General features: G+C 55.7%; 51 protein-coding genes (1 of these 51 running past the window's edge). 29 read left to right on the forward strand and 22 right to left on the reverse strand.

The window, feature by feature from the left end; genetic code table 11:
• From dnaA to yidA, 5 genes are all read left to right on the forward strand, one after another.
• Window positions 1-1,392, forward strand: a 1,392-nt coding sequence (dnaA, locus tag QOT07_RS00005) for a chromosomal replication initiator protein DnaA (RefSeq protein WP_283602369.1), incomplete at its 5' end; no start/stop codon positions are given.
• A 4-nt stretch (window positions 1,393-1,396) separates the two neighbouring features.
• Window positions 1,397-2,497: a DNA polymerase III subunit beta gene (dnaN, locus tag QOT07_RS00010; RefSeq protein WP_099064430.1), complete on the forward strand. Its 1,101-nt coding sequence runs from the start codon at window positions 1,397-1,399 to the stop codon at window positions 2,495-2,497.
• A 45-nt stretch (window positions 2,498-2,542) separates the two neighbouring features.
• Complete coding sequence (gene recF, locus QOT07_RS00015; RefSeq protein ID WP_099064431.1) at window positions 2,543-3,628, forward strand: DNA replication/repair protein RecF; 1,086 nt, start codon at window positions 2,543-2,545, stop codon at window positions 3,626-3,628.
• 18 nt (window positions 3,629-3,646) lie between these two features.
• Window positions 3,647-6,061, forward strand: a complete 2,415-nt coding sequence (gyrB, locus tag QOT07_RS00020; RefSeq protein ID WP_099064432.1) for a DNA topoisomerase (ATP-hydrolyzing) subunit B — start codon at window positions 3,647-3,649, stop codon at window positions 6,059-6,061.
• Window positions 6,062-6,183: 122 nt separating this feature from the next.
• Window positions 6,184-6,999 carry a sugar-phosphatase gene (gene yidA, locus QOT07_RS00025; RefSeq protein WP_099064433.1) on the forward strand — a complete coding sequence of 272 codons (816 nt, stop codon included), beginning with the start codon at window positions 6,184-6,186 and terminating at the stop codon, window positions 6,997-6,999.
• 45 nt (window positions 7,000-7,044) lie between these two features.
• Here yidA and QOT07_RS00030 read toward each other — a convergent pair whose 3' ends face one another.
• From QOT07_RS00030 to QOT07_RS00040, 3 genes are read right to left on the reverse strand one after another with little or no spacing between them, the layout of a single operon-like run.
• Window positions 7,045-7,986: an ornithine cyclodeaminase family protein gene (locus tag QOT07_RS00030; RefSeq protein ID WP_283602370.1), complete on the reverse strand. Its 942-nt coding sequence runs from the start codon at window positions 7,984-7,986 to the stop codon at window positions 7,045-7,047.
• The gene (locus QOT07_RS00035) at window positions 7,973-8,941 is read right to left on the reverse strand and encodes a threonine/serine dehydratase (RefSeq protein WP_099064435.1); all 969 of its coding nucleotides are present in this window, start codon (window positions 8,939-8,941) and stop codon (window positions 7,973-7,975) included. The genes QOT07_RS00030 and QOT07_RS00035 overlap by 14 nt, the downstream gene beginning before the upstream one ends.
• Window positions 8,938-9,543, reverse strand: coding sequence for a helix-turn-helix transcriptional regulator (locus QOT07_RS00040; RefSeq protein WP_099064436.1), 606 nt, complete (start codon window positions 9,541-9,543; stop codon window positions 8,938-8,940). Before QOT07_RS00040 ends, QOT07_RS00035 begins: the two co-directional genes overlap by 4 nt.
• Before the next feature lie 273 nt (window positions 9,544-9,816).
• Between QOT07_RS00040 and QOT07_RS00045 the strand changes: the two genes are divergently transcribed.
• From QOT07_RS00045 to QOT07_RS00080, 8 genes are all read left to right on the forward strand, one after another.
• On the forward strand, window positions 9,817-11,133 hold the full coding sequence (locus tag QOT07_RS00045; protein ID WP_283602371.1) for an MFS transporter: 1,317 nt from the start codon (window positions 9,817-9,819) through the stop codon (window positions 11,131-11,133).
• Entirely contained in the window at window positions 11,126-12,073 is a 948-nt protein-coding gene (locus QOT07_RS00050; RefSeq protein WP_283602372.1) for a 2-hydroxyacid dehydrogenase, read from the forward strand. The genes QOT07_RS00045 and QOT07_RS00050 overlap by 8 nt, the downstream gene beginning before the upstream one ends.
• Before the next feature lie 243 nt (window positions 12,074-12,316).
• Window positions 12,317-13,015: a FadR/GntR family transcriptional regulator gene (locus tag QOT07_RS00055; RefSeq protein WP_099064439.1), complete on the forward strand. Its 699-nt coding sequence runs from the start codon at window positions 12,317-12,319 to the stop codon at window positions 13,013-13,015.
• Window positions 13,016-13,055: 40 nt separating this feature from the next.
• The gene (locus QOT07_RS00060) at window positions 13,056-13,949 is read left to right on the forward strand and encodes a 2-dehydro-3-deoxygalactonokinase (RefSeq protein WP_283602373.1); all 894 of its coding nucleotides are present in this window, start codon (window positions 13,056-13,058) and stop codon (window positions 13,947-13,949) included.
• On the forward strand, window positions 13,933-14,550 hold the full coding sequence (locus QOT07_RS00065) for a 2-dehydro-3-deoxy-6-phosphogalactonate aldolase (RefSeq protein ID WP_099064441.1): 618 nt from the start codon (window positions 13,933-13,935) through the stop codon (window positions 14,548-14,550). Before QOT07_RS00060 ends, QOT07_RS00065 begins: the two co-directional genes overlap by 17 nt.
• Complete coding sequence (gene dgoD / locus QOT07_RS00070; protein ID WP_012004518.1) at window positions 14,547-15,695, forward strand: galactonate dehydratase; 1,149 nt, start codon at window positions 14,547-14,549, stop codon at window positions 15,693-15,695. The genes QOT07_RS00065 and dgoD overlap by 4 nt, the downstream gene beginning before the upstream one ends.
• 364 nt (window positions 15,696-16,059) lie before the next feature.
• Window positions 16,060-17,352: an MFS transporter gene (locus tag QOT07_RS00075; protein ID WP_283602374.1), complete on the forward strand. Its 1,293-nt coding sequence runs from the start codon at window positions 16,060-16,062 to the stop codon at window positions 17,350-17,352.
• Between the two features lie 46 nt (window positions 17,353-17,398).
• On the forward strand, window positions 17,399-18,679 hold the full coding sequence (locus QOT07_RS00080) for a YidR family protein (RefSeq protein ID WP_099064443.1): 1,281 nt from the start codon (window positions 17,399-17,401) through the stop codon (window positions 18,677-18,679).
• A gap of 34 nt (window positions 18,680-18,713) precedes the next feature.
• Here QOT07_RS00080 and QOT07_RS00085 read toward each other — a convergent pair whose 3' ends face one another.
• Window positions 18,714-19,058 carry a YceK/YidQ family lipoprotein gene (locus QOT07_RS00085; protein ID WP_099064444.1) on the reverse strand — a complete coding sequence of 115 codons (345 nt, stop codon included), beginning with the start codon at window positions 19,056-19,058 and terminating at the stop codon, window positions 18,714-18,716.
• A 303-nt stretch (window positions 19,059-19,361) separates the two neighbouring features.
• Between QOT07_RS00085 and ibpA the strand changes: the two genes are divergently transcribed.
• The 3 genes from ibpA (at window position 19,362) to QOT07_RS00100 (ending at window position 22,153) form a co-directional block, all read left to right on the forward strand.
• Window positions 19,362-19,775: a small heat shock chaperone IbpA gene (gene ibpA, locus QOT07_RS00090; protein ID WP_099064446.1), complete on the forward strand. Its 414-nt coding sequence runs from the start codon at window positions 19,362-19,364 to the stop codon at window positions 19,773-19,775.
• Between the two features lie 124 nt (window positions 19,776-19,899).
• Window positions 19,900-20,328 (forward strand): small heat shock chaperone IbpB, encoded by a 429-nt coding sequence (gene ibpB / locus QOT07_RS00095; RefSeq protein ID WP_099064447.1) that lies wholly within the window; start codon window positions 19,900-19,902, stop codon window positions 20,326-20,328.
• Between the two features lie 166 nt (window positions 20,329-20,494).
• The gene (locus tag QOT07_RS00100) at window positions 20,495-22,153 is read left to right on the forward strand and encodes a putative transporter (protein ID WP_085115180.1); all 1,659 of its coding nucleotides are present in this window, start codon (window positions 20,495-20,497) and stop codon (window positions 22,151-22,153) included.
• Window positions 22,154-22,207: 54 nt separating this feature from the next.
• Here the strand turns inward: QOT07_RS00100 and QOT07_RS00105 are convergent, their stop codons facing one another.
• Both QOT07_RS00105 and QOT07_RS00110 read right to left on the reverse strand, forming a co-directional pair.
• On the reverse strand, window positions 22,208-23,461 hold the full coding sequence (locus QOT07_RS00105; RefSeq protein WP_261259993.1) for a valine--pyruvate transaminase: 1,254 nt from the start codon (window positions 23,459-23,461) through the stop codon (window positions 22,208-22,210).
• A gap of 134 nt (window positions 23,462-23,595) precedes the next feature.
• Window positions 23,596-25,662: an alpha-amylase gene (locus QOT07_RS00110; protein ID WP_283602375.1), complete on the reverse strand. Its 2,067-nt coding sequence runs from the start codon at window positions 25,660-25,662 to the stop codon at window positions 23,596-23,598.
• A 189-nt stretch (window positions 25,663-25,851) separates the two neighbouring features.
• On the opposite strand from QOT07_RS00110, the gene QOT07_RS00115 reads away from it, so the two are divergent.
• Both QOT07_RS00115 and QOT07_RS00120 read left to right on the forward strand, forming a co-directional pair.
• Window positions 25,852-26,100, forward strand: coding sequence for a CopG family ribbon-helix-helix protein (locus QOT07_RS00115; RefSeq protein WP_085115185.1), 249 nt, complete (start codon window positions 25,852-25,854; stop codon window positions 26,098-26,100).
• A complete protein-coding gene (locus QOT07_RS00120; RefSeq protein WP_283602376.1) occupies window positions 26,090-26,377 on the forward strand; it encodes a type II toxin-antitoxin system RelE/ParE family toxin in 288 nt (95 codons plus the stop codon). The genes QOT07_RS00115 and QOT07_RS00120 overlap by 11 nt, the downstream gene beginning before the upstream one ends.
• Before the next feature lie 44 nt (window positions 26,378-26,421).
• Here QOT07_RS00120 and ghrB read toward each other — a convergent pair whose 3' ends face one another.
• The 8 genes from ghrB to QOT07_RS00160 form a co-directional block, all read right to left on the reverse strand.
• Complete coding sequence (gene ghrB, locus QOT07_RS00125) at window positions 26,422-27,399, reverse strand: glyoxylate/hydroxypyruvate reductase GhrB (RefSeq protein ID WP_283602377.1); 978 nt, start codon at window positions 27,397-27,399, stop codon at window positions 26,422-26,424.
• Window positions 27,400-27,503: 104 nt separating this feature from the next.
• The gene (locus QOT07_RS00130) at window positions 27,504-28,772 is read right to left on the reverse strand and encodes an MFS transporter (protein WP_112349451.1); all 1,269 of its coding nucleotides are present in this window, start codon (window positions 28,770-28,772) and stop codon (window positions 27,504-27,506) included.
• Window positions 28,773-28,869: 97 nt separating this feature from the next.
• A complete protein-coding gene (locus QOT07_RS00135; protein WP_283602378.1) occupies window positions 28,870-29,829 on the reverse strand; it encodes a sugar kinase in 960 nt (319 codons plus the stop codon).
• Window positions 29,830-29,835: 6 nt separating this feature from the next.
• Window positions 29,836-30,588, reverse strand: coding sequence for a sugar phosphate isomerase/epimerase family protein (locus QOT07_RS00140; RefSeq protein WP_283602379.1), 753 nt, complete (start codon window positions 30,586-30,588; stop codon window positions 29,836-29,838).
• A 184-nt stretch (window positions 30,589-30,772) separates the two neighbouring features.
• On the reverse strand, window positions 30,773-31,789 hold the full coding sequence (locus tag QOT07_RS00145) for a LacI family DNA-binding transcriptional regulator (protein WP_129937809.1): 1,017 nt from the start codon (window positions 31,787-31,789) through the stop codon (window positions 30,773-30,775).
• Between the two features lie 138 nt (window positions 31,790-31,927).
• Complete coding sequence (locus tag QOT07_RS00150; RefSeq protein WP_099065701.1) at window positions 31,928-32,590, reverse strand: OmpA family lipoprotein; 663 nt, start codon at window positions 32,588-32,590, stop codon at window positions 31,928-31,930.
• A 267-nt stretch (window positions 32,591-32,857) separates the two neighbouring features.
• Window positions 32,858-33,316, reverse strand: a complete 459-nt coding sequence (locus QOT07_RS00155; RefSeq protein WP_129937810.1) for an N-acetyltransferase — start codon at window positions 33,314-33,316, stop codon at window positions 32,858-32,860.
• Window positions 33,292-33,855 carry a DNA-3-methyladenine glycosylase I gene (locus tag QOT07_RS00160; RefSeq protein ID WP_207978710.1) on the reverse strand — a complete coding sequence of 188 codons (564 nt, stop codon included), beginning with the start codon at window positions 33,853-33,855 and terminating at the stop codon, window positions 33,292-33,294. The genes QOT07_RS00155 and QOT07_RS00160 overlap by 25 nt, the downstream gene beginning before the upstream one ends.
• Window positions 33,856-34,052: 197 nt before the next feature.
• Between QOT07_RS00160 and QOT07_RS00165 the strand changes: the two genes are divergently transcribed.
• The gene (locus tag QOT07_RS00165) at window positions 34,053-36,041 is read left to right on the forward strand and encodes an autotransporter outer membrane beta-barrel domain-containing protein (protein WP_283602381.1); all 1,989 of its coding nucleotides are present in this window, start codon (window positions 34,053-34,055) and stop codon (window positions 36,039-36,041) included.
• Between the two features lie 846 nt (window positions 36,042-36,887).
• The gene (locus tag QOT07_RS00170) at window positions 36,888-37,634 is read left to right on the forward strand and encodes a helix-turn-helix transcriptional regulator (RefSeq protein WP_283602382.1); all 747 of its coding nucleotides are present in this window, start codon (window positions 36,888-36,890) and stop codon (window positions 37,632-37,634) included.
• Here the strand turns inward: QOT07_RS00170 and QOT07_RS00175 are convergent.
• Complete coding sequence (locus QOT07_RS00175) at window positions 37,593-38,252, reverse strand: acyl-homoserine-lactone synthase (RefSeq protein WP_283604262.1); 660 nt, start codon at window positions 38,250-38,252, stop codon at window positions 37,593-37,595. The two genes, QOT07_RS00170 and QOT07_RS00175, sit on opposite strands and share 42 nt — an antisense overlap.
• Before the next feature lie 364 nt (window positions 38,253-38,616).
• On the reverse strand, window positions 38,617-39,960 hold the full coding sequence (locus QOT07_RS00180; RefSeq protein WP_283602383.1) for an MFS transporter: 1,344 nt from the start codon (window positions 39,958-39,960) through the stop codon (window positions 38,617-38,619).
• A gap of 261 nt (window positions 39,961-40,221) precedes the next feature.
• Here QOT07_RS00180 and glyQ point away from each other — a divergent pair, with 261 nt between their 5' ends.
• The 6 genes from glyQ to QOT07_RS00210 all read left to right on the forward strand — a co-directional run bounded on the left by glyQ (window position 40,222) and on the right by QOT07_RS00210 (window position 48,727).
• A complete protein-coding gene (gene glyQ, locus QOT07_RS00185; RefSeq protein WP_012004542.1) occupies window positions 40,222-41,136 on the forward strand; it encodes a glycine--tRNA ligase subunit alpha in 915 nt (304 codons plus the stop codon).
• A gap of 9 nt (window positions 41,137-41,145) precedes the next feature.
• Window positions 41,146-43,215, forward strand: coding sequence for a glycine--tRNA ligase subunit beta (gene glyS / locus QOT07_RS00190; protein WP_207978704.1), 2,070 nt, complete (start codon window positions 41,146-41,148; stop codon window positions 43,213-43,215).
• A 480-nt stretch (window positions 43,216-43,695) separates the two neighbouring features.
• A complete protein-coding gene (locus QOT07_RS00195; RefSeq protein ID WP_099062268.1) occupies window positions 43,696-44,415 on the forward strand; it encodes a DUF3053 domain-containing protein in 720 nt (239 codons plus the stop codon).
• A 536-nt stretch (window positions 44,416-44,951) separates the two neighbouring features.
• Window positions 44,952-46,871, forward strand: a complete 1,920-nt coding sequence (locus tag QOT07_RS00200; RefSeq protein ID WP_099062267.1) for a PTS mannitol transporter subunit IICBA — start codon at window positions 44,952-44,954, stop codon at window positions 46,869-46,871.
• Window positions 46,872-46,929: 58 nt separating this feature from the next.
• Window positions 46,930-48,081: a mannitol-1-phosphate 5-dehydrogenase gene (locus tag QOT07_RS00205; RefSeq protein WP_283602384.1), complete on the forward strand. Its 1,152-nt coding sequence runs from the start codon at window positions 46,930-46,932 to the stop codon at window positions 48,079-48,081.
• A 94-nt stretch (window positions 48,082-48,175) separates the two neighbouring features.
• Entirely contained in the window at window positions 48,176-48,727 is a 552-nt protein-coding gene (locus QOT07_RS00210; protein WP_283604263.1) for an MltR family transcriptional regulator, read from the forward strand.
• Here QOT07_RS00210 and QOT07_RS00215 read toward each other — a convergent pair.
• Window positions 48,724-49,332: a LysE family translocator gene (locus QOT07_RS00215; RefSeq protein ID WP_099062264.1), complete on the reverse strand. Its 609-nt coding sequence runs from the start codon at window positions 49,330-49,332 to the stop codon at window positions 48,724-48,726. The genes QOT07_RS00210 and QOT07_RS00215 overlap by 4 nt on opposite strands.
• Window positions 49,333-49,470: 138 nt before the next feature.
• Here QOT07_RS00215 and QOT07_RS00220 point away from each other — a divergent pair, with 138 nt between their 5' ends.
• Together QOT07_RS00220 and QOT07_RS00225 are read left to right on the forward strand one after the other, a co-directional pair.
• Window positions 49,471-50,937, forward strand: coding sequence for an aminotransferase-like domain-containing protein (locus QOT07_RS00220; protein ID WP_085115204.1), 1,467 nt, complete (start codon window positions 49,471-49,473; stop codon window positions 50,935-50,937).
• 72 nt (window positions 50,938-51,009) lie between these two features.
• Complete coding sequence (locus QOT07_RS00225) at window positions 51,010-51,372, forward strand: YibL family ribosome-associated protein (RefSeq protein ID WP_099062263.1); 363 nt, start codon at window positions 51,010-51,012, stop codon at window positions 51,370-51,372.
• Between the two features lie 145 nt (window positions 51,373-51,517).
• Here the strand turns inward: QOT07_RS00225 and QOT07_RS00230 are convergent, their stop codons facing one another.
• The 5 genes from QOT07_RS00230 to fdhD form a co-directional block, all read right to left on the reverse strand.
• On the reverse strand, window positions 51,518-52,297 hold the full coding sequence (locus tag QOT07_RS00230; RefSeq protein WP_099062261.1) for a class I SAM-dependent methyltransferase: 780 nt from the start codon (window positions 52,295-52,297) through the stop codon (window positions 51,518-51,520).
• A gap of 114 nt (window positions 52,298-52,411) precedes the next feature.
• Entirely contained in the window at window positions 52,412-53,083 is a 672-nt protein-coding gene (yiiM, locus tag QOT07_RS00235; protein ID WP_283602385.1) for a 6-hydroxyaminopurine reductase, read from the reverse strand.
• A 94-nt stretch (window positions 53,084-53,177) separates the two neighbouring features.
• Window positions 53,178-55,106 (reverse strand): methyl-accepting chemotaxis protein, encoded by a 1,929-nt coding sequence (locus tag QOT07_RS00240; protein WP_283602386.1) that lies wholly within the window; start codon window positions 55,104-55,106, stop codon window positions 53,178-53,180.
• Window positions 55,107-55,230: 124 nt separating this feature from the next.
• Window positions 55,231-55,851 carry a superoxide dismutase [Mn] gene (sodA, locus tag QOT07_RS00245; RefSeq protein ID WP_085115209.1) on the reverse strand — a complete coding sequence of 207 codons (621 nt, stop codon included), beginning with the start codon at window positions 55,849-55,851 and terminating at the stop codon, window positions 55,231-55,233.
• Window positions 55,852-55,978: 127 nt separating this feature from the next.
• A complete protein-coding gene (gene fdhD / locus QOT07_RS00250) occupies window positions 55,979-56,815 on the reverse strand; it encodes a formate dehydrogenase accessory sulfurtransferase FdhD (protein WP_099062258.1) in 837 nt (278 codons plus the stop codon).
• A gap of 144 nt (window positions 56,816-56,959) precedes the next feature.
• Here fdhD and fdnG point away from each other — a divergent pair, with 144 nt between their 5' ends.
• Window positions 56,960-57,671, forward strand: the 5' portion of a protein-coding gene (gene fdnG, locus QOT07_RS00255) for a formate dehydrogenase-N subunit alpha (RefSeq protein WP_283602387.1). The gene runs 2,336 nt beyond the window's last position; 712 of the gene's 3,048 nt are visible here — the first part of the coding sequence; the start codon lies at window positions 56,960-56,962; its stop codon lies off the right edge, out of view.

Below are 57,671 nucleotides of genomic sequence, written 5' to 3' on the forward strand. Positions count from 1 at the left end.
GTGTCACTTTCGCTTTGGCAGCAGTGTCTTGCCCGATTGCAGGATGAGTTACCTGCCACAGAATTTAGTATGTGGATACGCCCATTGCAGGCGGAACTGAGTGACAATACCCTGGCGCTTTATGCGCCCAATCGTTTTGTGCTGGATTGGGTTCGCGATAAATACTTAAACAATATCAATGGCCTGTTGAATGATTTCTGCGGTACGGATGCCCCATTACTGCGTTTTGAAGTGGGTAGCAAACCGCTCTCCCAAATCATCAGCCAGACCGTTACTGCCAGCGTCAGTGCACCCAGCGCGCCAATAGTACGCGTCGCGGCACCTTCGCGCCCAAGCTGGGACAACGCGGCACCGCAGCCTGAACTTTCTTACCGCTCCAACGTTAACCCAAAGCATACCTTTGATAACTTTGTAGAGGGTAAATCCAACCAATTGGCGCGCGCGGCGGCCCGCCAGGTGGCGGATAACCCGGGCGGAGCCTATAACCCGTTGTTCCTTTATGGCGGCACCGGTTTGGGTAAAACTCACCTGTTACATGCGGTGGGCAACGGCATCATGGCACGCAAGGCCAACGCCAAAGTGGTCTATATGCACTCGGAACGCTTTGTGCAGGACATGGTCAAAGCCCTGCAGAACAATGCCATTGAAGAATTTAAGCGTTACTACCGTTCGGTCGATGCGCTGCTGATCGATGACATACAATTTTTTGCCAATAAAGAGCGTTCGCAGGAAGAGTTCTTCCATACCTTTAACGCCCTGTTGGAAGGCAATCAGCAGATTATCCTGACCTCCGACCGTTATCCGAAAGAGATAAACGGGGTGGAAGATCGTCTGAAATCCCGCTTCGGTTGGGGGCTGACGGTAGCGATCGAACCGCCGGAGCTGGAAACGCGCGTAGCGATCCTGATGAAAAAGGCCGACGAGAACAATATCCGTCTGCCGGGCGAAGTGGCGTTCTTTATCGCCAAGCGCCTGCGTTCCAACGTGCGTGAGCTCGAAGGGGCGCTGAACCGCGTGATCGCCAACGCAAACTTTACCGGCCGTGCCATTACCATTGATTTCGTGCGTGAAGCGCTGCGTGATCTACTGGCGCTGCAGGAAAAGCTGGTCACCATCGATAATATTCAAAAGACGGTGGCGGAATACTATAAAATTAAAATCGCTGATTTGTTGTCCAAGCGGCGTTCGCGTTCCGTTGCTCGTCCGCGCCAAATGGCGATGGCGCTGGCAAAAGAACTCACCAACCACAGCCTGCCAGAAATCGGCGATGCGTTTGGTGGCCGCGACCATACCACGGTGTTGCACGCCTGCCGGAAGATTGAGCAGTTACGTGAAGAAAGTCACGACATCAAAGAAGATTTCTCCAATTTAATCAGAACATTATCTTCCTAGCGCTATGAAATTTATCGTTGAACGTGAGCATCTGCTAAAACCGCTGCAACAGGTGAGCAGCCCGCTGGGCGGCCGCCCAACACTGCCAATTCTGGGTAACCTGCTGCTGCAGGTGACGGAAGGCTCCCTGCTGTTGACCGGTACCGATCTGGAGATGGAGATGGTGGCGCGCGTTGCCCTGTCCCAACCCCATGAAGCGGGCGCGACTACCGTCCCCGCGCGTAAACTCTTTGATATCTGCCGTGGCTTGCCTGAAGGGGCCGAGATCACTGTAACGTTGGAAGGCGAGCGTATGCTGGTGCGTTCCGGCCGCAGTCGCTTCTCTCTCTCTACGTTGCCCGCGGTAGATTTCCCGAACCTGGACGACTGGCAGAGTGAGGTTGAATTTTCTTTGCCGCAGGCGACGTTGAAGCGCCTGATCGAAGCCACGCAGTTCTCGATGGCTCACCAGGATGTGCGTTACTACTTAAACGGCATGCTGTTTGAAACCGAAGGTGAAGAGTTGCGTACCGTGGCGACCGATGGTCACCGTCTGGCGGTGTGTTCGATGCCGATAGGTCAGCAATTGCCGTCGCATTCGGTGATCGTGCCGCGTAAAGGGGTGATGGAACTGGTGCGTCTGCTGGACGGCGGCGATACGCTGCTGCAACTGCAGATCGGCAGTAACAACATCCGCGCCCACGTCGGTGACTTTATCTTCACTTCCAAGCTGGTTGACGGTCGTTTCCCTGATTATCGTCGCGTATTGCCGAAAAATCCGGACAAAACGTTGGAAGCCGGTTGCGATCTGCTCAAGCAGGCATTTGCTCGCGCGGCCATTTTGTCGAACGAAAAGTTCCGTGGCGTGCGGCTGTATGTCAGCCAAAACCAGCTCAAGATCACCGCCAACAACCCTGAACAGGAAGAAGCGGAAGAGATCCTCGATGTCAGCTACGACGGCACCGAGATGGAGATTGGTTTTAACGTCAGTTACGTGCTGGATGTATTGAACGCGCTCAAGTGTGAAGATGTGCGCCTGCTGCTGACCGACTCGGTTTCCAGCGTGCAGATCGAAGACGGTGCCAGCCAGGCAGCGGCTTATGTCGTCATGCCGATGCGGTTGTAGTCTCATTACCTTGAATTACAGCACCGTCATCGGTAAAGAGATTGCATGGCTCTGACGCGTTTACTGATTAAAGATTTTCGCAATATAGAAGATGCAGATTTGGCGCTGGCACCGGGATTCAACTTCCTGGTGGGGCCCAATGGCAGCGGAAAAACCAGCGTGCTTGAGGCGGTTTACACCCTCGGGCACGGGCGGGCTTTTCGCAGCCTGCAGGCCGGTCGGGTGATCCGCCACGACCAGCCGGAGTTTATTTTGCACGGCCGTATTGACGGTGCAGAACGTGAAATATCCGTAGGATTAAGCAAGAGCCGTCAAGGGGACAGCAAGGTACGCATCGATGGCAGCGACGGCCACAAAGTGGCTGAACTGGCGCAGCTATTGCCGATGCAACTGATTACCCCCGAAGGTTTTACCCTGCTAAACGGTGGGCCGAAATTCCGGCGCGCCTTCCTGGACTGGGGCTGTTTTCATAACGAACCCGGTTTTTTCACCGCCTGGAGCAACCTGAAACGGTTACTGAAGCAGCGCAATGCCGCGCTGCGCCAGGTCAGTCGCTATGCGCAGATCCGCGCCTGGGATCAGGAACTGATCCCCTTGGCCGAGCGTATCAGCGAGTGGCGGGCAGCTTACAGCGACGCGATTGCCGCGGATATTACCGCGACATGCGCGCAGTTTTTGCCCGAATTTGCCCTGAGTTTCTCTTTCCAGCGTGGCTGGGACAAAGAGAGCGACTACGGAGAGCTGCTGGAGCGCCAGTTTGAGCGTGACAGGGCGTTAACCTATACCGCGGTGGGGCCGCATAAGGCGGACTTCCGCATCCGTGCCGACGGCACGCCGGTAGAGGATTTGTTATCGCGCGGTCAGCTTAAACTGCTGATGTGCGCGTTGCGCTTAGCGCAGGGTGAGTTTCTCACCCGGCAGAGCGGGCGGCGTTGCCTGTATCTGATTGATGATTTTGCCTCCGAGCTGGACACCGGCCGTCGCCGGTTACTGGCCGATCGCCTGAAAGCCACCCAGGCCCAGGTCTTTGTCAGTGCCGTGAGCGCTGAACAAGTGACCGATATGGCCGGTGAAAAGGGCAAGATGTTCCGCGTGGAACAAGGTAAAATAGAGGTTCAACCACAGGACTAAAATGAGCGAGAAACGTTGATGTCGAATTCTTATGACTCCTCAAGTATCAAGGTATTAAAAGGGCTGGACGCGGTGCGTAAGCGCCCGGGCATGTATATCGGCGACACCGATGATGGCACCGGTCTGCACCACATGGTATTCGAGGTTGTGGACAACGCTATCGACGAAGCACTCGCTGGCCACTGTAGTGACATCCAGGTGACCATCCATGCCGATAACTCCGTTTCGGTACAGGATGACGGCCGTGGTATCCCGACCGGTATTCACGAAGAGGAAGGGGTTTCTGCGGCACAGGTGATCATGACCGTGCTGCATGCCGGCGGCAAATTTGATGACAACTCCTACAAGGTTTCTGGCGGTCTGCACGGCGTGGGTGTTTCGGTTGTTAACGCCCTGTCTGAAAAACTGGAACTGGTGATCCGTCGCGAAGGCAAGGTGCACGAGCAAACCTACGCCATGGGCGAACCACAGGCGCCGCTGAAAGTGGTCGGTGAAACCGATCAGACCGGCACCACGGTGCGTTTCTGGCCGAGCTATGAAACCTTCACCAATAATGTCGAATTTGAGTACGATATTCTGGCCAAGCGCCTGCGCGAACTCTCATTCCTGAACTCTGGCGTGTCTATCCGCCTGAAAGACAAACGCACGGACAAAGAAGACCACTTCCACTATGAAGGCGGTATCAAGGCGTTTGTTGAGTACCTGAACAAAAACAAAACCCCGATCCATCCAAACGTGTTTTATTTCTCGACCATGAAAGATGACATCGGTGTGGAAGTGGCGCTGCAGTGGAACGACGGTTTCCAGGAAAATATCTACTGCTTCACCAACAACATCCCACAGCGTGATGGGGGTACCCACCTGGTCGGTTTCCGTACCGCGATGACCCGTACCCTGAACAGCTACATGGATAAAGAAGGCTACAGCAAAAAAGCCAAAATCAGCGCCACCGGTGACGATGCGCGTGAAGGCCTGATTGCTGTGGTTTCGGTGAAAGTGCCGGATCCGAAGTTCTCTTCTCAGACCAAAGACAAGCTGGTTTCTTCTGAGGTGAAAACGGCGGTTGAAACGCTGATGAACGAGAAGCTGGTCGATTATCTGATGGAAAACCCGAGCGATGCGAAAATCGTCGTCGGCAAAATCATCGATGCGGCACGTGCTCGTGAAGCAGCGCGTAAAGCGCGTGAAATGACCCGTCGTAAAGGCGCATTGGATCTGGCCGGCCTGCCGGGCAAACTGGCGGATTGCCAGGAACGTGACCCGGCACTGTCTGAACTGTACCTGGTGGAAGGGGACTCAGCGGGCGGCTCTGCCAAGCAGGGGCGTAACCGTAAGAACCAGGCGATCCTGCCGTTGAAAGGTAAAATCCTCAACGTTGAGAAGGCGCGCTTCGACAAGATGCTGTCTTCGCAGGAAGTCGCGACGCTGATCACCGCGCTGGGTTGCGGCATTGGCCGCGATGAGTACAACCCGGACAAGCTGCGTTATCACAGCATCATTATCATGACCGATGCCGACGTCGATGGCTCGCACATCCGTACGCTACTGTTGACCTTCTTCTACCGTCAGATGCCGGAAATCATTGAGCGCGGTCACGTGTTCATTGCCCAGCCGCCGCTGTACAAGGTGAAAAAAGGCAAGCAAGAGCAGTACATCAAAGATGACGAGGCGATGGATCAGTACCAAATCGCCATCGCGATGGACGGTGCCACCCTGCACACCAACGCCAGCGCCCCTGCGCTTGCCGGTGAGCCATTGGAGAAACTGGTTGCCGAGCACTACAGCGTGCAGAAGCTGATCGGTCGCATGGAGCGCCGCTACCCGCGTGCACTGCTGAACAACCTGATCTACCAGCCGACGTTGTTGGAAGGCGATTTGAGCGATCAAGCCAAGGTTAAGACCTGGATTGATTCGCTGGTGAAATTGCTGAACGATAAAGAACAGCACGGCAGCAGCTATGACTCGGTGATCTTTGAGAACCGTGAGCGCCAGATGTTTGAGCCGATCCTGCGCATTCGTACCCACGGTGTGGACACCGACTACGCACTGGACTTCGAATTCATCCACGGCGGTGAATACCGCAAAATCTGCGTGCTGGGTGAGAAACTGCGCGGCCTGATCGAAGAAGATGCCTACATCGAACGTGGTGAGCGTCGTCAGCCGATTGAAAGCTTCGAGCAGGCGTTGGAGTGGCTGGTGAAAGAGTCACGCCGTGGTCTGGCAGTACAGCGTTATAAAGGTCTGGGCGAAATGAACCCAGAGCAGCTGTGGGAAACCACCATGGATCCGGAAAGCCGCCGCATGCTGCGCGTGACGGTGAAGGACGCCATTGCTGCTGACCAACTGTTCACCACCCTGATGGGTGATGCGGTTGAACCTCGTCGTGCCTTTATCGAAGAAAATGCCCTGAAAGCGGCAAACATCGATATCTAACGCATTGATGGCTGTGAAAATCCGCGCCGGGCAACCCGCGCGGATTTTTTTACGCCGTTTTTGGCGCTGACATTACGGGCTGAAACGCGTTAGCATGGGGAAAACCACTGGGAGAGGCTCTAATGGCTATTGAATTGATTGCGATTGATATGGACGGCACGCTGCTCAACCCGCAGCACCAGATTACGCCGGCGGTAAAGCAGGCGATCGCCGAGGCACGCCGCAAAGGGGTGCATGTGGTGCTGGCCACCGGGCGGCCTTACGTCGGTGTGCAGGATTATCTGCGTCAGTTGGATATTCAGGGCCCCGGTGATTTCTGTATTACCTATAACGGCGCACTGGTTTTACAGGCGGCAGACGGCGCCTGCATCCTGCAGGAAACGCTGGGTTTTGAGGATTACCTGCACTTCGAGAAGATGGCTCGCGAGTTTGGCGTCCATTTCCAGGCGTTTGATTTCGATACCCTGTATACCCCGAACAAGGATATCGGCAAATACACCGTACATGAGTCTGAGATGACCGGTATTCCGCTGAAATACCGCAGCGTGGAAGAGATGGATCCTTCGATTCGTTTCCCGAAAGTGATGATGATCGACGAACCGGAGCTGTTGGATCGCGCTATCGCTCGCATCCCGGCAGAAACGCGGGAACGTTACACCATCCTGAAAAGCGCGCCTTATTACCTGGAAATCTTGCACCAGAAAGTGGATAAGGGGGCTGGGGTGAAAATGCTGGCCGATCATCTCGGTATTGCGCGTGAAAATGTGATGACGTTGGGCGATCAAGCCAACGACACGGCGATGATCGAGTACGCCGGGTTGGGCGTGGCAATGGGCAATGCTATCCCGGAGCTGAAAGCGGTAGCGCAGTACGTCACTACCACCAATACTGAAGATGGTGTAGCACGTGCCATCGAGAAATTTGTGCTGAATGCCTGATAGTGTTTTGCCTCCAAGGGGCGCAGCCGCGCCCCTGTAAGCAGGCTATAACCGCGCTAAAATGCCCTTCACAATCTGCACGTCCTGAATCGCCAGCCCGGTCAGATCGGCCAGGGTGATTTGCTGAGGATCGCTGCGCAGTTTTATCCCCTGAGCCAATGCGGTACCTAGTTCGACGATCGGCGTCGATTTAAGCAAACCCTGCCGGTAAGCAGTAGCGATCTCACCAAACTCGGTACATTGTGCCAAAGAATCCACCAACAGCACATCCGCCCTGGCCACCAGATCGGCTGCCAGCTCTTGCTTGCCGTGACTGTCCGCGCCGACCGCGGTGATATGGGTGCCGGGCTGGATATCCGCCGCCCGCAGAATGGGTTCGCGACTCGGAGTGGTGGTGACAATCAAGCGGCAGTGCGCCGCCAGTTCCGCCGCATCCTGGGTGATCTGCACCCGGAAACCTTCGGCTTCGGCATCGCGCCGGTAGGCTTGCAAAGCGACTTCGTTGCGACCCCATACCCAAACCTCGCGGCAGGCGGTCTGGGGTTTTAACTGTTGCAACTGCAACCGGGCCTGCATGCCGCAACCGACGATGCCAATCGCCGGGATCTTCGCCGGAGCGCAGAGTTCGGCGGCAATTCGCCCGGCCAGCGCGGTGCGTAATGCGGTTAGCCAACCTTCGTCCAGCAACAGTGCCTGCGGCTCACCGGTTTGCGCCGAGAAGGCCATCATTAGCCCCTGATTACTGGCCAGCCCTTGCGCCGGATTACGGTAAAAGCCGGAAGAGACCTTGACGACAAATTGCTCGTCGCCTTCCAGCCAGGCCGATTTAATGCAGCTGTCACCAGCCGCCTGTTCAAACAGAAAATGCTGTACCGGCGGCTGTTGCACCTGTTGCTGTGAATAGGCAATAAAACCCTGTTTGAGCAACAAAGTGACGGCATCTGCATTGAAAACGTCAAGGATCTGCCGTTTGTTAATGATTTTCATCGGCGATGGCCTTGAGGTATTTCTCCAGCACGATGTTTTTCCCGCACAGCACCACCGCCACTTTTTTTCCCTGGAATTCCGCTGCCAGTTTGATGGCGGCGGCCAAGGCCACCCCGGCGGCACCTTCGATGATCCAGCGATCGCTGGCGGCTATCTGACGCATGGCCTGTTTGATTTCCGCTTCACTGACCAATATTTTGCGATCGATCACCTGCTGGCACAGCGGGAAGGTGATGGCACCTGGTTCGACACCGCCCGCGGTACCATCGGACAGGGTGTCCTGCTCTTCTACCGGGTAAATATGACCGGCCTGCAGTGCGCTATACATGCTGGTGGCATTTTCCGGCCAGCAGGCAATAAGCTGGGTTTTCGGCGACAATTGCTGCAAAACGGTGCCAATTCCTGAGATATAACCCCCGCCGCCCACGGCGACGAATACCGCATCCAAATCCGCTTGTTGCTCCACCAACTCCATGCCGCAGGTACCCTGGCCGGCAATCACCTGTGGGTCGTTATAGGGGGAAATATAGACCTTGCCCTGTTCAGCGGCGGCCTTTTCTCCCGCCTGTTCGGCATTCAGCGCGTCGCCCGGTACCAGCTCGACCTTGCCACCCAGCGCACGGATGGTCTCGAGTTTGATCGCTGCCGCTGTCTCCGGGGCATACACCGTCACGCTGACGCCCATCAATTTTCCTGCCAGCGCGACGGCCTGGCCGTGATTGCCGGTCGAGGCAGCGATCACTCCGCGGCTGCGCTGTGACTCACTCAGCAGCCGCAGTTTGTTGCTGGCGCCGCGAAACTTGAAAGAGCCGGTATGTTGCAGATGGTCGCATTTCAGATACAGCTCGCAGCCCAACTGCTGTGACAGCAGCACGCTGCGTTCCAGCGGGGTCACGCGAACCTGCGGGCGCAATTGCTGATGGGCGGTAACAATCGCGTCAAATAGCTGACTCATACAGACTCCTTGATATTTTTCAGATAGTTGTAGACGGTAGCGCGGCCGATGCCGAGGATTTTGGCGACGTAGCCGGCGGCATTTTTTCCTTTGAAGGCCCCCTGGTGATACAGCGCCTCCACCATTGCCCGCCGGCCAGCGCCGTTAAGCGAGCTGAGCGTTTGCTGGCGTTGTTGCAACCATTGGTGAATAAAGGTGTTGATGCGCTCCTGCCAGTCGTCCTGGAACAGCACGTCCGGCTGCGGTTGCAGGGCATTGCCGCCAAGAAAGACTTCCAGCGCGGCTTTGGCGCTTTCCAGCACGGTGATATCAAGATTGATGCACATCAGACCAATAGGGTCGCCATTATCATCGCGCAATACCGCGCTGATAGAACGCAGTTGGCTGCCGTCCCAATTGCGTTTCAGATAGGGACCGATCACCTGCAAACCACGATCGTCCTGTAGTTCGCTCAGGTTGGAGTCTTCGCCCAGCTCACGCTGCGATCGGTTATTGCTGATGTAAACCAGCTTCTGGCTGGCAAGATCGTGAAGTGCCACTTCGGCGTAAGGGGCAAACAACAACGTAATGGCATCGGCGATGGCGTGGTAGCGGTTCAGCATGGTGATCTTTTTTTAGATTTAAAAATCCAATTTAGAATTTATTTTCTATTTTGTAAATCACTAAGCTTCCCGATTCGGTGTTTTTTTGTGATCAATCTTGTATTACAAGATTGGTTTTCGTGCTTACAATGCGCGGCAGCCTATTAAGTAATCAACCGGGTTTTAATCTTCATTGGCAGGTTTGTTCGGCTGACGAGATGGAAACACCATTGGATGCGTGGTTTATCAGAAACAGATCGCGCAAAAAGAACGTATTGCTCTGGGGGATAGATTATGGATGCCAGTACTTATTCCACGACAATCAAAAAGATGAACCGACGTATTATTCCATTTATTATGCTGCTTTATCTTATTGCATATATAGACAGATCTAATATTTCCATTGCTGCGTTGCAGATGAATGCCGATTTGGCGCTCAGCGCCGAAATGTATGGTATTGCTGCAGGGATTTTCTATGTTTCCTACATTATTTTTGAAGTCCCCAGCAACATATTATTGAGCCGTATTGGTGCCAAGATATGGATTGCGCGCATCATGGTCACCTGGGGCATTATCGCTGCCGGTATGAGCCTGGTACAAACGCCAACGCAGCTCTATGTGATGCGTTTTTTACTTGGCGTGGCAGAGGCCGGGTTTACCCCAGGAATTATTTATTATCTTTCCTGCTGGTATCCGCGCAGCGACCGTGCGCGTGCCATGTCGATGTTTTACATCGGCGCAGCCTTGGCTTCGGTTATTGGCCTGCCGCTTTCCGGCAGTATCCTGAATATGCACGGCTTATTTGAAATAGCCGGATGGCGCTGGCTGTTTTTGCTGGAAGGTATCCCGGCGGTGTTATTGGGTATCCTGACCTATTTTTATCTCGATGACGCGCCACAACAAGCAAAATGGCTGGCACCTTCGCAACGCCAATGGCTGGTCAAAAAAATGGCCGGCGAAATGGCGGAGACTGCGGGTGGACAATCACATCGCTGGAGCCAGGCACTGACCAACCGGCGGGTTTGGGCGCTGAGCTTTATGTGGTTGTTACAGGCGTTCGGCACCATAGGTATCACGCTATTTTTGCCTTTGATCGTCAAAGGGGTCGTCACGCAGCAAAGTTCCTTTGTCGTCAGTGTCCTTTCCGCCATCCCGTTTTTCTTTGCCTGCATTTTCATGTATTTCAATGGCCGACACTCAGATTTGACCGGTGAGCGTTCGCTGCATTTGGGCGGGCCGCTGATTGCCGCCGGTCTGCTGCTGCTGGCAGCGATTTATTGCCAAAATCTGGTGTTGGCCTACGGCATGCTGGTGCTTACTGTCGCGTTGAACTGGGCGATCACCCCTATTTTCTGGGCGGTAACTACCGAATCGATCGCCGGTGTGGCGGGGGCGGCGTCAATTGCCTTGATTAACGCCGTTGCCAATATTGCCGGCCTGGTGTTTCCGCCGGTCATGGGGCGAATTAAAGATGTTACCGGCAGCTATGATATCGCGTTGATGGCCATTGCTGCGGCGTTAGTGGCCGGAGGCATTATAGGCCTGCGGCTCGGCAAACCTGTGTTGGCTGGCGCTGGCGTGGCGGCTTTGCGGGAGAACAATAATGGCTGAGAGCATTTTGCAGGCCTCACCCTTGCCGCAAAGGCTGGTGGCACGGCTGCGTCAACATTTTCCGTTGGTGGATATGCGCGAGCTGGCGCCCTTGGCATTGGCATCACAGGCCGACGAATTCACCGTACTGCTGGTTGATGGAGAAACGGCGGTCAGTGCGGCGCAAATTACCGCCTTGCCGCAGTTAAAACTGATCGCGGTATTTGGTGTGGGTTATGAGCGGGTGGATGTGCTGGCTGCAAGGGCGAAGGGGGTTCGGGTAACCCATACGCCCGGGGTGCTGACCGATGACGTTGCCGATCTGGCGATTGGACTGCTGCTGGCGACGGCCCGACAGATTGGCGGCGCACAACGTTTTATCGAGCGTGGAGGTTGGCTGCAAGGCAGCTATCCATGGACGCGCAAGGTCAGCGGCGCACGCCTGGGCATTCTTGGTCTGGGGCGGATCGGGCGGGCTATCGCTCAGCGGGCGGCGGCCTTCAATATGGCCGTCAGTTATCATTCCCGCCAACAAGCTGCCGATTTCACCGGGCGTTTTTTTGCGACTCCGCTGGCATTGGCAGATCATTGCGATTTTCTGTTGGTTTGCACTAACGGCGGGGCCCAGACGCGTGCGCTGGTGGATGCCAGGGTCCTGGCAGCGCTGGGTTGCGACGGCATTTTAATCAATATTGCGCGTGGTTCGGTGGTGGATGAAGCGGCATTGGTGATGGCGATTGATCGGGGAACCATCGCCGGTGCCGGTCTGGATGTCTTTGAATGTGAGCCGCAGGTGCCTGCCGCGTTGATGGGGCGGGATAATGTGGTACTGACGCCACATATGGCCAGTGCGACCCACTGCACGCGACGGCTGATGGTCGATCTGGTGTTCGACAACATAGCGGCCCATTTTGCCGGTCGCCCCTTGCCAACGCCGGTTGTGGAAAGCCCCAATGCTTAGCATCACCCTTTCTTTATTCCTGCCTGATGATCACTCAACGATCGCTGTAGGTTATTGGCCCCCTTCACATGAATTGTCTGTTTTGTGATCTCGATTGTAGTACAACTTTATTTGTTGGTACTACAATGTGGGTAAGGTTACTTAGGTAAGTCATAAAGATTGTGCTGCAACCGCAGGACGCCAGTGGGAGACGCGGGTAAAGTAAATCCGTTATCACAGGATGGCGAATGCCACGGAGAAACCATGAACAAGCAGCAGATCGGTAAAACCGACCGCATCATCATCGAGATGGGCCAGCAGATCGTCGGCGGCAAGTATGTCCCGGGCGCAGCGTTACCGTCAGAGGCTGAGCTGTGCGAAGAATTTGAAACTTCGCGCAATATCATCCGCGAAGTCTTGCGTGCGCTGATGGCCAAGCGACTGGTGGAAGTGAAGCGCTATCGCGGCGCATTTGTGACGCTGCGTAACCAGTGGAATTACCTGGATACCGACGTCCTTAACTGGGTGCTGGCACAGGATTACGACCCACGTCTGATCGCATCGATGAGTGAGGTTCGCAACCTGGTGGAGCCTACCATCGCCCGCTGGGCGGCAGAGCGGGCGACTTCCAGCGAACTGGCGGTGATAGAGGCGGCGCTGAACGACATGATAGCCCACCATCAGGAGCGTGAACGCTTCAATGAAGCCGACATTCGCTACCACGAAGCGGTGCTGGCGGCGGTGCATAACCCGGTACTGCAACAGCTCAGCGTGGCGATCAGTTCTCTGCAACGCGCGGTGTTTGAGCGTACCTACATGTCGGATGAGGACAATATGCCGCGTACCCTGCGTGAACATCAGGAATTGTATGACGCGATCCGTCATCAGGATGCGGATGCCGCAGAGCAGGCGGCAATGGCGATGATCGCCAGCTCGACCAAACGCTTAAAGGACATTACTTGACTGCTCCCTGTACTGGGCGAGGTCTTCAGAGGGCTATTTGATGAGTGACAGCTTTATCGCGATTGACTGGGGTTCCACCAACCTGCGCGCCTGGCGTTACGAACAGGGCGTCTGTGTCGACAGCCTGCAGTCAGAGGCCGGTGTTACCCGCCTTGGCGATCGCACGCCGCAGCAGGTTTTCAGCGAGCTGATGGCGCGCTGGGAGGCACCGTTGCCGGTGGTGATGGCGGGAATGATCGGTAGCAATGCCGGCTGGCAGCAGGTTCCCTATCTGCCTTGTCCAACCCGCCTGACCGAGGTTGCCCACCAGTTAACGGCGGTAGAGCAGGCTTTACCTTACCGGGCCTGGATTATTCCGGGTATCTGTGTCGAACGTGAAGACAATTGCAACGTTATGCGCGGTGAAGAAACCCAGTTGATAGGTGCCTATGCGGAACAGCCGTCGGCGCTGTATGTCATGCCCGGCACTCACAGTAAATGGGTGCGAATGGAGGGGGACATTCTGGCAGATTTCCGCACGGTGATGACCGGCGAACTGCATCATCTGTTGCTCCGCCATTCGTTGATCGGCGTGGGGCTGAACGAGCAGCAACCGTCACCGCAGGCATTTTCGCGCGGGCTGGAAACCGGCATGAATGAAAGCCACATCGTGCGCCGTTTATTTGAAACCCGCGCTGCTCACGTGCTCGGCAAACTGGAGAAAAGTTCGGTCAGTGACTGGCTTTCCGGGTTGCTGATTGGCAACGAAGTCGCGCAGATGCAGCGTGAATACCCGCTGCCGTCGAGTGCCTCGTTAACGGTGATCGGGAATCCGCAGTTGGGCGGGCGCTATGCCCAGGCATTGAATCTGGCCGGAATACGCTACCAGCTACTGGACGGCGATCGGGCTTTCCAATCGGGAATAAGGAGCATTGTGCATGAGCTGGAACACTGAACTGCCGCTGATTGCCATTCTGCGCGGTATTACGCCACAGGAAGCGGGTGAGCATGTACAAACGTTGCTGGACGCGGGGTTCGATGCGATCGAAATTCCGATGAACTCGCCGGGCTGGCAACAAAGTATCGGCGATACGGTGAAAAAATTCGGCGACCGGGCCCTGATTGGCGCAGGCACCGTGCTGCAACCGATGCAGGTGGATGAACTGGCGGCGGTGGGCGGAAAGCTGGTAGTAACGCCCAATACTCAGCCGGCGGTGATCCGTCGGGCAGTGGAACTGGGCATGACGGTTTGCGCCGGTTGCGCTACCGCTTCAGAAGCATTCAACGCCCTGGAGGCCGGTGCTCAGGCGCTGAAAATTTTCCCGTCGGTTTCTTTCGGCCCAGATTACATCAAGGCGCTGAAAGCGGTATTGCCGCCGCAGATCCCCGTTTTTGCCGTCGGCGGGATCACACCGGAAAACTTGCCTTTGTATCTGGCCGCAGGCTGTGTGGGGGCGGGGTTGGGAGGCGATCTCTATCGCGCTGGCCAATCGGTGGAGCGCACCGCTCAGCAGGCTGCCGCTTTCGTTTTAGCCTATAAGGAAGCCACCCAATGAAAATAACCAAAATGACCACCTACCGGCTACCGCCGCGCTGGATGTTCCTGAAAATTGAAACCGATGAAGGTATCGTCGGCTGGGGCGAGCCGGTGATTGAAGGACGGGCGCGCAGCGTGGAGGCGGCGGTGCACGAGCTGTCAGAATATGTGGTTGGCCAGGATCCCGCACGCATTAACGATATCTGGCAGACGCTCTACCGTGGCGGTTTCTATCGCGGAGGCCCAATCCTGATGAGCGCGATCGCCGGCATTGATCAGGCTTTGTGGGATATCAAAGGCAAGGCGCTGGGTGTACCGGTTTATCAGCTGCTGGGCGGCCTGGTACGCGACAAAATCAAGGCTTATAGCTGGGTGGGCGGAGATCGTCCTTCTGACGTGATCGCCGGCATCAACAAGCTGACGGAAATCGGCTTCGACACCTTTAAACTCAACGGCTGTGAAGAGATGGGCATCATCGACAGTGCGCGTAAGGTGGATGCAGCGGTGGCGGTGGTGGCGCAGATCCGCGAAGCCTTTGGCAACCGCATCGAGTTTGGTCTGGATTTCCATGGCCGCGTCGATGCGCCGATGGCGAAAATCCTGATCAAAGAACTGGAACCCTACCGTCCGTTGTTTATTGAGGAGCCGGTACTGGCGGAGCAGGCAGAGTACTATCCACGTCTGGCAGCGCAAACGCATATCCCGATTGCCGCCGGTGAGCGCATGTATTCACGCTTTGATTTCAAACGGGTGCTGGCGGACGGTGGCCTGGCGATTATTCAGCCGGACTTGTCTCACGCCGGTGGTATCACCGAATGCTTTAAGATTGCCGCGATGGCGGAGACTTACGATGTAGCACTGGCACCGCATTGCCCACTGGGGCCGATTGCGCTGGCTGCCTGTCTGCATGTGGATTTTGTGGCGCGTAATGCGGTGTTCCAGGAGCAGAGTATGGGCATTCACTACAATCAGGGGGCCGAACTGCTGGACTATGTGGTGAATAAAGACGATTTCAAAATGACCGACGGCCATTTCTACCCGCTGACCAAACCGGGGCTTGGGGTAGAGATCAACGAAGAGCTGGTGATCGAGCGCAGTAAACAAGCGACGGATTGGCGTAATCCGGTGTGGCGTTACCCAGACGGTGCAGTGGCTGAGTGGTAATCGCGTATTAAATAATAATTAAATTCATCTTTAACAGGCACCTCACTGTGTCTCGCTTGACGTCGCCGTCAGGCGAGGTACTTGGCTGAAAATAGAGATTGGAAGTGGGCCAGATGAATAACTGACTGTGCTTGCCAGTTAGTTATTAAATAAGCGACCGGGAAATTAACTTTATTATTCCCCATTATATTAACCGCTCCGATTTCTCATGGCGGATGTCGCGGTTGGTGTTTTGTCAGACCGCATGGTTGCTCCACGTCATTTGAAAAATAGTTAAATCATTATCAGTAACTCGACTCGGCGGCGCTACCCTACAATATCGCACCGCTATTATTAAAATCCGCAAAATAACGGAATAAAGATAATGGATACAACATTGACCTCAACACCAAGAAGTAAACGCCGCTATCTAACGTTATTAATGATATTTGTCACCGTGGTGATTTGCTATGTTGACCGCGCCAATCTGGCGGTGGCTTCGGCGCATATTCAACAAGAGTTTGGTATCAGCAAGGCGCAGATGGGTTATATCTTCTCGGCTTTTGCCTGGACCTATACCCTGTGTCAGATCCCGGGGGGTTGGTTCCTGGATCGCGTTGGCTCAAAGCTGACCTATTTTATTGCCATCATGGGCTGGTCGATCGCCACCTTGCTACAGGGATTCGCCAGTGGCCTGGTATCGCTGATTGGCCTGCGTGCAGTGACCGGGCTGTTTGAAGCGCCGGCATTCCCCACCAACAATCGCATCGTCACCAGTTGGTTCCCCGAGCAGGAGCGCGCTTCGGCAGTGGGGTTCTATACCTCCGGCCAGTTTGTCGGGCTGGCCTTTCTGACACCGCTGTTGATCTGGGTGCAGGAGTTGTTGAGCTGGCACTGGGTGTTCATCATTACCGGCGCGGTTGGCATTGTTTGGGCGCTGGTGTGGCAGCGTGTGTACCAGTCGCCGCGCAACAGCAAAGGGGTGAATGACGCCGAGCTGAAATATATCCAGGCCGGTGGCGGCATGGTGGACGGCGACGTCGCGTCGGAAAAGAAAAATCGTGTCCCGCTCACCGCGGCTGACTGGACGCTGGTGTTTCACCGCAAGCTGGTCGGGGTGTATCTGGGCCAGTTCGCCATTACTTCGACGCTGTGGTTCTTTCTCACCTGGTTCCCGAACTATCTGACGCAGGAAAAACACATTGCGGCGCTGACCGCCGGTTTTATGACCACGGTACCCTTCCTGGCGGCGTTCTGCGGTGTCTTGTTATCCGGTTTTGTCGCCGATCGCTTGCTGCGCAGCGGTCGTTCGATAGGGTTTGCACGTAAAACGCCGATCATCTGCGGATTGTTGTTATCCACCTGCATTATGGGAGCCAATTACACCAACGATCCGCTGTGGATTATGGTGCTGATGGCTCTGGCGTTCTTTGGCAACGGTTTTGCCTCCATCACCTGGTCGCTGGTGTCATCGCTGGCACCGACCCGGTTGATCGGTTTGACCGGTGGGGTGTTTAACTTTGTCGGCGGGCTGGGGGGGATCACGGTTCCGCTGGTGGTGGGTTATCTGGCGCAAGATTACGGTTTTGCACCGTCGCTGATTTACATCGCCGTAGTGGCGTTGCTCGGCGCGTTGTCATATCTGCTGTTGGTGGGTGATGTGAAACGCGTCGGCTGATCCGGTAAGATGGCGGCTCAGTGCCAGCATGAGCAGGGGAGCCGCCATGAGCCATCGGGAAAAACAGCTGACTTTTGATCCACGTGGACATCAGTTAACCAATATTAACGTCTGGACGCCGGACAGCCAGTGGCTGGCCTATGACGTACGGCCGAGCGGCGCTTCTTTCACCGGCCTGAGCATCGAACGGGTGAACGTTGACAGCGGGATAGTGGAAGTGGTGTATCGCGCTCAGCACGGTGCCCACGTGGGCGTGGTGACCGTCAGCCCCGATGCACCGGCGCGCTATGCCTTTATTCACGGCCCGGAGCATCCTGATAGCGTTTGGCATTACGATTTTCACCATCGTCGCGGGGTGATCGTCAGCGAACCGGATCGCGAACTGGCCATTACCCTCGATGCGATGGATATCACCGCACCTTATACCCCAGGCGCCCTGCGCGGCGGCACTCACGTTCACGTGTTTAGTCCGGACGGCAGTCGCCTGAGCTTTACCTACAATGACCACGTGATGCATGAGCTGGACCCGGCGCAGGATCTGCGAAACGTTGGGGTGGCCGTACCGTTACAGGGTGTGAATCCCCCCAAGCAGCATCCGCGTGAGTATGATGGCAGCCATTACTGCGTGCTGGTCAGCGAGACTACGCCGCAACCGCAACCGGGCAGTGACCAAATTAATCGAGCCTACGAAGAGGGCTGGGTCGGCCAACACGGCTATATTCGACCAGACGGACGGCAGCAGCGCTGGGCGCTGGCGTTTATCGGCGATACGATTTCCAGCAGCGGTGAAACGTTACCCGAGGTTTTCATTGCTGATTTGCCGCAGGATGACGCCGATTACGCCAAAGCCGGTGCCCGTCCGTTGCAAGGCACCGCCACCCATTTACCTGCGCCTCCGTTGGGGGTACGTCAACGGAGGCTGACCTTTACCGGCCGGCGGCGTTATCCCGGCGTGGTGACCACTCCCCGTCACTGGCTGCGCAGTTCACCCGACGGCAGTATGATCGCCTGCCTGATGAAGGATGACTCGGGAGTGGTGCAACTGTGGACGCTTTCACCCAACGGCGGTGAACCGCACCAGGTCACCCGCGGTGAGCAAGGGATCCAGTCGGCATTCAGTTGGCATCCGCAGGGGGGCCGGATTGCACTGGTGTGTGATAACAGCCTGATGTTGTGTGAGGTGGCCAGCGGGCGGATGCAGCGTTTGACGCAACGTACTGCACTGCCGCCATCGGGGGATGCGATCGTGTTCTCGCCGGACGGCAGCAAAGTGGCGTTTATGCGTGAAATCGACGGATTCAGCCAGATTTTTGTGGCCGAGGTGTGAGCTAATGCGGGTACATGGCCCGCATCAATCTATTTTACTGCGGCGTGGCCGCGGCGGCATGAGCAGGGTCGCCGCTGGCGGCCAGGTTCTGCTCTTCACCGCGCAAGATGCGTGCTTTCGGTGAGTCTGCGGTGCCGTCACTGCCGGAGCGCAGGTAGTCGTAAGGCAGCAATACGGTGTCCATCACCGCCGAGAAAGGCAGGTCCAACGCCACCAGTGGCATCATCGCCCAACTGGTATTGTCGTCCTTCAGAACGTCCATGCTGGCACGAGTGCCGGGATAGTAGCCCTGATTCGGGCCGGTGTGACTCATCACGCTGGAGCAGCCGTTAGTCGCTAACAGCATGCAACTGGTTGCAATCACTCTTATCGTTTTCATTTTCCATCCTGCAGGGTGCTGTTCCCCAAAATCTGCTGATCTATAACATCTTGTGGATGTTTTAAAAGGAGCAAGAGCCCGCTCTGTGGCGGCCGTCTCAGTTTATTGTAAGGGATAAAAAAACTTTCGCCGCACTGATTATCATTTTTTTGATCGTCCGCGCTTGAAATGGTGAAAGCAACCCCCATTTTCTTATCAGAAGTAAATTAAGAATTCGCCGTAAGGGAATTCTGATTATTTAGCCTGTCCCAACGGGAAGGCTTAATTATTAAACCTCGCTGAAGTGCCTTAGGAGGCTGTTTTATGCGTAATTTTGATCTCTCTCCGCTCTACCGTTCCGCGATTGGCTTTGACCGTTTATTTAATGCGTTGGAGGCGGGCCAGAGTCAGGGGAATGGCGGTTATCCCCCTTATAATGTTGAGCTGGTGGATGAAAATCATTACCGCATCACCATCGCGGTGGCCGGTTTCGCCGAGCAAGAGCTGGAAATTACCGCTCAGGATAACCTGCTGATAGTACGGGGTGCCCATAATAACGAACCGGCGGAAAGAACCTACTTATATCAAGGTATTGCCGAGCGCAACTTTGAACGTAAATTCCAGTTGGCCGAGCATATCCAAATTAAAGGCGCCAAATTGGAAAACGGTTTGTTGTATATCGATATGGAACGTATCGTGCCGGAAACATTAAAACCGCGCCGGATCGAAATTAAATAATGCCTATTTCATCGGCGGAACGAACCGCCGGTGCAATGAATGTTGGTTAACTTGCCTGCCGTCAGGGGGCACAGCTTAATTTACCCTACGGGTAAAATCTCGCTTCATAGAAGGAGTTTACACTATGCGTAATTATGACTTATCCCCGCTGCTGCGTCAGTGGATCGGTTTTGACAAGCTGGCCAGTTCAATGGGCGGCCAGGAGCCGCAAGGGTTCCCGCCTTACAACATCGAGAAAAGCGACGATAACCACTACCGCATTTCTCTGGCGCTGGCCGGGTTCAAGCAAAGCGAGCTGGATATTGAAGTTGAAGGTCCGCGCCTGACCGTGCGCGGCAAGCCGACGCCAACGGAAAAGCAGGTGGAATATCTGCACCAGGGGCTGGTGTGCAAAGAGTTCACACTGACCTTCACGCTGGCTGAACATCTGCAGGTGTCCGAGGCCCAGTTTGAAAACGGCCTGCTGCATATTGATCTGGTACGTCAGGTACCGGAAGCCCTGCAGCCACAGCGGATTGCCATCGGCACCACGCCAGGGCTGGAAGCCAAATAATCGACTGAGAAACAGTTAAATTTTCAGGGGAAGTCCTAACGGGCTTCCCCCTTTGCTTTCTGTGGCGCAAGCCACAGTCACCCTTTCCCGCTTATGCCAAAATCCCTGTTAATTGTGCGTCTTTAACCGCAAACCGGTTGTTAAACTTCTGGCAAGGATGTGACCTATGAGCGAAATCGCCCTGACCGTCAGCATGTTGGCGTTGGTGGCCGTTCTCGGGCTGTGGATGGGTAACTGGAAGATCTATGGGGTGGGACTGGGCATCGGTGGGGTGCTGTTCGGTGGCATTATCGTTGGGCATTTCGCCCAGAGTTGGCAGCTCAATCTTAACGGCGACATGTTGCACTTCATCCAGGAGTTCGGCCTGATCCTGTTCGTGTACACCATTGGTATTCAGGTCGGCCCGGGTTTCTTCTCTTCCTTGCGGGTCTCCGGACTAAGGCTCAACGGTTTCGCCATTTTACTGGTGTTGGTTGGCGGGGTCGTTGCTGCAGTGGTTCATAAGCTGTTTGCCGTGCCGCTACCGATCATCCTGGGTGTGTTCTCCGGGGCGGTCACCAATACCCCCGCGCTTGGCGCCGGGCAGCAAATTCTTACCGATTTGGGGTCTGACCCGGCCCTGGTCGATCGCATGGGCATGGGCTACGCCATGGCTTATCCGTTTGGCATCTGTGGCATTCTGCTGGTGATGTGGCTGATACGCCTGTTTTTCCGCATTAATATCGAGCGGGAGGCGCAGGCGTTTGAAAGCAGCCTGGGCAACCAGCGCGAACTGCTGCACACCATGAACGTGGCAGTGTGCAACCCCAATCTGCAGGGAATGGCGATCAAAAATGTGCCGTTGCTGAACGGTGAGGACATCATCTGTTCGCGGCTGAAACGCGGCGATTTGCTGATGGTGCCGGCCCCGCTCGAGAAGCTGGAACTGGGCGACTATCTGCATCTGGTGGGTAAGCGCGAAAGCCTGGAAAATGCCCGGCTGGTGATTGGCGAGGAGGTCGACGTTTCGCTGTCAACGCGCGGTACAGAGCTGCAGGTGGTGAGGGCGGTGGTGACCAATGAGAAGGTGTTGGGCAGTAAAATCCGCGATCTGAACCTGAAGCAAAAATACGACGTGGTGATCTCGCGCCTCAACCGTTCCGGTGTCGAGCTGGTGGCCGGCAGCAATGTGACGCTGCAATTTGGTGACATTCTCAATCTGGTGGGCCGACCTGAATCGATCGAGGCGGTGGCAGCGATTGTCGGCAACGCCCAACAGAAGCTGCAACAGGTGCAAATGCTGCCGGTGTTTATCGGTATCGGTCTGGGCGTGCTGCTGGGGTCGGTACCGCTGTTTATTCCGGGTTTCCCGGCGGCCTTGCGTCTGGGGCTGGCCGGTGGCCCGCTGGTGGCGGCGCTGATCCTCGGGCGTATCGGCAGCATCGGCAAGCTGTACTGGTTTATGCCACCCAGTGCCAATCTGGCATTGCGTGAATTGGGGATCGTGCTGTTTCTGGCGGTGGTGGGCCTGAAGTCGGGGGGCAACTTTGTGGATACGCTGATTAACGGTGAAGGGTTGGCCTGGATTGGCTATGGTGCGCTGATTACCGCTATCCCGTTGCTCAGCGTGGGCGTACTGGCGCGGATGGTGGGCAAGATGAACTACCTGACGCTGTCCGGCATGCTGGCAGGGTCGATGACCGATCCACCGGCACTGGCCTTCGCTAACGGTCTGCACCCGACCAGCGGCGCTGCCGCGCTGTCCTATGCCACGGTTTATCCGTTGGCGATGTTCCTGCGCATCATGTCGCCGCAGTTGCTGGCGGTACTTTTCTGGGCAATGTAAAAAACTGGGCCATGTAAAACGACGGGGCGCCACTCGTGCGCCCCCTTTTACCTATCAACCCGCTTCCTGGTGCGCGCGTTCGATCTCTTCCGCCAGGATTGCCACGCCACGCTCAATCTTCTCCGGATCCGGCACGTAGTTCATCCGCATGCACTGATGGGTATGCGGCCATTCGTGTTCCAGCCCCGGGAAGAAGTAGTGACCCGGTACCATCAGCACGCCGCGTTTTTTCAGGCGCTGATACAGCAGTTCGGTGGTGATCGGCAGATCCTTGAACCACAGCCAGAGGAAAATCGCCCCTTCCGGTTTATGGATCAGGCAGCGCTCCGGCGACAGGTAACGGCGAATAATCTCGATAGTGTGCTCGACACGCTGTTGGTAAAACGGGCGGATCACCTCGTTTGACAACCGCAGCAGGTCACCGCGTTCAATCATTTCCGTGGCCATCGCCGGCCCGATGCTGCCCGGTGACAGGCTGATGATACCGTTCATGTTGGTCAGGGCGCTGATGGTCTTCTCATCGGCGATCACAATGCCGCAGCGTGAGCCGGGCAGGCCGAGTTTCGACAGGCTCATGCACAGAATGATGTTAGGGTTCCACAGCGGCGTCGCGTCGCTGAAGATAATGCCGGGGAAGGGCACGCCATAGGCGTTATCGATCACCAGCGGAATATTGCGCTGTTGCGCCAACCGATCGAGCTTCATCAGCTCTTCGTCGGTGATCACGTTGCCGGTGGGGTTAGTCGGGCGTGATACGCAAATCATGCCGATATCATCGCCGATGTTCAGGTGTTCGAAATCAACGTGATACTTGAACTGGCCTTCCGGCAGCAGTTCGATGTTGGGCTTGGCCGAGACAAACAGCCCTTCGTCCAACCCGGCATCGGCATAGCCAATATATTCCGGTGCCAGCGGGAACAACACGCGACGGCGGCTGCCGTCGGCATAGCGACCGGCAAACAGATTAAACAAGTAGAAAAACGCGCTCTGACTGCCATTTGTCAGTGCAATATTCTGTGGTGAGATCTGCCAGCCCAGTTCGTCGCGCAGCAATTTGGCCAGCGCTTTCAGCAGGGCGTCTTTGCCCTGCGGGCCGTCATAGTTACACAGCGCCTCGGTCAGTTTGCCCTGGTCGAGCATCTCCTGACACAACTGTTTGAAGTAGCTTTCCATCTCTGGAATTTGCGCCGGATTACCGCCGCCAAGCATGATGGCACCGGGGGTGCGCAGGCCTTCGTTCAGGTCATCCATCAAACGGGTAATGCCCGCGTAACGGGTAAATTTGTCGCCGAAAAGTGAAAAAGTCATAGGTGCAGCTGTATTGTTTTTAGCAGGTAATCCCCCACCATACCGCCAGACAATTTTCGGTGCAATGCGGTTCACAAAACAACCACCGGGAGTAAATTTCACCCGATGGTTATTTAACAGCATATTCCGCTGAATTAATCTGACCGATCGCCGGCCCACACCACCATCACCTTATCGTCGCCGAGCCGGCGGCTGAAGGCGTAATAGTGCGACGTTTGCTGCGACTGCTGGGTGCCGGCACCGATCGCCGGATGGCGGGCGCGGAATTGTCCCAGACGCTGCCAATGGGCCAGCAGGGGAGCTTTGTTGCCCTGCAGTTCGCTCCAGTTCATGTCGGAACGGGTACCCTGCAGCGGATCCGAACCGGTCGGGCCAAGCTGACGGCCACTTTCATCACCGTAGTAAATCTGTACCGCGCCGGGGGCCAGCAGCAGCAGATCGGCGGCGCGCTGTTGCAGCGGCAGCGACCCTTTGGCGTCACTGGCGAAGAACAGCCGGGTATCGTGCGAGGAGATATAACTCAACACATTGAAATCCTGTAGCTTGTCGGCCATCTGTTGATAGGTGGCATCGATGCTGGAGAAGCAGCCCAGAGCCTGCGACGCCTGATCCTGGAAATCAAAATTGATCATCGCGTCGAAACCGCTCTGGTAATAGTCGCTTTTCATCACGCCATGTCCCCAGGCTTCGCCGGTCATCCAGAATGGGGCGTTATCCAGCGCCTGCTGCGGATGAGCGGCTTTCCACTCGGCCAACGCCGCCGTGGCACGCTGTTTCAGCAGCGCCAGGGTCGGTTTCTCAACGTGCTTGGCGGTATCGACGCGGAAGCCGTCAATGCCGTAGTCGCGAACCCATTGACTGAGCCAGGTGGTCAGGTAGTCGCGGGTAGTGGCACCGGGAATATCCTGTGCGGCAGTATCGGGTTTGTGGCGATAAAACAGCGGCAGACCGCTGGCACCGGGCGCTTCAGTTTTGATGTCCGGGAGGAAGGCCAGCGACATGGTGAGGTCGTCATAGCCCGGCGAGTCGTAGTCGCCGATATCGGTGCGGATCCAGTTTTTGCCCCACCAGGCGTCCCAACCGGCCTTATCGCTGAAGTTGATGTAATCATTGAAGCTATGCCAGTTTTGGCCTGCGGCCGGTCGCCAGTCCCCCCAGTTTTTACCCAGCGTTTTTTCGATCTCCGCGCCTTTCAGATACAGCGAGCCGAACTGGAAGGTCTGCATATCCGCCAGCGTGGCGTAACCGACATGATTGACTACCACGTCAAACAGAATGCGGATCCCGCGCTGGTGCGCCTGCTCAACCAGTGTACGCAGATCCTGCTCGCTGCCCATGTTGGCATCGAGTCGGGTCCAGTCCAGCGCGTAGTACCCGTGATAGGCGTAATGCGGGAAGTCGCCCTTGGTGCCGCCACCGACCCAGCCGTGGATTTGCTCCAGCGGTGAACTGATCCACAGCGCATTGACGCCGAGCTGTTGCAGGTAATCGAGCTTTTGAGTGAGGCCGGCCAGATCGCCGCCGTGGAAGGTGCCTATTTCCTGCATGCCGTCACTGCGGCGGCCGTAGCTGTGGTCATTGGCCGGGTTACCGTTCTCAAAGCGGTCGGTCAGGGCGAAGTAGACGGTGGCGTTGTGCCAGTTGAACGGGGCGGCTTTCTCGCTGCTTGCCGACTCCAGCAACAGTAATCCTCCGCTGCCTGCGGCGGGTTGCAGGGTGACTTTGCCCTGGCTGACCTTCGCCGTTTGGCCAGAATAGAAATCACGCAGCGTTTCGCCTTCGGCAAAGGTGCCCGAAACGTCAAGCGTGAGCGGCTTGCCGTCCCAGCGTTGGCAGGTGTGTGCCACCGAAGCGGTGGCGGTTTCCGGCGCTGTTTTCAGGCTGAGCTGCAACGTCGGCGTTCCGCTGCGGGTATCGATACGCACCTGGTATTCACCGGCGCGGAACAGCCGCCAGTTAACCGGCGGATTATCGCCGCAGGGCTGCAGCGACAGGGTTTGATTCAGTTTGGCCGTGGCCGTTGGCTGCCAGCACTGTTGGTCCTGGTAAATCTTCAGCGGCAGTTCGCCCTTGGGCAAGGTGGCGTGGCTGGTGAACAGGCCGCTGGCGGATTCGTCAAAGGCCGGGAAGCTTTGCAGCGTCCAGCTCGCCATTGCCGCCGGTGACAGCAGCATCAGCAGGGGAAGGGTCAGGCGTTTCATGGCTCTCCTTACGCGTGGCAGGAAGCGTTTTTATTGTAGGGTAATGTCCAGTGTGACTAATGATGAAAAAATAGCCTCATCCCGGCGGGGAATTTCGGGGGGAGGAGAAGGAAGGGGGAGATCCTGGGCTGTCACTCGGTGGTTTTTTAATCTATATTACAATGTATACATTGTAGTGTGAGGTGACCTATGAGCGTGATGTCTGTTCGATTACCGGAAGATCTCAGTGAACAGCTTGAAGCCTTGGCTAAGGCGACCGGCAGAACAAAATCCTTTCTGGCTGGGCAGGCTATTCGGGATTTCATCAGCCGTGAAGCCTGGCAGATTGCTGAAACTCAACAGGCAATCCTTGAAGCAGAAAAGGGGGATTTTGTTTCTGACGATGAAATGCAGGCTCGCTTCAAGCGGATGGGGGTGATGAATAACGATGAAAATTAAATGGCTAAGGAAAGCCGCAAGCAATTTTGATGATGAGTACGATTGGTTTTACCAAGAGAGTCCTCAGGTTGCGACCCAATTCGCCAGGGAGGTTTTTCGTTTAGTGAACTTGCTGGTAGCCAATCCGGCCCTGGGCAGGGCTGGAAGGGTAATGGGAACCCGGGAAATTGTGATGAAAACCTTTCCCTATCTGATCCCGTACAGAATTAAAAACAATGGAATACATATTCTCAGGGTATTCCATATGCGGAGACGCCCGCCGAAAAGAGCGTGGTAATTTTGAATGGATGCCAGTTATTACTCCACTGGCATCCATGACAGTTACTTTTTCAGTAGTTGCGGGTTAACGCAGTTTTCTTTGACTGTGCCGGTCAATGCGGCAATCAGGTTGTCGACGGCGCATTCGGCCATACCGTAGCGGGTCTCATGGGTCGCAGAACCAATATGCGGCAGCGCGACTACGTTTGGCAGCTTCAGCAGCGGTGAAGACACGTCCAACGGTTCTTTTTCGAACACGTCCAGCCCGGCAGCGTGGATAGTGCCGTTTTGCAGTGCTTCGATCAGTGCCGCTTCGTCCACCACCGGGCCTCGACCGGCGTTGATCAGAATGCCGCTCTTTTTCATCTTCGCTAATTGTTCACGGCTGATCATATGGAAGGTTTCATCGGTCAGCGGCAGCGTAATGCAGATGAAATCGGATTCGGCCAGCAGGGTATCCAGATCGCAACGGCGGGCGTTAAAACGTTGTTCCGCTTCTTCATGAGTACGGCGCGCGTTGTACAGCACCGGCATGCCGAAACCGAAGTGCGCACGTTGCGCCAGCGCCAGCCCGATCCGCCCCATACCGAGGATACCGATGGTTTTATGGTGCACGTCGACGCCAAACCAGTCCGCCCCGATACTGCCCTGCCATTCGCCGGCTTTCACCCGCGCGGCCACTTCCACTACCCGGCGTGCCGTTGCCAGTACCAGACTCATGATGGTATCGGCGACGGTTTCGGTCAGCACGGTCGGGGTATGCATCAGCAGCACGTTATGGGCGTTAAGCGCGTCAACGTCGAAATTGTCGTAACCGACGGAGATGGTTGAGGCTGCACGCAGTTTGGGCGCCTGCTGCAGGAAAGCCTCATCAATTTTGCCGCCGGAACCGATGATCCCTTCCGCCTGTTGCAGTGCCTGGCGCAGCTCATCGCGGTTTTCCGGGTTCAGGCCGTCGAAGGCGTGCACGGTGAAGTGCTGTTCCAGCCGTTCACGCAGGTCGGCGGGAATGCTTTTGTATAAAACGATAGAAGGCTTCATCACGAACTCCAGCAAGCTAACGATTAGGACGTTGGGTATCCAACATAACATAAAGCAAAAAGGGTGAAGGGCGCAGTGCCCGTCACCCCGGTCATTCAGGCAGATCAGGCCAGTTGTGGTTGGGCCTCGTTGCGAGCGGGCTTGACGATTAGCGTCAGCACCACCGCCACCAGCAGGGCAATGGCCATAAACATATAAGAAGCTGCCGGGCTGCCGGTAGCGCCGTTCAGGTAACCGACAAACCACGAGCCGAAGAAGGAGCCCAGCGCACCCATACTGTTGATCAGCGCCATGGCGCCACCGGCGACGTTTTTCGGCAGCATTTCAGGAATGATGGCGAAGAAAGGTCCATAAGGGGCGTACATGGCGGCACCGGCAATCACCAACAGGGTGTAAGAGACCCAAAAATGGTTGGCACCGACGGCGTAAGAGCCGAAGAATGCCAGCGCGCCAATCAGCAACAATGGCCAGACGAACAGCTTGCGGTTTTGCATTTTGTCCGAAGCCCAGGATACCAGGATCATGGCGATAGTAGCCGCCAGGTAAGGCACCGCCGACAGCCAGCCGGCTTCCACCATACCCATCTGCATGCCGCTGCGCAGAATTGAAGGCAACCACAGCACGAAGCCGTACACACCGATACTCCAGGCAAAATACTGCGCGCACAGCAAAATCACGTTGCGTGAGCGGAAGGCTTCACCGTAGTTACGCACCGCTTTAATGCCTTTCTGTTCTTCTTCCAGCTGTTGCTGCAACGCCAGCTTTTCATCATCGTTCAGCCATTTGGCCTGCGCCGGTTTGTCTTTGGCCAGCACCCACCAGCAGAAGGCCCAGATCACCGCCGGAATACCTTCAAAGATAAACATTTCACGCCAGCCATAGGCGTGGATCAGGTAGCCGGAAACCACCGACATCCACAGCACCGTTACCGGGTTACCGAGGATCAGGAAGGTATTGGCGCGTGAGCGTTCTGATTTGGTGAACCAGTTGCTGATGTAAATCAACATCGCCGGCATGACTGCGGCTTCCACCACGCCGAGGATAAAGCGGATAGCGGCCAGCATGGGGATATTACTGACCATGCCGGTCAGTGAGGCGCAGGCACCCCACAGGATCAGGCACCAGAAAATCAGTTTTTTAACGCTGCGGCGTTCGGCATAGATCGCGCCGGGGATTTGGAAAAAGAAATAGCCGAGGAAAAACAGCGCACCCAGCAGCGATGACATGCCTTTGGTGATGCCCAGATCGTCATTGATGCCGGCGGCCGAGGCAAAGCTGAAGTTGGCTCGGTCGAGATAGGCCAGGCTGTAGGTGATAAACACGATGGGCATGATGTACCACCAGCGTTTAGCCGCGAGAGTCGCTTTGTTCATGTTCAGATTCCTCAGTGTTCTCTCAACGCGTCCTGGTTGTAGGGCCAGAGGTACACGTCATGCAGAGAAGTCGGTTAACCGATTATGTTTGTTATATTTATTCAGCCAGTGCCGCGCGGGTCGGCAAGCCTTCACTGTCGCCGATAGCCTGGATCGCCAGCGAGCCGATTTTGTTGCCGCGTTGCACCGCCTGTTTCAGCGTTTTGCCTTCCAGCAGGGCGCTAATGGTCCCGACGGCAAAACCGTCTCCCGCCCCTACGGTATCCACCACGTTGCTGACTTTGACGGCCGCGACGGCCGCCTGATCGCCGGCTGCGGTTTTAAACCAGGCGCCGTCCGGGCCGGTTTTGATGATCACCGCCTGCACGCCGTGTTCCAGGTAAAAATCGGCAATGCCTTCCGGCGTTGATTGGCCGGTGAGGATTTGTCCTTCTTTCAGCCCCGGCAGCACCCAGTCGGCGGCAAACGCCAGCTTGTTCAGCTGCTCGATCATCACCTGTTGGCTGGACCACAGCACCGGACGCAAATTGGGATCAAACGAAATGGTTTTGCCCATCGCACGCATTTCACGTGCGGCGTGGTGACACAGCGCCAGCGACTGGCCGGACAGGGCCGCGGCCACGCCACTCAGGTGTAGATGGCGAGCGGAACCGAAGTAATCGCGGTTGAAATCGTCCGCCGAAAGATGACTGGCCGCCGAGCCTTTGCGGAAATACTCCACACTGGGATCGGTACCATCGGTGGTTTTAGATTTGATCTGAAAACCGGTCGGGTAATTGCCGTCTACCGTCACCTGCTGGGCGTTAATGCCTTCTTTTTTCAATTGTTGCAGGGTGAAACGGCCGAAAGTGTCGTTGCCGACGCGGCTGACCCAGCCGACGTTCAGGCCCAGACGTGCCAGACCGATCGCCACGTTCAGCTCGGCACCGGCAATGCGCTTGGTGAAGGTTTCCACTTCCGCCAGGTCGCCGGTTTGGGTTGCCACAAACATGGCCATGGCCTCACCCAGAGTGACGACGTCCAATGGCGTGCTATGTGCGGTTGTCAGCATTTTCATGATGTTTTACTCCGCGCGCAGCAGGTTAACGTAGTAGCGGGTCACTTCTTCCAGACTGTCGCCCTGCAACGGGAATTCAATGCCGCGTGGCGCATCCAGTGGCAGGCGGGTCAACAGCTCACGCCATTTACCGTCACTGTCATCCAGCGCCACGGCGCGCCAGCCGCGCAGACCATGGGTGGCGGCCTTAACGTGGACATAGCTGACGTGGCGAGCCAAACGCTCCGCAGCGGCGAAGGCGTCTTGCCCCACCCAGTGCCAGTTGGCCATATCGAAAGTCATGCTGACCGGCAAACGGTTGGCTTCCGCCGCGTGGAAAAAGGCATTGAGCAGCGACAAAATGCCACAGTCAGGGGTCTGGTCATTTTCAACCACCAGGCTGACCGGATGCTGCTCCAGTGCCACTTTCAGTTCGGTAAAATCGAAGCCCGGCTGGTAGTGGCCCAGGGATAATTTTAACTGGCGCGCATTCAGCGTCTGGGCTTCCGCCAGCAGCGCCGGCAGGTTGGGGTTCAACGTATGCTGTGGGGTAAACAGGGCTTCGGGTGCGGAGTAAACGACGAACAGGTGCTGCTGTTCGATGGCCTGAGCCAATGCCGGCAGGCTCTGTAGCTCCTGGGCAGAAAACAGTTCGCGGCGGATTTCTACGCCGTCGGCGCCTGCACCGGCGATGATCGGCAGTAAAGCGGCCTGGCCGCCGAGCTGTTGGACAGTATCGGTGCCGTAGGCGCCGGTCACCACGATAATTTCTCTGGTCATTTTTTTGCTCCTGAGGTGGCGTTATTCCCACCGCTGCTGTTAAGCACAAGTTAAATGGTACCGGTTCCAGGCGAAAGCGACAGAATGTAAAAATATGATCGCAATCACGAACCTGAGCAAAAAATAGTCTGAATAGGGCGTTGCAGAAGCGCCGTAAGCCGCGCTCCTGCCGGAGAGAAGGGAATTATCGGGTGGTAGAGCCGCGCACGATCAGTTCGCCGGGGAACATCTGTTCGCTGATTGGTGTACCCAGGCCCTGAATGCGTTGCACCAGTTGCTCAAGTGCGGCATGGCCCATTTGATAGGTGGGCTGTTTCAGGGTGGTGATGCCCACCCCGGCCAGTTCGGCCCATTCCAGCTCGTCAAACCCCAACAGGCCGATATCGCTGCCCCACTGAATACCCAGACGGCGCATGGCGCGCGCCACCTGCAAGGTCAGGGCACCGTTGGCGGAAATCACTGCCTTGCGCATACCGCGATGACGGGTGTTGAAGTCACCGATCACGGCTTCCAGTTGCTTAACGTCGTTAAGCGGTGTTTCAGCCTGTTCGGCCAACAGCCCGGCATGTTGCGCCATGGTTTGGTTGAAGGCATGCAGCCGTTCCAGCCGGGTATTGACCGTGCCGATCGGCTCGCTGAGAAACAGAATGGCTTCGAACCCCTGTTGCAGCAGGTGTTCCGTGGCAATCGTCGCCGCTTCGTGATTGTCGAGGCCGACCACGTCGCAGGCGAAATCATGAATTTTGCGGTCGATCAGTACCATCGGCAGCATCGATTGTTGCAGCGTCGACAGCGCCTCTTCGCGCATGCCAACCGCGTTGACCACGATACCCTCAACCCGGTAGCTGCTGAGCAGTTGCAGGTAGTGCTGCTCCTGATTGACCTCGTTATTGGTATTACACACCAGCAGGGTAAAGCCGTGTTGGCGGCAGGCCGCTTCGATGCCGCGCATCACGTCCACCGAGTAGGGATTGGTGATATCGGCGATGATCAGGCCAATCAGGCGCGTCTGTCCGCCCTTCAGGCTGCGTGCCATCTGGCTTGGCCGGTAGTCGAGCTGGAGGATCGCCTGTTCAATACGCTGTTTGAGATCGTCAGAAAGCAGGTGCTGCTCACCATTCAAATAGCGCGATACGCTGGTTTTACCGGTCTTGGCGGTTTTCGCCACATCGCTGATGGTGGCTCGCCCCGAGGCGCGGATTGCCTTAACACTGCTCACAGCCGATCTCCCCTGTGGTTAATTGCCAAGGAGACTAACACACCCGACGCGGAGCCGGAATGTTGAATGGCAGAGTGCCGGGGGAATCAGAAACGGCGGGGCATAGCGCCCCGCACGGGATTACTGCAGCGGGCTGAGGGTGATCTCAACGCGGCGGTTTTGCGCCTTGCCTTCTGCGGTGCTGTTGGAGGCGATCGGATTATCCGGACCGGCACCTGAGGTGCGAACGCGGTTGGCCGCTACGCCCTGGGTGATCAACGCGCTGCCAACGCCGTCGGCACGTTGCTGCGACAGGGTCATGTTTAGCGCACGGGAGCCGGAGCTGTCGGTGTAGCCGATCACGTTAACCGCGGTTTTCGGGTATTCCTTCAACACCATGGCCACGCCGGTCAGGGTGTTGGCACCCGCCGGTTTCAGGGTGGCGCTGCTGCTGTCAAAGGTGACGTTGTTTGGCATGTTCAGCACGATATTGTCGCCCTGACGGGTCACGCTAACGCCGGTGCCTTTCATTTTGTCGCGCAGTTTGGCTTCCTGCACGTCCATGTAATAACCGGCACCGCCGCCCAGGGCTGCACCGGCCGCTGCGCCGATCAGTGCGCCTTTGCCGCGGTCTTTTTTCGACGAGGACAACATGCCGACGCCTGCGCCCAATGCCGCGCCGATCCCTGCGCCAATGCCGGATTTACCGGCTTCAGATTCCCCGCTGTACGGGTTGGTGGTACAGGCTGACAGCGTGAGCGCCAGGCTCACCGCGCCGGCAATAATCGCAATGCGTTTTTTCATGTTTTATCCTTTGTGGCATCAAAATCTGTGTGCGTCAGTCCAAGCTGGGGGACGCTAAAAAAACCGTGGCCGCCTGGCATGCCAGATTGCGGCGCTACTATGACGCGTATCCTCTCCGGCAGTTCCGGAAAAAAACGTGACAAATTATAAGCGGCTCACGGGCTGCGCCTGTTATCCGGCAAAACGGAGGGGAATACCATGCAGCGGATTCTGAATTGAACGCACCCCGGTGCGGGATGCGTTGTTTTTAGCCAGAAGTGACAAAAATCAAACGGTGGCGGACCAGTTCATGATCAACGTATAGGCTTGAGTTTCTTCATTTAACAGGCGCTGGGTCACCTGGAAACCCTGCTTGTGGTAGAACGCACAGGCGCGCAGATTCTGCTGATAGACCTCCAGGCTCAGCCGGGGGTAGCGCTGTTGGACATGCGCCATCAGTGCCTGACCGACGCCACGGCCGTGAAACGCCTGGTCAACAAACAGCGCGCCAATAAAGCGTTGATCCAACACGCTGATAAAGCCGACGATCTCCCCTTGATGCCAATACGCCCAACTGTGTGCTCGCGGCAGGTAGTTCTCCCGTACCAGCGTTGCGCTTTCCAGCCAGTAGCTTTCCTTCACGAACGGATGGGCAGCGATGGTACTGGGCAGCCACAGGGCCATCAGCCGCGGCAAATCGACCGGCTGGCAAGGGCGGATCGCTATGGCTTTGGGTAGCAGAGGCAGCCTGTCAGATGATCGTTCACCAGCCCGCTGGCCTGCATAAAGGCATAACAGGTGGTAGATCCGATAAATTTGAAGCCGCGTTTCTTCAGCGCCTTGGACATGGCGTCCGAGCGTTCGGTTTTCGCCGGTACCTCGCTCAGTTGTTGCCAACGGTTGAGCAGCGGTTCGCCGTCGACAAAGGTCCAGATAAAGCTGACGAAATCTTCACCGGCGGCTTCCATCGCCAGATAGGCCCTGGCGTTGGCGATAATAGCTTCAATTTTGCCCCGGTGGCGGATAATACCGCTGTCCTGCAGCAGCGTTTCCACCTCTTGCTCATCGATCGTTGCCACCCGCTGAGGATCGAAATTGTGGAAGGCGCGACGGTAGTTCTCACGCTTTTTCAACACGGTGATCCACGAAAGCCCGGCCTGTTGTCCTTCCAGACAGAGCATTTCAAACAGTTCACGCGCATCGGTGGTCGGCGCTCCCCATTCCTTGTCGTGATATTCGAGGTATAACGGATCTGCCGTCACCCAACCGCAACGTTCATTGACCATAATGACTGTCCTTGTGCTGTGTTTATTTACAGTAAGCATCGCCCGAAGTGGTGAACTTGGCAAGCCCCTGATTGTTTTATCATCAGCCGGCTTGACGTGGCGAAAAAGCCAGCAATATTTACTAGATGGCCGGCACTAAAAAAAGGCCAATGATAAAAGTGGTTTTCCTTCATTTGCTGGCTCTCAGGAGTCTATTCATGCCTCTAAAAATAACGAGTATGCCCCGCCCGGCGGTGCTTGCAGTGGCGATATTATGCAGTATGACCACCCCGGTGCTGGCCTACGACCAACTCTACGTCTTTGGCGACAGTCTGAGTGACACCGGCAACAATGGCCGCTTTACCTACGACAGCAATAAGCACCTGTTGTATGACGAAGTTTTGGCGCAGCGCATCGGTGCCGCGCTGGTGGCCTCGGATAACGGGGGCGACAACTATGCCGCCGGTGGTGGCGTGGCCGTGCCGGCGCTCAACCCGGCGGATAACACTCAGGATCAAGTCCAGAGCTATCTCAATCGGGTCAATGGCCGGGCTGATGGTGACGGACTGTATATTCACTGGATTGGCGGCAACGATTTGGCGGCAGCGGCGTTAAACCCGACAACCGCGCCGGGTGTGGCCTACAACAGTGCCGCGGCCGCCGCAGCGCAGGTTCAAACTTTGCTGAATGCCGGTGCCGGTACGGTGATCGTCCCGACGGTGCCAAATATTGGTTCTACGCCGCAACTGATGGAGCTGATTATCCAGCAGGCGCTGACCCCGGTGCAAAACGCGGCGGTACAGGCGGCCTATGCCACCCTTAATACATTGGCTACGCCGGATAACGACCAGCGTACCCAGGCCATCCACCAGGCGCTGACGGCTGCAGCGGCGCAGGGCAGTGCCATCCCGCAGGTGCAGCAGGCGATTGCGGCACAGTTGATTGCCGCCTTTGACAACCTGAGTGCTCAGGCCGGGCAACTGACTGATTTTTACAACCAGAGCGAAGACCGCCTGCTGGCACAGGGCAGCGGTAATATCGTCCGGGTCGACGTAAACAAGCTGTTTAGCGAGGCGATTGCCAACCCGGCGCAGTTTGGCTTTACCAATACCGCCGGTATGGCCTGTCCGCCGGGCGTCTCTTCCGCCGTGTGCAGTTCTGCCACGCCGGGTTTTGACAGTAGCCAATCCTATCTGTTTGCCGACCATTTCCACCCCAGCCCGCAGGCGCATCAACTGATTGCCGATTACATTCAGGCGGTACTGGACGGCCCAGCGCAGGTGGTGGCGCTGAATCAGGCGACGGCGGCCATGGCGCGCGACAGCCGCGCCACCCTCGACAGCCGTTTCCAACAGTTACGTAACGGTGATAATCCGCAAGGCGCGCTGGGCGTGTTCGGCGGTTATGCCGGGCAACACTATGACTATTCGTCCAATCTGGCAGCCGGTGACGGCAACGCCACCACCCACAATCTGACGGTCGGGGTGGATTACCAGTTGACCGATGGTTGGTTAATTGGGGCGCTGATTTCCGGCTCCAATGACGATCAGCAACCCTCCAGCCGCTATGACTATAAGGCGCGTGGCCTGCTGTTTTCGGCCTTTACCGCTCTGGATGTGTTTGAGCACGGCTGGGTGAATGCCGATTTGCATTACGCGACGATGGATTACGATGATATTCGCCGCAGCATGCAGCTTGGGGCGTTAAATCGCACCGAAACCGGCAGCACCGACGGTAAACAGTGGGGCGCACGGGTCACCGCCGGCTATGACTTCCCGGTGACCTCTTACCTGACCACCGGACCGATGGCGCAGTTCGCCTGGGATTACAGCAATGTCTCCGGTTACAGCGAGGACGGCAACGACAGCACCGCCATGCGGTTTAACGACCAGACCTACCATTCGCAGATTGGTGCACTGGGCTGGCGGTTAGACAGCAACTTTGGCCTGTTTAATCCGTATGCCGAGGTGAGCTATCAGCATCAATTTGGTGATGATGTTTATCGAGCCGGCGGCGGGTTGAAATCCACACAAACCTCTTTCACCCGCGACAGTGCCAATCAGGATAAAAACTGGGTGGATGTGACGCTGGGGGCGAACATGCCGCTGACCGATCAGGTGGCGGCGTTCGCCACCGTTTCACAGACCGGTGGCCTGAGCAGCGGCGAACAGTTTATGTATAACGTCGGCGTCAGCGCTCGGTTCTGATGGGTTGATATCTATCTCAGGGCCCTGAGATCGGGCCCGTAACCGATACAGATTGGTGCAATGAATCGTAGTTATAACGATGACGTACCTGACATCTGCATGACAGCATATTGATAATGGATGGCTGAAAAGTGCGAGTTTATTTATGAGGGATTAACCGATTTGCTACGGCTTATTGGTGGTACTGAGTGGGTTGAAACCAACGCTATAATGCGGTAATCACCGCTCTCCATATGAGAAAATACAGTGTGTGACTGTACTTTAGTACAACTATCATTCGAGTTTGAAAGACTTTATTGTTACCCCAGAAAAACAAGACACACATTACAAAAAAAAACTGATCCTGAATCAGGATCAGATAGCCAATTTGGCCAACACCAGGGAAATAATATTTAAATATTATTGTTTTCTATATTTTGATTGTCAATTTCTTTCTTTCACCCTGTCATTTGATGGGGTGAGGAAGTTATTGGTTTTTTGCCCTTGATAGCGAATGGTTTGCTTCTCTTCGTATTTACTCGTAATGCCTGCCTGGATATGTAGCTCCCTTGTTTATTTTGTTATTAAAATTAACATTTCAATCATCTGAATGCTTTGGCAGTTAATTATCGGAATTTCTCCTTGTTTACCCAGATTTGCCAAGTGTTCTGGTGATGATAGCCAGGCTTTTAATCTAATTAAATTAACGCACCGTGATTAACTTTATTGTGTAAATAAAGTTGAGTGTCGTTTTAAATTATCTTTTTGGATCATATTATTTGGCGGCTTTCTCAGTTATGCCATAAGTAGTTTTTATGTTATACTTTTTATTTATGATGGACTTTCATTTTTCAAGGAGACGATTGAGTGTCAAATTCATTCTTCAATAATGAAATTATTAACACCTCCATAAAAAACGATTTGGAAGCTAAACTTAGCGAATATAGTAATGTGAAGTACGCCTATGCCATAATGAATAAAAGAAATCCGGCGAATTTTGCGATAATTTCGAACAGAACGGAATGGTTTGAGTTTTATACAGATAATAACTATCAGTTTATTGATCCTGTTCTGATTACTGCCTCACGTCGCATTACACCTTTCTCCTGGGATGAAAATATAATGATTGACCCAGGGTTAAAGCTGCCAAAAATTTTTGACATGGCGAAAAATTATAATGTAGTTAATGGCTATACATTTGTGCTGCACGATCATAATCATAATTTGGTGGTGCTATCTATCATGATTGATAAGCATTGTGACGATAATATAGAAGAGAGAATAACGGCTAACCAAGACAAACTCCAAATGCTGTTAATTACTACGCATGATAAACTCACTACGTTTTACAAGGAAATCAATAGCCCCACCTATTTTGACAAAATGAATAATAAAGAAATATTCTCGAAGCGAGAGAATGAGATAATTTACTGGGCAAGCATGGGGAAATCCTATCAGGAGATTGCATTAATCCTGGGGATCAAACTCACCACAATAAAATATCATATTGGTAATGCTGTCAAAAAACTGGGGGTTACAAACGCCAAGCATGCTATCAGGCTAGGCGTTGAGCTACAGCTCATAAGACCCGTGCTGCCTGACGCGGAAGGCTAATGGCCAGGCGTCGCGATCCGGAGTTAAGCCAGGATGGGCCAAGTTGATGCGATCGATCAATATCTGCTGGTTACGATCGTCAACCGGCATATAAATAAGATAGATACGCTGGTTTTTCTCTGACTGTCCTTGCTCGACCACAGATATTTCCCAACCGGATCTTTGGAAGATAATTAGCATGGGGTGGCTAATAATGGCATAGATCCCCTGGTAACCGTAATTTCTTGCATAATTTATCATTGATAAAAATAGTATTGAACTGATGGGTTTCTTTTGCAGTTTCAACGTCTGAACACGCTCTTTATCGATAAAGAGTCTGCTGGCTTCAATGTAATTATCTTCCGGAATATCTATTTTGTTAAAATAGGATTTAAACGTTCCGGTGATCATGTTGTTGTATTTTGTTTCTATAAATCGCAGGCTGCAGATCACCATGTTGTCATACATGCCAAACAGATAGGTAGTATGATTGTTATCATACTCGTCAAACTCCATGTTGTTTTCACAATTCACAATCCAGTCGAGACGATCCTTAAATGTTCTCTTTCTTAAAGAGAATAATTCTTTCGATCGGTTATCCGACAGTAGATTGTAATCTACATCAAAAACTTCTATCATTTCTACATCTTCCATAATCGAATTTTAAATTTAATTACGTCTTGCAACATTGTTAATGTGCGATAGGTAATCCTACCAGAGTCAAGTCGGCAAGTAAATTTTTAGCCTTAGAGATAAATGATTGATAGATGCTTGTTATAATCGAGGGTTTCTTTCCTGTTGATAATGATTATTTTAATCTGTGCATCGTTTGTTTACTAATTATCCCTGCAATGTTTCACCTGAGGATGTTTTTATAAGCACTATTATTGCCGGTATGTTATCAATCGCGTAGATAATAGATTCGCTATTGTCGGCGGGTAGCAAAATTAACTTAACTCGACATGCGTTAATCTGACGGCATCCTTGCCTCATGGTTTTGTTGTTATCGCTGCGCTGCGTGCTGAATACCACGATGGTTCACAAGCGAGCTGTCGGCCCCGATCTTTCTTTCCGGCTGCAGCAAGGTCATGCACAGCATGCTGCAGAAAGACACCACGGCGGTGGCTAAGAACATGGCGCCATAGCCGTGGTGTTGTGCCAGCCAGCCGCTCAGCATCGGTGCGGTGATCGAGGCAATATTGGCAATCGCCAGCGTCATACCGCTGTAGGCGCCTACTGAAGCCTTCGGTGTGACGTCGATCACCACCGACCAATACACATTATTCACCAGCGCATTCAGCGCATTACCCAGTGTCATCAGCAGAATGATTTCGGTCGGCGTGCTCATAAAGGGGATCAGCAGGAAGCAGGTGCCGGTCAGCAGCAGCGTGACTGCCGCAAACAGATTACGGGCCAGCCGCAGGTTGCCGAAGCGTCTCAGCAGCGCATCGGCGATGCGACCGCCGAGCAGAACGGTGAAACAGGCTCCACTCCACGGGATCATCGCCACATACCACAGCGAGTGCAGATCGTAATTAAAGGTGTCTTGCAGGTATTTGGGCCCCCAGGTGACCAGCACAAAAGTGACATAGAGGAAAGAGAAGTAACCCAGGGCGTTAAACACCAGCGTACGGTTGGTGAAGAAAGCCCACCACGGCAGCCGTGGTTGTTGACTGTCTGCGTCCTGATCGGCGCTGATGGCTGCCAGTTCGGTTGCGTTGACCTCCGGATGCTCTTGCGGCGTGTCGGTGAAGAAGCGGGCAAACAGCAGAATGGCGAGCAGCGAGAACAAACCCAGCAAAATAAACATGCTGCGCCAGTCATCGGTCAGCAGTAGCAACCCTACCGCCAGCGGAGCGGTCAGCAGCGATCCCACCTGGGTGCTCAGCAACCCGATACCCAATGAAAACCCACGCTCTTTACGCGGTGCCCAGTTAGCGATGGTTTTGTTCATCAGCGCATAGGCCGGCCCTTCGGCAAAACCGAACATGATACGCAGTGCGGCGAAACCCATGATTGCCGAACCCCCGAACAGCGCTACCCCCAGTTCACCCGCCCAGGCGGTGGCGATCTCCAGTAGCGACCACAGTGCCCCGGCGATCAGCCAGACCTTTTTGGTGCCGACGCGGTCGGCCAGAAAGCCTCCGCACAGCGAACCAAACAAATAGCCAAAGCCGAAGTAACCGAGTACGGCACCCAACTGGGCCTTGTTGAAGTTGAATTCACGGGAGATATCGTTGGCGGCGAAGGAAAGCGCACCGCGATCGACGTAGTTGATCAACGCAATAAAGAACACCATGGCGAAAATACGGTAGCGATAGCGGCTGTCGGTTAAGGCGGTAGTCATCAGCGAACCTCCTGAAATGTTGATTATCAGGACGCTAGCAAGGTTAGTGCCACTCTCGGCGGCCAGGGAGGGCAGGGGCTCGTTATGTATCCGCAGCGTGAAACCGTGCCATGCGGGCGCATTTGCCCCATTTCAGTGCGTAAAACCCCGCGCTTCTTTGATGATTCGCACTTGTTGCCGGATTCGGGCTGTATATCTTACGGTCAACGGGTATACTGGCGCATCCCATTTAAATCCACTTGTATCGCGTGCGAATTCAACATGCAAAAGTTTGATACCAAGACCTTTCAGGGCCTGATCCTGACACTGCAGGACTATTGGGCGCGCCAGGGCTGCACCATCGTTCAACCATTGGACATGGAAGTCGGCGCGGGAACCTCACACCCGATGACCTGCCTGCGCGCACTGGGCCCGGAGCCTATGGCTACCGCCTACGTGCAGCCATCCCGCCGTCCGACCGACGGCCGCTACGGTGAAAACCCGAACCGCCTGCAACATTACTATCAGTTCCAGGTGGTGATTAAGCCGTCACCGGACAACATTCAGGAACTGTACCTGGGCTCGTTGAAAGAGCTGGGTCTGGATCCGACCATTCACGACATCCGTTTCGTAGAAGATAACTGGGAAAACCCGACGCTTGGCGCCTGGGGCCTGGGCTGGGAAGTGTGGCTGAACGGCATGGAAGTGACGCAGTTCACTTACTTCCAGCAGGTTGGCGGCATGGAGTGCAAACCGGTAACCGGCGAGATCACCTACGGTCTGGAACGCCTGGCGATGTATATCCAGGGCGTGGACAGCGTCTACGATCTGGTGTGGAGCGACGGCCCGCTGGGTGTGACCACCTATGGTGACGTGTTCCACCAGAACGAAGTGGAGCAGTCTACTTACAACTTCGAATACGCCGATGTGGACTTCCTGTTCTCCTGCTTTGAGCAGTACGAGAAAGAAGCCCAGTCGCTGCTGGCTCTGGAAAAACCACTGCCGCTGCCGGCTTACGAACGTATTCTGAAGGCCGGCCACACCTTCAACCTGTTGGATGCGCGCAAGGCGATCTCGGTGACCGAGCGTCAGCGTTATATTCTGCGTATCCGCACGCTGACCAAAGCCGTTGCCGAGGCCTACTACGCTTCTCGCGAAGCGCTGGGCTTCCCAATGTGCAAAAAGAACAAGAGCTAAGAGGCAGCCATGACTCAACAGACTTTCCTGGTGGAAATCGGCACGGAAGAGCTGCCGCCGAAGGCTCTTCGTTCACTGGCAGAAGCTTTTGCCGCGAATTTTACCGCCGAGCTGGATAGCGCCAACCTCGAGCACGGCGAAGTGAGCTGGTTTGCCGCTCCACGCCGTCTGGCGCTGAAAGTGGCTAATCTGAGCGCTGCACAGGCCGATCGCGAAGTCGAAAAACGCGGTCCGGCCATTGCCCAGGCGTTTGACGCCGAAGGCAAGCCAAGCAAAGCGGCCGAAGGTTGGGCACGCGGTTGTGGTATTACCGTCGATCAGGCCGAACGTCTGGCGACCGACAAAGGTGAATGGCTGCTGTATCGCGCCCACGTTAAAGGCCAGTCCGCGCAAGCGCTGCTGGCGGGCATGGTCAGCAATTCACTGGCCAAGCTGCCGATCCCGAAACTGATGCGCTGGGGCGATTCCGAGGTGCAGTTCGTGCGTCCGGTGCACACCGTGACGATGCTGCTGGGTGCAGAACTGATCCCGGGCACCGTGCTGGGCATCGATTCTGCCCGCACTGTTCGCGGCCACCGTTTCATGGGTGAGGCCGAGTTCACTATCGACAATGCCGACCAATATCCGCAGATCCTGCTGGAGCGCGGTAAGGTGATCGCCGATTACGAAACCCGTAAGGCGATGATCAAGCGTGACGCCGAGCTGGCTGCTTCGACCCTTGGTGGCAAGGCCGATCTGAGCGAAAGCCTGCTGGAAGAGGTGGCCTCGCTGGTCGAGTGGCCGGTGGTGTTGACCGCCAAATTCGAAGAAAAATTCCTGGCGGTGCCGGCGGAAGCGTTGGTGTACACCATGAAGGGCGACCAGAAGTATTTCCCGGTGTATGACGCCGCGGGCAAACTGATGCCGAACTTTATCTTTGTGGCCAATATCGAATCCAAAGATCCGCAGCAAATTATCTCCGGTAACGAGAAGGTGGTGCGCCCGCGTCTGGCCGATGCCGAGTTCTTCTTCAACACCGACCGCAAAAAACGTCTGGAAGATAACCTGCCGCGTCTGGAAACCGTGCTGTTCCAACAGCAACTGGGTACCCTGCGCGACAAGACCGATCGTATTCAGACGCTGGCGGGCTGGGTTGCCGGCCAGATTGGCGCCGATGTTAATCACGCCACCCGTGCGGGCCTGCTGTCGAAGTGTGATCTGATGACCAACATGGTCTTCGAATTCACCGACACCCAGGGCGTGATGGGCATGCACTATGCGCGTCACGACGGCGAAGCAGAAGACGTTGCCGTCGCGCTGAATGAGCAGTACCAGCCGCGCTTTGCCGGTGATGCGCTGCCAGAGTCGCTGGTGGCCTGTTCGCTGGCGATCGCCGACAAGATGGACACCCTGGCCGGTATTTTCGGCATTGGGCAACATCCGAAAGGCGACAAGGACCCGTTCGCACTGCGCCGTGCTGCACTGGGCGTGCTGCGTATTATCGTTGAGAAAAACCTGTCGCTGGATCTGCAGACCCTGACCGAAGAGGCCGTGCGCCTGTACGGCAGCAAGCTGACCAACGCCAAGGTGGTCGACGAGGTGGTCGAGTTTATGCTGGGTCGCTTCCGCGCCTGGTATCAGGAAGAAGGCCATGCCGTTGACACCATTCAGGCGGTGTTGGCACGTCGTCCGACCAAACCGGCAGACTTTGACGCTCGCGTTAAAGCCGTAACCCACTTCCGTACCCTGGAAGCGGCAGCAGCGCTGGCTGCGGCCAACAAACGCGTTTCCAATATTCTGGCCAAATCTACCGATACGCTGAATGACCGTGTACATGCCTCGGTATTGAAAGAAGCGGCTGAGATCCAATTGGCGACTCACCTGGTGGTGCTGCGCGATAAGCTGGAGCCGTATTTTGCGGCAGGCAACTATCAGGATGCGCTGGTGGAACTGGCTGACCTGCGTGAGCCGGTCGATGCGTTCTTCGACAACGTCATGGTGATGGCAGAAGACGAAGCGGTGCGTGTGAACCGTCTGACGCTGCTGAGCAAGCTGCGTGAGCTGTTCCTGCAGGTAGCGGATATCTCCGTGCTGCAATAAGCGGTTCTGCTGTGAAAAGGCGCCTTAGGGCGCCTTAGTTTGGTGACAAACACCCGAAAAACGTGGTTTTCGGATGTTTGGGATAAACCAGAAGACATAATTCTTTGCTTTTATTAGCACTCGAAATAGTACTTTTAACCATAAATAACTATGTCAGCAGTCTGAGGCGCCTTAGGGCGCCTTTTTTATTGCTGTTTCCGCAGTGGGCGGTTTTGTGTCAAACCTGTTCCTTTTAACGCTGCCAATAGCTCACCGACTTGGGGGCTGACTTGGGGGGTAGGGCTTTATTTCAGCGCTCTCAAATCATGTTCGACATGGTTTCAGATATCGCTATTACTCCCCTTTCACCGAAGAATAAGCCCCGAAAGGTGAATCGCGTATCGTATCGCACTCAGTTGATCTATTCTTATAGGCGCAGGGAGTGCAGAAAAAGGGACGGAGTCCGATGAAAAAGCAGGTTTATAACAGGAGTTATGTCACATGGCGGTAGGGATCCAGAGCAGAAATTTCGCGCGTTGGTTGGCCCCGGTATTGGCATTGTTGGTGGTCATGCAATTGACTGCTTGCGGCGATAAAGAGCCGGAACAACGCAAGGCGTTCATTGATTACATACAGAATACGGTGATGCGCAGCGGCGCGAAAATCCCGACGCTGAGCGAAGATCAGAAACAGAAGTTCGGCAACTATGCCGGTGATTACGCCATTTTGGTCGGTTTTTCACAGCAGTTGTCCAAATCACTGGATGCCAGCCTGACGCCGGCGTTGGATCAAATTAACCAGATCCGCACCGCGCAGGACTACATGAGCAAGCGTGATATGCTGCAACAGTCCGTGGGGGCGCTGAACCTGCTGGGGCAGCAGATCCAGTCAGCCAAGTCACAGGCGGATACCGCCCGGGCCGCACTGAAGCAACCTGACGACCTGAAAGCGGTGTATAACCAGGCCTATGACAAGATTGTCACCGGGCCGGCCAATGCGCTGATGCCGGTTATTCCTACTACCGCCAGTTTCGTTCAGGATCTGGTGCAGGTTGGGGATTTCCTGCGTACTCAGGGTAATCAGGTGAGTTTTAACAATAACGGCGTGCAGTTCCGTACCTCCCAGCAGGCAACGCAGTACAACACCATGATGTCGAATCTGGTGGCCAAGCAGCAGGATTTACTGAACGCACAGAAAACCGTTTCAAGCGTCACCCAGTAATAGTGTAAACGCAGAAGCCGGCATAACGGCTTCTGCCATTTCCCTTCCAGTCTTTCCAACAGCTTGCTCACTTCCTGACCGACGCTTCTGTACTACACTTCAATTAATCATCGTTTTCCAATATGTAGTTTTCTTTCATTCATCGCACCGCTATTTCCCGACGGGATGAATGCTCACAGGGAAGAACGTCCCCCAAACCAGGATTCGGTAGCCACCGATAAATAAATTGTGACCAACATCACAATTCAAAAACAAACACGCAATATCAAAATGTGATGTATATCTCATTTTTATCGGTTTTCAGGGCGAGTTCAGACCATTGTCTTTTTTTTACACCGAGTAAGTGTGACGCATATCACTATAACCACCCTGCCAATGGGGTGTTGTTGGTGATCTGCGTCACAAATGTTCGGAAGGTTCGCCGGGCAAAAAACAGCGTGATAGAGTCCATTTAGTAGACAGCACCAACACAGCTGGACCGTTACAACAATAATCACGCGCTCTATTGTCAGCGCGTAACAATAGGGGTGTGTTTTATGTTTTCACCAGACATCAAAGTCAAAGTTCAAAACTTTGGCCGCTTCTTAAGCAACATGGTGATGCCCAACATTGGCGCATTTATCGCCTGGGGTATCATCACCGCGTTATTCATTCCTACCGGCTGGCTGCCGAACGAAACCTTAGCCAAGCTGGTTGGCCCAATGATCACCTACCTGCTGCCGTTGCTGATCGGCTTTACCGGTGGCCGGTTGGTGGGTGGCGATCGCGGTGGCGTGGTCGGTGCCATCACTACCATGGGTGTGATTGTCGGTGCGGACATGCCGATGTTCCTCGGCGCGATGATTGCCGGTCCGTTGGGCGGCTGGGCGATCAAGCATTTTGACCGCTGGGTAGACGGCAAGATCAAAAGCGGTTTTGAGATGTTGGTGAACAACTTCTCCGCCGGCATTATCGGTATGTTGCTGGCCATTCTGTCGTTTATGGCCATTGGTCCGCTGGTAGAAGGGTTGTCGCATATCCTGGCTACCGGTGTAAATATCATGGTGACCAACAACCTGTTGCCACTGGCGTCGATCTTCGTGGAGCCGGCGAAAATCCTGTTCCTGAACAACGCCATTAACCACGGCATCTTCTCACCGCTGGGCATCCAGCAGGCGACAGAAACCGGTAAATCCATCTTCTTCCTGATTGAAGCCAACCCAGGTCCGGGTATGGGCGTGCTGATGGCCTACATGTTCTTTGGTCGCGGCAGTGCCAAGCAGTCTGCGGGCGGTGCGGCGATCATCCACTTCTTCGGGGGTATTCACGAAATCTACTTCCCGTACGTACTGATGAACCCACGCCTGCTGCTGGCGGTGATCCTGGGCGGTATGACCGGCGTATTCACCCTGACCCTGTTGAACGGCGGTCTGGTTTCTCCGGCTTCTCCTGGCTCGATTCTGGCGGTGTTGGCGATGACGCCGAAGGGCGCTTATTTTGCCAACCTGGCGGCCATCGGTGCGGCATTTGTGGTGTCATTTGTGGTCGCCAGTTTCTTGCTGAAAACCTCAAAAGTGAAAGAAGAGGACGACCTGGAAGAGGCGACTCGCCGCATGCAAGAAATGAAGTCGCAGTCTAAAGGCGGTGCAGCGGCTCATGCCGCCGTGGATGGTGACCTGACCACGGTACGTAAAATCATCGTTGCCTGCGATGCCGGTATGGGCTCCAGTGCGATGGGGGCCGGTGTGCTGCGCAAGAAAGTGGCAGATGCCGGGCTGAAAAACATCTCGGTGACCAACAGCGCGATCAACAGCCTGCCGGACGATGTGGATCTGGTGATCACTCACCGTGATCTGACCGAGCGCGCGATGCGTCATGCGCCACAGGCTCAGCATATCTCGCTGACCAACTTCCTCGACAGCAAGCTGTATAACGATCTGACCGAGCGCCTGGTGGCGGCCAACAAAACCACCGATAACCAACAAAAAGTCATTAGCACGCTGGACGACAGCTTTGAAGCGAGCGAGCAAAACCTGTTCCGACTGAGCGAAAGTAACGTGTTCCTTAACCTGCAGGCCAGCGACAAAGAGCAGGCGATCCGCTTCGCCGGTGAGCAACTGGTCAAAGGTGGCTACGTTGAACCGGAATACGTCCCGGCGATGCTGGAGCGCGAAAAACTTACCTCCACCTATCTGGGCGAGTCGATCGCCGTGCCGCACGGCACCATCGAAGCCAAAGACCGGGTGTTGCGCACCGGCGTGGTGTTCTGCCAATACCCGCAGGGCGTGCGTTTTGGTGATGAAGAGGATGAGGTGGCTCGGTTGGTCATCGGCATCGCGGCTCGCAATAACGAACATATCCAGGTGATCACCAGCCTGACCAACGCGTTGGATGACGATGGTGTCATCGAGCGGCTGGCGAATACCACCAGTGTGCAGGAAGTGTTGGATCTGCTGGGTGGCAAAAAAGTCGGATAACAGAATCATTTTAAGGGGTGCAGCTTGCTGCACCCTTCGACATTAGAAAGGTAGGAATATGAAAGCATTACATTTTGGTGCGGGAAATATTGGGCGTGGTTTTATCGGCAAGCTGCTGGCAGACGCGCAGGCCGAACTGACCTTTGCCGACGTTAACCAGACGGTGCTGGACCTGCTGAACAGCCGTAAAAGCTATCAGGTCCACGTGGTCGGCGAGCAGGCCCGGGTCGAGCAGGTTAACAACGTCAGCGCGGTGAACAGCGGCAGTGAAGAGGCTGTCGCGCTGATCGCCGAAGCGGATATCGTGACCACCGCCGTGGGCCCGCAGATCCTGGCTAAAATTGCCGGGACTATCGCCAAAGGGCTGATCAAACGTCATCAGCAGGGCAACAGCCAACCGCTAAACATCATCGCCTGCGAGAACATGGTGCGTGGCACCAGCCAGTTAAAACAGCACGTGTTCGATGTCTTGCCGCAGGATGAGCAGGCATGGGTCGAACAGCATGTCGGCTTTGTCGACTCGGCGGTTGACCGTATTGTGCCGCCGGCCGAAGCAGGCAGCAGCGATCCACTGGAAGTGACGGTAGAAACCTTCAGCGAGTGGATTGTCGATCAGACCCAGTTCAAGGGCCAGCCACCGGCGATCGCCGGCATGGAGCTGACCGATAACCTGATGGCGTTTGTTGAGCGCAAGCTGTTCACGCTCAATACCGGCCATGCGATTACCGCCTATCTGGGCCAGCAGGCCGGGCTGCTGACCATTCGCGATGCCATTCTCGACCCGACGATCCGTCGCGTGGTGAAAGGTGCTATGGAAGAAAGCGGTGCGGTGCTGATCAAACGTTACGGTTTTGATGCCGCCAGGCACGCTGCTTACATCGACAAAATCCTCAGCCGCTTTGAGAACCCGTATCTGCACGACGACGTTGAGCGTGTGGGCCGTCAGCCGCTGCGTAAGCTGAGCGCCGGCGATCGCCTGATCAAACCGTTGCTCGGCACGCTGGAATACGGTCTGCCGCATGCCAATCTGATCCAGGGGATTGCTGCTGCCATGAGCTACCGCAGCGAGCAGGATCCGCAGGCCAAAGAGCTGGTGGAGCTGCTGGCCAAACTGGGGCCAAAAGCGGCGCTGGCGCAAATTTCCGGCCTGCCGGCGGAAAGTGAGGTTGTAGAACAGGCTGTTGCTGTGTATAACGCCATGCAAAAGTAGATTCGGCATGATGAATCTTCGGGCGCAGCCCATTGCGCCCCTACACCCCGACTTCAGCATTGACGGCGCCACCCAGGCCATTCGAAAAGCGACGATGGAAGAAACACAGGCATTTGAAAATCAGGTTCTGGAACGACTGAACGCAGGCAAGACGGTGCGCAGTTTTCTGATCGCGGCGGTAGAGCTGCTGGCGGAAGCGCTCAACGTGCTGGTGGTGCAGGTGTTCCGCAAGGACGACTATGCGGTGAAGTATGCCGTCGAACCCCTATTGTCCGGTGCCGGGCCATTGGGTGAACTGTCGGTGCGCCTGAAGCTGATGTATGGGCTGGGGGTGATTTCACGTCACGAGTACGAAGATGCCGAACTGCTGATGGCGATGCGCGAAGAGCTGAACCACGATGGGGAGGAATACCGCTTTGTCGATGATGAAATTCTCGGGCCGTTTGGCGAACTGCATTGCGTGGCCGCACTGCCACCGGTGCCCACCTTCCTGCAGCCTGGTGAGGCGGACGAATCGCTGATCGCCATGCAGCGTCAGCGATATCAGCAGGTATTGCGTTCGACTATGGTGCTGTCGGTCACCGATCTGATTGCCGGCATCGGTGCCAAGCAACCGTCCCGGCTTTCCCCGCTCGGCCGCAATTAAGCAAAGGCCGCGCGCCACTCGTCGAATAACAGCCACAGAGCCGTGGCTGCCATCAACCCCGCCATGACGCCATTAAACACCCGCAGTTTCCAGGTCACGCGCAGCGCATCACGCAGGCGATCGCCCAATATCGCCCATACCAGTACGCAAGGAATGTTCAGGGCGGTGAAACCGGCAATGATCATCAGCGTATGGCTGAGGCTGGCCCCTTCGCGTGGGGTGAACAGAATGGCCACGTTAATTGCCATCAGCCAGGCTTTGGGATTCACCGCCTGAAACAAAGCGCCGTGGATTAAGCGCATCGGCTGTGCCTGTTGTTTACCGTCCGGCGATGCCGCCCTGAACAATTTCCATGACAGCCACAGCAGGTAGGTACAGCCGATCACCGCCAGCGGAAAGCGAATCATACCGGCTGAACTCAGGATCAGAGCCAGCAGGGTGGTGGTCAGAGCCAGTTGTACCGCACAGCCGACGCTAATGCCAAACACCATTGGCAGGGTGCGACGCAGACCAAAATTAACCCCGGACGATGCCAGCAGCAGGTTGTTGGGACCAGGGGTAATCGACATGACGGTGACATAACTGATAAAGGCGGAGTCCAGCATAAGGGTTCCTTAAAAGGCCGAGGAGCAAGGGAACCAGCATAAAACCTACGGGCAGATGGTGACAGAACCAAAAACCCGCTATTGTCATGGATACAGTTGTATCAAATTCAAACTGTACCCATTGCCTGGAGACAAACTGTGACCCTGCTCGATGAAATGCCGGAAACGCGTTATCAGCAACTGGCGGATACGCTGGCGGAAGCCATACGCCGCGGCACGCTGCTGCCCGGCAGCCGTTTACCTTCGGTGCGCCGCTGCGCGCAGACCCATAGCGTCAGTATCAATACCGTGGTGGCGGCTTACCGCACGCTGGAAGATCGCGGGTTGATAGAAGCACGGCCACAGTCTGGTTTCTATGTGTGCAACACCTTGCCGGCGCTGAAAGCCGCCTCACCGACCAGCAGCCGGATAGAGCCACCGGCGGATGACGTACTGGCGTTGATCGACACGGTGTTCGCCGCCCAGCAGAATTCGGCGTTCACCAACCTTTCGCTGGCCTGCCCGCAGACCTCTGATTTCTATCCCGGCGGCAAGTTGGGACGAATGCTTTCCTCGCAGTTACGCCGTCAGCCGAATCTTATTGGCCAGTACGCGTTGCCGCCCGGTAGCCTGCGGCTGCGCCAGCAGATCACCCGGCGTTCGATGACGTTGGGCATGCTGCTGGAGCCCGGCGATATCACACTGACTCACGGCTGCATGGAGGCGCTGCAACTGGCACTGCGTGTAACCACCAGGCCGGGCGACTGCGTCGGGCTGGAGTCACCGACCTATTTTTATCTGCTGCCGCTGCTGGCCAGCCTGGGGTTGAAGGCGCTGGAAATCCCTACCGATCCGCAGCACGGGTTGTCGCTGGATGCGCTGGAACTGTTGCTGAACGAGAAGCGGCTGAATGCGGTGATCGCCATGCCGACGGTGCAAAACCCGTTGGGCTGCACCATGCCGTTGGCGGCCAAAAAACGTCTGGCGCGGCTGATGAACGATCATCAGGTGCCCCTGATTGAAGACGGGCTGTACGCAGAGCTGCAGTTCGGCGGTGCGCTGACCCCGGCGGTGAAAGCTTTCGATCGCGACGGCTGGGTGCTGTTCTGCTCCAGCTTTACCAAGACGCTGGCGCCGGACTTCCGCATCGGCTGGATCAGCGGCGGCCGCTTTAACGAGGCATTGCGCAAGCTGAAGGCGGTATCGTCGATGTCGGAATCGCAGTTGCTGTCGGAAACGCTGGCGATGTTCCTGGAAACCGGCGGCTACGATCATCATCTGCGCAACCTGCGAAAACGCTATGCTGCCCAGGTGGATGAAGCACGGGCGCTGATTGCACGCCATTTTCCACGCGGTACCCGGGCGACTCAGCCGGCGGGCGGTTTTGTGTTTTGGGTGGAGTTCCCGGCCGGGGTCGACAGCGTGGCGCTGTTCCACCAGATGCTGGAGGAACAAATATGCCTGACGCCGGGCACGCTGTATTCCCCCAGCGGCCGCTATCGCAACGCATTGCGGCTCTCCTGCTGTTATCCGTTTAATGCGCGTTACAGCCAGGCGCTGGCGCGTGTCGGTGCCAAAGCCTGCGAGATGAGTGGCTTGCCGCCGGGCATTGCGCAAGACGAGTAACCACGCGCGCATTTTGCTACAATGTGGTCATCATTGATTAGCGTGCCGTACAGGCACAACAGGCCAGAAACCATGAAAGAGATAGAAAAGGCAGAGATCAAGCGCCTTAGCGACCTGCTGGACGCACTGAAGCACAAAGATACCCTGGTAATCCAACAGGGCAATCTTGACCTGATCGCTCAGCACACCAAAGAAAAAGAGAAGATGGCAGCAGAAATCGAGCGCCTGAAAGGCGTGCGCGTTGAGAAGCTGAGCGCCGAAGCGCAAAAGCTGAGCCAACTGCCGTTTAGCCGTGAAATCACCAAGAAAGAACAGGCGGACATGGGCACGTTGAAGAAAAACGTGCGCGGCCTGATCGTGGTGCACCCGATGACCGCACTGGGTCGTGAAATGGGCCTGAAAGTGGTCACCGGTTACGCCAAGAAAGCCTTCTGATTACCGGTACCCGTCATACTTGAAGTTGCATCTGTGTTAGCTGCGAGCGCTTACCCCAGTCACTGACTTGAGTCAGCTCCTGGGGACTCTCGCTCTTGCCGCCTTGATGCAACTCCAATTATTTTGGGTATGTGGCGCCCGGTTTTCATAGCTTGGTAGTGAAATACGCCTTGGTTTGATAGGGCACGGTCACGCTGTCCTTGCCCTGCAATTCCCCTTCCTCTGCCACCAACTGCCGAATCTGTTCGATCACCTGTTCCTGCTGCTGTGGCGGTAAGGCGGCGATAAAGCTGGTGGAGCGCACCCGGTTAAAAATCACATCCTCAACCGCACCCTGATGGCCGAGCATAAACACCTGCTCCTGCAACGCATCTAAGCCTTTGAACGGGAAAAGTTTACGCCATTCACCGGTGTAGAAACGCGGCGCGTCGCCTTCGTGACGGTCAACAATCTGATTCAGCTTACGCACCCAACTCACACGTGCATCACGCATGTTCCACACCAGGCCAAGTTTGCCGCCGGGCTTAAGGATACGTTGGATTTCGGCCAAAGCCTTTGGTGTGGCGAACCAGTGGAAGGATTGCGCGCAGACCACCGCGTCGACCGACTCATCCGGCAGCGGGATCGACTCCGCGGTGCCCGCCAGGGTTTTTACCTGCGGCAGTGCGGCCGACAGCTTTTCCAGCATCTGTGCCACCGGTTCAACGGCGATCACCTGCGCACCGGTTTCCAGCAGGCGCGGGGTGAACTTGCCGGTACCGGCACCGAGATCGATCACCGTCATACCGGCGTGCAGGCCGATGGTGTCGCGCAGCCAGGTGGTGATTTCCGGTGGGTAGTCTGGGCGACCTTTAACGTAACGATCGGCGTTGGCCTGGTAGCCTTCGGCTGCCGCGTGGTGGATCGAATGAGACGGGGTGTTCATAACTTTGCTCCTGCCTGAAAGAGGGGGTCGGAACGACCGACGCTGAACAGTATAGGTCGATGAAAGCTTTTAGCGCTGCATGCGGCATCAGGCTTGATTCCTGAGCGGTCTTGTTCAGCGGCCGAGCAAACGGCGATTAAAGTCTTCAAGACGGCCTTCGCTGATGCGCATCAGCATGGTTTTGCTCCAGCTGGCGGACAGCCCGGCTACCGCCAGCAGGCGGCGATACTGTTCTTCATCAAACGGCATATGCCAGGCAATACCGATGGCCTCGGCAACCGAGACATCGCTGTTGCGCGTCACCAGTTCCAGCGGATGATCGCCGCTGACTTTACCGGCAGACACCACGCGGTACAGCCAGCCACAGCGGCCGCTTTGCTGCATCAGCACCGAGATGTCATCGATATCAAAATGGTAGTTGAGCTTAAAGCACGGAGAGCGAGGCTGGGTGACCTGGATCAGCGCTTCGCCCCAGCGGAAGATATCACCCATAAACACGTTGTGTTCGGTCAGCCCCAGGGTAGAGATATTCTCACCAAAGGCCGGTGCGCTGAACTGTTCTGCCTGCGCCGGAAACTGCTCGCGCCAGTGGTGGTAATGTTCACGGGGATAGTGACACAGCGCGCGGTCTGGCCCGCCGTGATAACTTTTTTCCGCCTGTTCGTCGCCTTCCAGGCCGAGCGGGGTCAGCTTGACGGCTCCGTCCACCAGACGTTTGGCAATGCCGCTGGGCCGCCCGCCTTCGTAGGGTTGGATAGTGCCGATGTAAACCTCTGGGTGATGCATATGCGCCTCCATGTCTCGCGTCGAAGGTCCAGCATAGCCTGAGTTGGCAGGGAGGAACAATAACCCGCCCGAGAGGTTTCGGGCGGGGGAAGCATCAGAAGGTGGTCCAGTTGTCTTGCGCGGCGGTATGGGTAGCCTGGGGTTTGCCGACCGGTGTTTTGATGACGGCGCTTTTCACTGCGGCAGGGGCCTGATGCTCTGCCAGTCGGAACACCGAGACGCTCTGCAACAGCATTTCCGCCTGTTCTTCCAGCGAGTCGGCGGCGGCGGCGGATTCTTCCACCAGCGCGGCGTTCTGCTGGGTGGTGTGATCCATTTCGACAATCGCCTGACCAATTTGGGCGATGCCGCGGGTTTGCTCGTCGGAAGCGGCAGCAATCTCCGCCATGATGTCCCGCACATGGGTGACCGACAGAACGATTTGCTCCATGGTATTACCGGTGTTTTCCACCAGGCTGGTGCCGGTCTGTACCCGACTGACCGATTCGGTAATCAACCCTTCGATCTCTTTGGCTGCCTGGGCGCTGCGCTGTGCCAGGTTACGCACCTCGCTGGCCACCACTGAGAAGCCGCGCCCTTGCTCTCCGGCGCGCGCGGCTTCTACGGCCGCGTTGAGCGCCAGAATATTGGTCTGGAAGGCGATGCCGTTGATCAGGGTAGTAATTTCGGCGATCCGCTGCGAACTGCTGGAAATATCACGCATGGTGTTGACCACGCTCGCCACCAGCTTGCCGCCCTGTTGGGCCGTCTGAGAAGCATCGGTGGCCAACTGGTTGGCATGGTGGGCGTTTTCGGCGTTCTGCTTCACCGTGGCGGTCAGTTGTTCCATGCTGGCGGCGGTTTCTTCCACCGCGGCGGCCTGCTGTTCGGTGCGTGAGGACAAATCGGTGTTACCGGCGGCAATCTCTGCGGCGGCGGTGGACACCTGGCTGACCCCCATCTGGATTTTTTCAATCATATCGCGCAGGTTCTGGCTCATCGCTGCCACGGCGTTCAACAGCTGACCCAGTTCGTCGCGACGGGTGCTGGTCTGCGCCTGACGCAGATCGCCGCTGGCGATGCGTTCCGCCAGCGCCAGCGTACTTTGCAGCGGTCGGGTGATCTGCAGCGTGATGCGCCAGGCCACCAGCAACCCGGCAATAATGGCGATCAGCGTGGTGATGCCCATCTGCCACTGCGCCGAATTGATATCGTTATGGGTTTGCGTCAGTTCGTCCTGCATAAAGGCGTTAACCAGCGTGCCCACTTCCTGCGCGCTGTTGCCCAGCCGTTGGCTGATCGCTTGTTCCTGCTGATAGGCTGGCAGGTAGGCTTCAATGCGGTTTTTGTAGTCGTCGAGCGCGGTCAGCAAGGGCTGCAACAGAGGGCGCTGGGCGTCGCTGAGCCGCCGACTGAGCGCGTTGGCCGCGCTGCGTGCATCGTCAATCGCTGCCACCAGCGGGGCTTCAGATTCCGCACTCAGGCTCAGTAACAGGCCACGGGCACCGTAGCGCACCAGAGTCAGCTTCTGGTTCAACTGAATAAAGGCCAGTTGCAGGTCAGCGTTGGTGATTTGGCGCTCCACCTGGTTAAGACTGTCCTGCACTTCCGACATGTTCCAGCTTTGACGTACCGCGTCTTTCGCCGCCACCGCTTGCTCGAAGGCGTTTTGCTGCTGCTGGTATTGGCCGATCAGCCCAACCAGGCGCTGCAGGTCTTTTCGGCTCTGGGGATCCCAGTCCAGATCCTGGCCCTGGTTGATCAGCTTCACCGCGTTTTCGATATTGGTGCGGTTGTTTTTCAGGTATTCCGGTTTGTAGGTTTGGCCGAACAGTGCACGGTTGTATTTGGCCTGATTGATCTCGTCGTTCAGCCGGTTGCTGAAGTCGATGCGATCGGCGCGGGATTCGATAATATGCAGATACTGCGCGCCGGTTCCGGCGATGATTGCCGTCAGCAACAGCATCAGACCAAATCCAAGGCCCAGCTTTTTACCCACGGTGAGATGAACGAATTTTCCTGCCAATGTTTGCAATGCCGCCATAGTGATTTTCCTTTCCGGGCGAACGTCAATTGAACAAACTATCGGCAAAGGAAGGTCAAACTTTAGCGAATTTTGGGCAAAAAAATGCCCGCATTAAGCGGGCATCTTCATAGCCGGGGACGAATTACTTCTTCGCCGCGAAGCGTGCTGCTGCTTCGTCCCAGTTAACCACGTTCCAGAATGCCTTGATGTAATCTGGACGTTTGTTCTGATATTTCAGGTAGTAAGCGTGTTCCCATACGTCCAGGCCGACGATTGGGAAGCCTGAAGCGCCGGCAACGGCTTCGCCCATCAGCGGGCTGTCCTGGTTAGCGGTAGAGACCACAGCCAGTTTGTCGCCTTTCAGCACCAGCCAGGCCCAACCTGAACCGAAGCGGGTCGCTGCGGCTTTCTCGAATTCTTCCTGGAATTTCTCAACGCTGCCGAAATCACGTTCGATAGCGGCTTTCAGATCGCCACCCAGCGTGGTGCCGATTTTCAGGCCTTTCCAGAACAGGCTGTGGTTAGCATGGCCACCGGCGTTGTTACGCATGAAGGTGCGCTTGTCAGCAGGGACTTTATCCAGGTCCTGGATCAGTTCTTCAACGCCGTATTGAGCCAACTCTGGGTAGGCTTCCAGCACGGTGTTGGCGTTGTTAACGTAAGTCTGGTGATGTTTGGTGTGATGGATTTCCATCGTCTGCTTGTCGAAATGCGGTTCCAGTGCGTCGTAGGCGTACGGCAGGGATGGCAGTGAATAACTCATGATCATCATCTCCAATGGTATAGGGGCGGCGCAATATGTGAGCACCGCGTAAGCAGTCGGATCATTATAGTTATTTAAATGATATTGAAAATGATTATCAATGCCCTACTTATTGTAGGGTTTTTGGTTAGTCCACAATACGCTGCGGGTGGGTAAACACCGTGGCGCGGCCGGGTTTGCTGAAGCCGACCAGCGTCAGGTTGCTGCGTTCGGCAATTTCCACCGCCAGTGAGGTGGCCGCAGAAACCACAAACAGGATCTCGACGCCGCACATGGCCGATTTTTGCACCATTTCGTAACTGGCGCGGCTGGAAACCAGGATAGCTCCCTGCTGCCAGTCTTGTTTCGCGCGCACCCCGAGCAGCTTGTCGAGTGCGACGTGGCGACCTACATCTTCACAGCCACCCAGCAGTTCACCCTGTGGCGAAATCCAACTGGCGGCGTGGGTACAACCGGTGAGTTGGCCGACGGCCTGCACCTGCTTGAGTTGCCCCAGGGCACGGTCGAGGTTGGTGAGGGAAAAGGTCTGGGTGAACGGCAAAGCAGGCAGCGGGCGAAAAATATCCGCCAACTGTTCGATGCCACACACCCCGCAGCCGGTGCGGCCTGCCATGGCGCGGCGACGTTCTTTTAAACCGGCAAAGCGACGGCTGGAGAGCTCGATTTGCACCTCCAGTCCATTACAAGTTTGGTTAATCTCTATACTGTAGATATCGCGCGGTGACTCAATGATGCCTTCGGACAGAGAAAAACCCAGGGCGAAGGCCTCCAGATCCTTGGGGGTACACATCATCACCACGTGAGAGATGCCGTTGTAGACCAGTGCGACCGGAACCTCTTCCGCCAGCCAATCCTGTTGTGCGGTAGTGAGTTGCCCACGTTGATAAACCTGAGACTGGGTTACCCCCGTGAGCAAGGTCTCATTGATGTCATTGATATGTTGGTCTGGCTTTATATTGTTCACTTAAGTGGCACCTGTCTGTAACAACCACATACACGCTGTGGTAATATTGCCGCGTAAAAACAACAGTAATTTTAGCGCTTCCCGCTTCCAGGGGGAAAGCGCCATTTGAAACAATGTGACAATCGCAAGTGAAAGGAGACCCCCATGCAGGTCAGCAGAAGGCAGTTCTTTAAGATCTGCGCTGGCGGTATGGCAGGGACGACGGTGGCTGCTCTGGGCTTTGCCCCGGAAGTGGCGTTAGCGGAAACCCGGCAGTACAAACTGCTGCGCGCCCGTGAAACCCGTAATACCTGTACGTATTGTTCCGTCGGCTGTGGGCTGTTGATGTACAGCCTTGGTGATGGCGCCAAAAACGCCAAAGAAAGCATTTTCCACATTGAAGGCGACCCGGATCACCCGGTCAACCGCGGCGCGCTTTGCCCGAAAGGCGCAGGTTTGGTCGACTTCATCCACAGCGCCAGCCGTCTCCAATACCCGGAGTACCGTGCGCCAGGCTCTGATAAATGGCAGCGCCTCAGTTGGGACGACGCCTTCACCCGCATCGCCAAGCTGATGAAGGAAGACCGTGACGCCAACTTCGTTAAAACCAACGAACAGGGCGTGACCGTCAACCGCTGGCTGAGTACCGGCATGCTGTGTGCCTCGGCTTCCAGTAACGAAACCGGTTATTTAACGCAAAAATTTAGTCGCGCTCTCGGCATGCTTGCCGTAGACAACCAAGCACGTGTCTGACACGGACCAACGGTAGCAAGTCTTGCTCCAACATTTGGTCGCGGTGCGATGACCAACCACTGGGTTGATATCAAGAACGCGAATCTGATTATCGTCATGGGCGGTAATGCGGCGGAAGCGCATC

The sequence above is a fragment of the Serratia proteamaculans genome (genome assembly GCF_949794035.1).
GTDB classification, from domain to species: Bacteria; Pseudomonadota; Gammaproteobacteria; order Enterobacterales; family Enterobacteriaceae; genus Serratia; species Serratia proteamaculans.

Excerpts from the sequence above, each read along its gene's own strand:
- QOT07_RS00225 (WP_099062263.1), top strand. The coding sequence starts at position 51,010 with ATGAAAGAGATAGAAAAGGCAGAGATCAAGCGCCTTAGCGACCTGCTG.
- QOT07_RS00150 (WP_099065701.1), bottom strand. The coding sequence starts at position 32,590 with ATGAAAAAACGCATTGCGATTATTGCCGGCGCGGTGAGCCTGGCGCTC.
- QOT07_RS00240 (WP_283602386.1), bottom strand. The coding sequence starts at position 55,106 with ATGGCGGCATTGCAAACATTGGCAGGAAAATTCGTTCATCTCACCGTG.
- ibpB (WP_099064447.1), top strand. The coding sequence starts at position 19,900 with ATGCGTAATTATGACTTATCCCCGCTGCTGCGTCAGTGGATCGGTTTT.
- QOT07_RS00210 (WP_283604263.1), top strand. The coding sequence starts at position 48,176 with ATGGAAGAAACACAGGCATTTGAAAATCAGGTTCTGGAACGACTGAAC.
- QOT07_RS00175 (WP_283604262.1), bottom strand. The coding sequence starts at position 38,252 with ATGATAGAAGTTTTTGATGTAGATTACAATCTACTGTCGGATAACCGA.
- dgoD (WP_012004518.1), top strand. The coding sequence starts at position 14,547 with ATGAAAATAACCAAAATGACCACCTACCGGCTACCGCCGCGCTGGATG.
- QOT07_RS00140 (WP_283602379.1), bottom strand. The coding sequence starts at position 30,588 with ATGACCAGAGAAATTATCGTGGTGACCGGCGCCTACGGCACCGATACT.
- QOT07_RS00065 (WP_099064441.1), top strand. The coding sequence starts at position 13,933 with ATGAGCTGGAACACTGAACTGCCGCTGATTGCCATTCTGCGCGGTATT.
- dnaN (WP_099064430.1), top strand. The coding sequence starts at position 1,397 with ATGAAATTTATCGTTGAACGTGAGCATCTGCTAAAACCGCTGCAACAG.
- QOT07_RS00130 (WP_112349451.1), bottom strand. The coding sequence starts at position 28,772 with ATGAACAAAGCGACTCTCGCGGCTAAACGCTGGTGGTACATCATGCCC.
- QOT07_RS00100 (WP_085115180.1), top strand. The coding sequence starts at position 20,495 with ATGAGCGAAATCGCCCTGACCGTCAGCATGTTGGCGTTGGTGGCCGTT.
- ibpA (WP_099064446.1), top strand. The coding sequence starts at position 19,362 with ATGCGTAATTTTGATCTCTCTCCGCTCTACCGTTCCGCGATTGGCTTT.
- ghrB (WP_283602377.1), bottom strand. The coding sequence starts at position 27,399 with ATGAAGCCTTCTATCGTTTTATACAAAAGCATTCCCGCCGACCTGCGT.
- QOT07_RS00110 (WP_283602375.1), bottom strand. The coding sequence starts at position 25,662 with ATGAAACGCCTGACCCTTCCCCTGCTGATGCTGCTGTCACCGGCGGCA.
- QOT07_RS00075 (WP_283602374.1), top strand. The coding sequence starts at position 16,060 with ATGGATACAACATTGACCTCAACACCAAGAAGTAAACGCCGCTATCTA.
- QOT07_RS00050 (WP_283602372.1), top strand. The coding sequence starts at position 11,126 with ATGGCTGAGAGCATTTTGCAGGCCTCACCCTTGCCGCAAAGGCTGGTG.
- QOT07_RS00200 (WP_099062267.1), top strand. The coding sequence starts at position 44,952 with ATGTTTTCACCAGACATCAAAGTCAAAGTTCAAAACTTTGGCCGCTTC.
- sodA (WP_085115209.1), bottom strand. The coding sequence starts at position 55,851 with ATGAGTTATTCACTGCCATCCCTGCCGTACGCCTACGACGCACTGGAA.
- QOT07_RS00045 (WP_283602371.1), top strand. The coding sequence starts at position 9,817 with ATGGATGCCAGTACTTATTCCACGACAATCAAAAAGATGAACCGACGT.
- QOT07_RS00195 (WP_099062268.1), top strand. The coding sequence starts at position 43,696 with ATGGCGGTAGGGATCCAGAGCAGAAATTTCGCGCGTTGGTTGGCCCCG.
- QOT07_RS00165 (WP_283602381.1), top strand. The coding sequence starts at position 34,053 with ATGCCTCTAAAAATAACGAGTATGCCCCGCCCGGCGGTGCTTGCAGTG.
- QOT07_RS00085 (WP_099064444.1), bottom strand. The coding sequence starts at position 19,058 with ATGAAAACGATAAGAGTGATTGCAACCAGTTGCATGCTGTTAGCGACT.
- QOT07_RS00060 (WP_283602373.1), top strand. The coding sequence starts at position 13,056 with ATGAGTGACAGCTTTATCGCGATTGACTGGGGTTCCACCAACCTGCGC.
- QOT07_RS00030 (WP_283602370.1), bottom strand. The coding sequence starts at position 7,986 with ATGAAAATCATTAACAAACGGCAGATCCTTGACGTTTTCAATGCAGAT.
- yidA (WP_099064433.1), top strand. The coding sequence starts at position 6,184 with ATGGCTATTGAATTGATTGCGATTGATATGGACGGCACGCTGCTCAAC.
- recF (WP_099064431.1), top strand. The coding sequence starts at position 2,543 with ATGGCTCTGACGCGTTTACTGATTAAAGATTTTCGCAATATAGAAGAT.
- QOT07_RS00035 (WP_099064435.1), bottom strand. The coding sequence starts at position 8,941 with ATGAGTCAGCTATTTGACGCGATTGTTACCGCCCATCAGCAATTGCGC.
- QOT07_RS00120 (WP_283602376.1), top strand. The coding sequence starts at position 26,090 with ATGAAAATTAAATGGCTAAGGAAAGCCGCAAGCAATTTTGATGATGAG.
- QOT07_RS00230 (WP_099062261.1), bottom strand. The coding sequence starts at position 52,297 with ATGAACACCCCGTCTCATTCGATCCACCACGCGGCAGCCGAAGGCTAC.
- glyQ (WP_012004542.1), top strand. The coding sequence starts at position 40,222 with ATGCAAAAGTTTGATACCAAGACCTTTCAGGGCCTGATCCTGACACTG.
- QOT07_RS00160 (WP_207978710.1), bottom strand. The coding sequence starts at position 33,855 with ATGGTCAATGAACGTTGCGGTTGGGTGACGGCAGATCCGTTATACCTC.
- QOT07_RS00215 (WP_099062264.1), bottom strand. The coding sequence starts at position 49,332 with ATGCTGGACTCCGCCTTTATCAGTTATGTCACCGTCATGTCGATTACC.
- QOT07_RS00040 (WP_099064436.1), bottom strand. The coding sequence starts at position 9,543 with ATGCTGAACCGCTACCACGCCATCGCCGATGCCATTACGTTGTTGTTT.
- QOT07_RS00105 (WP_261259993.1), bottom strand. The coding sequence starts at position 23,461 with ATGACTTTTTCACTTTTCGGCGACAAATTTACCCGTTACGCGGGCATT.
- QOT07_RS00055 (WP_099064439.1), top strand. The coding sequence starts at position 12,317 with ATGAACAAGCAGCAGATCGGTAAAACCGACCGCATCATCATCGAGATG.
- QOT07_RS00080 (WP_099064443.1), top strand. The coding sequence starts at position 17,399 with ATGAGCCATCGGGAAAAACAGCTGACTTTTGATCCACGTGGACATCAG.
- QOT07_RS00180 (WP_283602383.1), bottom strand. The coding sequence starts at position 39,960 with ATGACTACCGCCTTAACCGACAGCCGCTATCGCTACCGTATTTTCGCC.
- yiiM (WP_283602385.1), bottom strand. The coding sequence starts at position 53,083 with ATGCATCACCCAGAGGTTTACATCGGCACTATCCAACCCTACGAAGGC.
- QOT07_RS00115 (WP_085115185.1), top strand. The coding sequence starts at position 25,852 with ATGAGCGTGATGTCTGTTCGATTACCGGAAGATCTCAGTGAACAGCTT.
- glyS (WP_207978704.1), top strand. The coding sequence starts at position 41,146 with ATGACTCAACAGACTTTCCTGGTGGAAATCGGCACGGAAGAGCTGCCG.
- QOT07_RS00135 (WP_283602378.1), bottom strand. The coding sequence starts at position 29,829 with ATGAAAATGCTGACAACCGCACATAGCACGCCATTGGACGTCGTCACT.
- QOT07_RS00205 (WP_283602384.1), top strand. The coding sequence starts at position 46,930 with ATGAAAGCATTACATTTTGGTGCGGGAAATATTGGGCGTGGTTTTATC.
- gyrB (WP_099064432.1), top strand. The coding sequence starts at position 3,647 with ATGTCGAATTCTTATGACTCCTCAAGTATCAAGGTATTAAAAGGGCTG.